The following is a 57,671-nucleotide window of genomic DNA, read 5'->3' on the forward strand; positions in this document are numbered from 1 at the left end:
ACCTGGGCGAGGATGTCATCGACCTGCGCAGGGTGAACCCGGTTGCGTAACACTCCACCGCGCTTTCGCCGGTCTCCGGATACACCGACGCGTTCAAGGTGCGTACCAAGCCGCTGGGCAGCCGGGATTGTCCACATGTACGTCGATCCGGAAGCCACGCGTCCAGCCTCGCATCCATCCGGACCGAGAACACATTCCGCTCATCCGCAACGTCATGGGGTCATCCCCAACGTGTACATCTGCCGTTGAAAGGCGCGGCCATCGTGGGCGTGTTTCCCGATCGACCGATGCGGCTGCGGGAGCCAGCGCTGGCGCCGGCGGGGCGTCGGTCTTGCGGTGATGAGGCGCACGCTTCGTATTTTGGCGGAAGCGGGAGTCTCGACGGCCCGACTCAGCACGGTCGCGGAGAATCCGAACAACAGCATTCGGTTGTACGAGAAGGCGGGATACCGGGTGACCGCTTGGCAACCCCGTTACCGCAAACCAGTCGAGGCGTGCTGAGCTGGGGCGGTCATTGACCACGCTGATGGCCGCCGGGATCTCGCTGTCGGGGAGTGGACGTGGCTCGGTCGCGCCTGGTAGGCAGGCGGACGTGCGAATCGTCTCCCTGCTGCCTGCGGCCACGGACATCGTGGCCATGCTCGGCCTGACCGGGCAACTGGTCGGCCGTACCCACGAGTGTGACTGGCCGCCGGGGGCTCTGGCCGACATCCCGGCGGTGACCGCGACGTCCCTGCCGGAGACTTTGACGAGCCGGGAGATCTCGGCGGCGATCGCGGGTGACGCGCACCGAGGGTCGTCGTTGTACCAGCTCGACGTCGCCATGCTGGAGGGGTTGAAGCCGGATCTGATCCTGACCCAGGATCTGTGCGACGTGTGTGCGGTCTCCTACGAGCGGGTCAACGACGCGGTTGGTCTGATCGATCTCGACACCACTGTGATGTCCCTGGAGGCGAGGACCGTCGACGGAATCCTGGACACTGTCGATGCCGTGGCCGCGCTGACCGGCACCGAGGGCAGGGCGGCGGAGATCCGAGCCGACGCCGAGCGTCGCCTTGCCGCGTTGCCGGGGCCGGGGCCCGGCGCGCCGACGGTGCTGTTCGTCGAGTGGCTCGACCCGTTGATGCCGGGCGGGCACTGGGTGCCGGAGCAGATCACCTACGCGGGTGGACGGTCGCTGCTGCTCGGGCCGGGCGCGCACAGCACCCCGCACCTGTGGTCGGTGGTGGCGGACCTGGCTCCCGACGTGGTGGTGTTCGGGCCGTGCGGGTTCACGCCCGAGCGAACCGTCGACGAGTTGTCAGTGGCGACCGCGCAACCCGGTTGGGCGGACCTGCCCGCGGTGCGGGACGGGCAGGTGTGGGTGGTCGACGGGCCTGCCTACTTCAACCGCCCTGGCCCGAGGGTCGTCGACGGCGCGGAGATCCTCGCCGCCATTTTCGCCGGCCGTCCGGACTCCCGCGCTCGGCGGGTGCCCCTCGACGTCGGCTGACGCTGCCGCGCCCGAGTCGCGGAGGCGGACCTCCGATGCCGATCGCCAGTTGCCCCGGCATTCGCACCGCACCGCACCGAGGGTCAGGCGCGTGCCCTCGCTGTGGCGGCCAGGTCGACGATCCGGTCGGTCCAGCGGTCCAGCAGGGTCTGGTCGTGGGTGATGACCAGGACACCGGCGCGCTGGGTCCGCTGGTAGTCGCGGATGACGGCGGCGACGTGCGCCTGGGTCGAGGCGTCGAGCATCGCTGTGGCCTCGTCGCAGAGCAGATAGTCGGGGCGGTGTACGAGGGCCCGGGCGAGGCAGGCGCGTTGCAGTTGCCCGTCGGACACCGCGTGGGGGCGCCGGCTGCGCAGATCCGCGGTGAGGCCGACGAGGTCGGCGAGTTCGGCCACCCGTTCCCGGACCGCCGACTCGGGCGTCCGGGTGGCGCGCAGCGGTTCGGCGATCAGGTCGGTGAGGCTCAGTCGAGGATCGGCGGCGGCGCGCGGGCTCTGGAAGAGGGCGGCGACGCGGGTCCGTAGGGCGACCGGTACGGCGTACCGGACGGCGTCGACAGCGGTGCCGTCGATGCTGACCCGGCCCCGATCGGGGCGGTGCAGCAGGGCCAGGACCCGGACCAGTGTCGACTTTCCGCAGCCGGACGGCCCGCGCAGTCCGACCGTCTCTCCCCGGCCGATCCGCAGTGTGACGCCGTCGAGGACGACCTGGCGGCCGTAGGAGACGCTCACCTCGTCGGCGAGCAGGTGCTGCGCGCTGGTCACGTGGTGGCTCCGGTGGGGATCGGGTGGTGGCAGGCCACGGTGCCGCCGCCAGTGACCGGCGTCGACTGTGGTCGGTCCGCGCAGGTGTCGGTGCGACGTGGGCAGCGGGGCGCGAACGCGCACGCCGGGGGCAGCGCGGTGAGCATCGGCGGGTCGCCCGGCACCGGCCGGAAGGCCCGGTCCGGCAGGGCGTCGAGCAGCGCCGAGGCGTACGGGTGAGCCGGCGCGGTGAAGAGCTGGTCGGTGTCGCGGTGTTCCACGATGCGACTGGCGTACATCACGGCGACGGTGTCGGCGACCCGGCGTGCGGCGGCCAGGTCGTGCGTGATGAGCACGACGGCCGCGCCGTTGTCGCAGCGGCGGCGCAGCAGGTCGAGGGTGTGGTCCACCAGCGGCCGGTCCAGCCCGGTGGTGGGCTCGTCGGCGATGAGCAGTGACGGGTCGGGCGCCAGCGCGAGCGCGGTGACCAGACGCTGTGCCATGCCGCCGGACAACTCGTGCGGGTAGCGGTCCAGGTCCGCCGGGTCGAGCCCGACATCGACAGCGAGCTGGTCGGCGTCGGCGCGGTCGCGGCCGTGCGCCCGCAGCGTCTCGGCGAGCAGTCGCCGTCCGGTGCGGACCGGGTTCAGGGCGGTGGCCGGGCTCTGCGGGACCAACCCGACCCGGCGCCCACGTACCCGCCGGGCCAGCTGGCGTTGGCCGCAGGTGACCAGGTCGACCGGGTCGGCGCCGGGGTGGTGCAGCAGGGCGTGCCCGGTGGTCGTGGCGTTGCCCGGCAGGAGGCCGAGCAGGGCGTGGGCCAGGACGGACTTGCCGCAGCCGGACTCGCCCACGATGGCCAGCAGTTCGCCGGTCCGTACGGTGAGGCTGAGATCGCTGACGGCGTGCACGCGCGCGTCGCGGAGCCGGAATTCGACGCCGAGGCCGTCGACGGCGAGCAGCGGCTGACTCGCGGCGGCGCGGGGCGACGCCTCGGCCGGAACGGATTCGGTGGTGGTCACAGGTGCAGCTCCGCTCGGACCCGGGGATCGAGGCGGTCGCGCCAACGGGCGGCGAGGACCGCGATGGCGAGGGTGACGACGACGATGACCGCGCCCGGCGCCAGGCTGGCCCACCAGGCGCCGGTCAACAGCGACCCCTGGCCGTCGTTGATCATGTTGCCCAGCGAGGCGAGGTGCGGCGGCAGGCCCAGACCGAGGAACGACAGGGCGGTCTCGTGCCACACCGCGTGCGGGATCATCAGGGTGGTCGCCAGGGCCAGCCGGGGCAGGACGTGCGGCAGCAGGTGCCGGGTGAGGACCCGGAACCGGCCGGCTCCGCCGCTGATGGCGGCGTCGATGAACGGTCGGGTCCGAAGGCTCAACAACTCGGATCGGACGATGCGGGCGGTGGAGAGCCAGTGGGTGAGCCCGACGGAGGCGATCACGGCACCGAGGCTGGGACGCAGCATGGCGACGATGAAGATGCCCAGCAGCAGGTGCGGCATCGCGGCGATGGTGTCCACGATCCGCATCAGGATGCGGTCCACCCGGCCGCCGAGCGTGCCGGCGATCCCACCCACCACGCCCCCGAGGACGGTGGCGACGAGCGCGGCGACTGCGCCGACGAGCAGCGAGACCCGCAGCCCGTAGACGGTGCGGTGCGCCACGTCGCGACCCAGGTCGTCGGTGCCGGCGAGGTGGGTCCAGGACGGCGCCATCCGGGTCTGGTCCAGCGCGACCGCGCTCTGGTCCAGCGGCCAGAGCAGCGGAGCGAGCAGCGAGCCGACGATGGCCACGAGCAGGATCAGGCCGGCCACGACGGCACCGGCCCGGCCGGGCCGCAGCCGCAGCCGCGACCGGGCCACCCGGAGCAGCGGCGGTCGTGCAGCGAGGTCAGCCATCGAGTCGTACCCTCGGGTCGGCGGCGGCGTAGGCGAGGTCGGTCGCGAGGTTCGCGGCCAGCACCACAGCGGTGGTGATCAGCGTGATCGCCGCCAGCAGCGGGAAGTCGCTGCCCAGCGCGGCGGCGACAGTGACGGCGCCGAGGCCCGGCAGCGAGAAGACCGTCTCGACCAGCACCGCCCCGCCGACCAGCTCGGGCAGGTGGGTGCCGACCAGGGTGAGGAACGGCAGCAGCGCGGTCCGCAGCGCGTGCCCGAACAGCACCGTCCGACCGGGCAACCCGCGCGCCCGCGCCGCGAGCACGTGGTCGTCGCGCATGCTCTCCGCTACCGCGTCCCGGACGAACAGCACGAACCACGGCGCCTGCGACACGGCCAGCACCCCGACCGGCAGGATCAGGTGATGCGCCACGTCGGACCAGGACGTGCTGGTCGCTGTGACGTCGGTGAGCCCGCCCGCCGGCATCCAGCCCAGGGCCAGCGCGAACACGGCGATCGCGGCCAGGCCCAGCCAGAAGACAGGCATCGACTGCACCGCGTACGCGGCCGCCCGCAACGCGCTGTCGAACAAACCACCCCGCCGGTACGCCGCCAGCGCGCCCAGCAGCAGGCTCGCGATCAGGACCAGGGCGAGGGCCACACCGATCAGGAGCAGCGTCCAGCCGGCCCGGGCGGCGAGCACCGAGGCGACCGGCTCGTGGCGGCTGGTCGACCAACCCAGGTCGCCCTGGACCAGGTTGCCGATCCAGCGCAGGTACTGCACCGGCAGCGGGTCGTCGACGCCCCAGTTCGCGCGCAACTGGGCCAGGTTCTCCTCGCTGGCGGTGAAGGCCGCCGCGCCCGCGTACTGCTTCGCGGGGTCGACCGGCGAGGCGGCACCGAGGGCGAACATCCCGACGCTGGTCGCGGCGAGCACCGGCAGGGCGACGAGGAGCCGACGCCGGACCACCGCGCCGGCCCCGGCCAGTCGAGGCGAGCGGGTCACGACCGCGTCCAGGTGTCGATGTTCCACCAGAGGCTGTTCGCCACCCCGTGTTCGTGCGCCTCGACCCGCGGCGCCACGCCCTGAACCGAGGACTTCAGCACGTAGGTGTGCCGCAGGTAGGTGAGGAACAGCCACGGCACGTCGGCGGCCAACTGCTTCTGGAACTGCGCGTACGCGGCAGTGCGAAGGGCGGGGTCGATCTGGTCGCGGCCCTCCTGCAGGGCCCGGTCGGTCACCTCGGAGCGGTACGAACCGGGGTTGAAGTAGCCCTGCCCCGCGAACGTCGAGCCGAACAGCTTGTACGAGACGAAATCCGGGTCGTACGGCGTGCCGTAGCCCATCAGCAGGGCGTCGGACTTCATCCGCGGGTCGATGGCGTCCCAGGTGAGTCCCGCCGGAGTGACAGCGATGCCGACCTTCTTCGCGTAGGCGGTGACGGCGAGGGCCAGGTCCTTGCGCAGCGTGTCGCTCGCCGGGTACATCAGCGTGAACCGGGCCGGTCGGCCGTCCTTGACGCGTACCCCGCCGGGGCCGGGGGTCCAGCTGGCCGCGTCGAGCAGCGCTCCGGCCGCCGCCGGGTCGGCGGTCGGCTTGCCGATGATCGACGGGTCGGCGAACTCGGAGGTCGGCGGAATCGGCCCGAACGCCGGTTCGCCGGCGCCGCCGAGGAGCCCGGTCACCATCGCGGCCCGGTCGACGGCCAGGTTGAGCGCCCGACGGATCGCCAGGTCGGCGAGGACCCGGTTGCCCGTCGGCAGCATCACGCCGCGGTAGTCGGCGGTCGGCACCCGCTGCACCCGGTACGTGGCGTCGGTGTCGAAACCGGAGGCCAGCTTCGGCGGCAGCTCGGCGGCGTCGAACTCGCCGGCGCGCATCCGCTGGGCGCGGACGTTGTCGTCGGCGACGAACGCGACCACCACCCGGTTGTTTTTCGGCCGGCCACCGAAGTAGCGCTCGTTGGCGGTGAGCACCAGGCGGTCGCCCGGCGTCCAGGAGTCGACCCGGTACGGCCCGGTCCCGACCGGCTTGCGGTTGAACCCGGCGGTGTTGATGTCCTGCCCGCTGAGCAGCTTCGCCGGCACGATGCCGAGGGTGAGCCGCTGCAGGAACGGCGCGTACGGGTAGCGCAGCCGGAACACGACGGTGGCCGCGTCGGGCGCTGTCACCGACTCCACCATGTCCAAATCGGAGCGGAGCGTCGAGTCGACAGTCGGATCCAGCACGGCCTGGTACGTGAAGACGACGTCCTGGGCGGTCAGCGCGGTGCCGTCGTGGAACTGCACGCCGTCGCGGAGCTTCGCGGTCACTGTGCGTCCATCAGGGGACAGCTCCGGCAACGCCGTGGCCAGACCGGCGACGAGGCGGTTGTCGGCGTCCCGGCTGACGAGGCCGTCGAAGATCAGCGAGGCGCCGTCGACGCCGTAGTTGAGCACCGGATTCAACGCGTCCGGCTCGTCGGAGGTGGCGACGACCAGCGTCGCGCCGCCGGATGAGCCGTCGGGGTTGGCCGGGGCCGAGCAGCCGGCGAGGACGAGCATCCCCGCCGCCGCGGTCGACGCCACGAGGCGTCGGAAGGCCGGACGCATCCGGGTCACAGAGGGCTCCTGTGGTGTGGGGAGGAATCGCTTGTCGGGTGGGCGGCGCCGCGCCCGTTGATCATCACGGTGACACAGTTGCAAGTCTTTGGCAATTACCAACTGCGTGCATCATGTGGTTGATGAGGAGCCATCCGTCGGTGGTGACGGTCACCGGTGACCGGCTAGGGTTCCCGAATGTTCCGCGCCGTCGTGTTGATCGCTGCTGTGGTGCTCGCCGCGGATCAGCTCACCAAGTACTGGGCCGAGTCCGCGCTCTCCGGCGGCCAGACCATCACCGTTCTCGGTGACCTGCTGCAACTGCGACTCGTGTACAACCCGGGCGCCGCCTTCTCGATCGGCTCCGCGTACACCTGGATCTTCGCGGTGTTCGCGGCGGCGGCGGTGGTCGCGGTGACGGTCGTGGCGTGGCGGGTCACGTCGCGCGCCTGGGCGGTGGCGTTGGGCCTGGTGCTCGGCGGCGCGGTGACCCACCTGCTGGACCGACTCTTCCGGGAGCCGGGGTTCGCCCGCGGGCACGTGGTCGACTTCATCGACTACGCCGGGTTCTTCGTCGGCAACGTCGCCGACATCGCCCTGGTGGTCGGCGTGGGCATCATCATGCTGCTCAACGTGCGCGGCATTCCGCTGCGCGCGACGGCGGGCGAGAGCCGCAGCGACGAGCAGGTGCCGTCGTCAGGCTCCTGAGCCGAGCAGGACGACCTCCAGCCGGCGCGGGCCGTGCACTCCCTCGACACGGTTGAGCTCGATGTCGCTGGTCGCGGACGGGCCGGAGATCCAGGTCAGCGGGGCGCGCGGGTCCAGTCGGGTAAGTGCCTCCGGCAGCAGACCGACAACCTGGTCGGTGCGGACGACGCAGATGTGCCGGTCGGGCACCAGGGTGAGCGCGCGCCGCCCCTGCGCCGGGCCGGCGTCCAGGATGATGGTTCCCGTGTCGGCGACCACGACGGCGCAGCCGGTCAGGACCGCGTCCAGGTCGTCGAGCGCAGCCGCCGACAGCGGGGGCGCGTCGCGGTGCAGCTCTCCGGCGTAGCCGGCCAGCCAGTCGGCGGGGACGTCGATGGGGACGGCGAGCCGGTCGACCTCGCTGAGCAGCCGGGGGAGGGCGTCGATGCCCCGGTGGACGACGGCCCGGTAGTCCTCCAGGCGGTCCACCAGGGTCCCGATCAGGTCGGGGCGGTCGTCGACCCGTCGGTACCCGCGGGGCACCTGTACCGGCGGCGGGTTGTCGGCCAGCGCCGTCCGGAGCCGCGCCAGGATCTCGTCACGTGCGCTCACTGCTTACCCCACCATTCCCGGAAGGTCTGCGACGCGGGCAGCGGCAGGTCGCGCGACCGGGTCCACGCCGAGGCGGGCCAGGGCAGTCGCCGCAGCGTCCGAGCGCCGGTGCGCCGCTCACGGTACGCGCCGAGCGGCCCCGCGCCGGCCCGGGCCAATCGCAGGGCGGCGGCCCACCGTCGGGGGCTGCGCATCACCCAGGACAGGACGCGCATGGTGGCCCGTTCGACGGGCGGGTGCGGTGCCTGCTGGCGGAGGTGGACCAGGATCTCCGGAATGTTGATTTTCACTGGGCACACGTCGTAGCAGGCGCCGCAGAGGGTCGACGCGTACGGCAGCGAGGCGTTGTCGGCCACGCCGGTCAGCTGCGGCGACAGGATCGCCCCGATCGGCCCCGGATACACCGAGCCGTACGCGTGCCCGCCGGCCCGCTCGTACACCGGGCAGACGTTGAGGCACGCGGAGCAGCGGATGCAGGACAGCGCCGGCCGCCCGACCGGATCGGCTAGCACCGCGGACCGACCATTGTCGACGAGCACGATGTGCACGTCCTGCGGGCCGTCGCCGGGCGTGACACCGGTCCACATCGAGGTGTACGGGTTCATCCGCTCGCCGGTCGAGGATCGGGGCAGCAGTTGCAGGAAGACCTCCAGGTCGGTGAAGGTCGGCAGCAGCTTCTCGACGCCGACGACGCTGATCAGCGTCTCGGGGAGGGTGAGGCACATGCGGCCGTTGCCCTCGGACTCCACCACCACGAGCGTGCCGGTGTCGGCGACGGCGAAGTTCGCGCCGGAAACGGCGACCCGGGCCGAGAGGAAACGCCGTCGCAGGTGGGCGCGGGCCGCCTCGGCCAGCGCGGCCGGTTCGTCGCTCAGGTCGGCCGGCGCGTCGGCCATGCGACGCTGGAAGATCTCCCGGATCTGGGCCCGGTTGTAGTGGATCGCCGGCACCAGGATGTGCGAGGGGGTGTCGTCGCCCAGCTGCACGATCAGTTCCGCCAGATCGGTCTCGTACGCCGCGATCCCGGCGGCCTCCAGCGCCTCGTTGAGCTCGATCTCCTGGGTCGCCATCGACTTGACCTTCACGACCTCGTCGGCCCCGGCGGCCCGGGTCAACGCGACCACGATCCGGCACGCCTCGGCCGCGTCGCGGGCCCAGTGCACTGTGGCGCCGGCAGCGGTGGCGGACGCCTCGAACTGCTCCAGCAGCTCCGGCAACCGACGTTGGACGTCCGCCTTGATCGCCGAGCCGGCGTCGCGCAGGGCCTCCCAGTCGGGTACCTCGTCGACGACCCGGGCTCGCTTGGCCCGGATCGTGCGGGTGGCCCGGTGCAGGTTGGCCCGGAGTTGCGTGTCGGCGACGGCCGGCTTGGCGGCGGTGGGAAACGGCAGCGGTGTGCGGATCCGCCCGCCACCGGTGGCGGGTGCGACCGGTGGGTTCATGAGGTGGCTCCCGTCTCGGCGAGGATCTCGGCGTAGTGCACGGCCCGTACGCCCGACCGGTGGCGGTCGAGGCCGCCGCCGATGTGCGCCAGGCAGGAGTTGTCGGCCGCGGCGAGCACCCGTGCGCCGGTGTCGCGGACCCGGGCGCACTTGTCGGTGAGCATCGCGGTGGAGACGTCCGGGTTCTTCAGGGCGAACGTGCCGCCGAAACCACAGCACTCCTCGGCGTCGCCCAGCTCGACCAGCTTGATCCCGCGCACCTGGCGCAGCAGGGTCAGCGGCCGGTCGCCGAGGCGCAGCAGGCGTAGGCCGTGGCAGGTCGGGTGGTAGGTGACCGTCTCCCGGAACTCGGCGCCGACGTCGGTGACGCCGAGAACGTCGACGAGCAACTCGGACAGCTCGTACGTGCGGGCGGCCACCGAGGTGGCGGGCGGGTGCAGGCTCGGGTACTGGTCGCGGATCATCGCGGTGCACGACCCGGACGGCGCGACGATGGCGTCGTAGGAGTCGAAGACGTCGACGTAGTTGCGCACCATCGGCATGGCCTCGGCCCGGTAACCCGTGTTGGCGTGCATCTGCCCGCAACAGGTCTGCTCGGTGGGGAACTCGACGGTGTGGCCGAGTCGCCGCAGGATGCGGGTGACCGCGATGCCGGTGGCCGGGAACGCGAGGTCGTTGACGCAGGTGATGAAGAGGGCGATCCGCATGGCGGCTCCTCGGAGGTGTGGGGGTGGGTCACGCCGAGTCGCGCGGTGTTCCGGGGCTGGGGAGCTGGTCGAAGGCGGGCAGGTGACGCTCCCGGGCGGCGCTGAGGTGGGCGCGCATCGCCTCGGTGGCGGCTGCCGCGTCCCCGGCGACGATGGCGGCGGCGATGCGCTGGTGCTCGGTGTTGGTGTCCGGCGCACCGGCGACCGGGAAGTACAGCCGGTGCAGGTGCAGGTGTGAGTGCAGCCGCGTGATGGTGTCCCGCAGCAGAGGGCTGCCGGAGACCTCCGCGATCAGGTCGTGGAACTTCGCGTCCAGCGCGGTGAAGGCGGCGTGTCGGCGATAGCCGTCGCCGGCCTCCACGTCGATGCTCGCCGCCGCCTCGGCGCTGATCCGTTGGCGGGCTTCGGCGGAGGCGTGCGTGGCGGCCCGTCCGGCGGTGGCGCCCTCCAGCAGTTGGCGGACGTCGAACAGGTCGTCGAACTCGGCGCGGCTCAGCAGCGGCGTGGTGGTGTAGCCGGAGAGCGGGCGTTTACGGACCAGGCCGTCGGCCTCCAGCCGGGCGAGGGCCTCGCGGACCGGGGTGGGGGAGACGTCCAGCTCCCGCGCCAGCGCGTCGATGTTGACCCGTTCGCCGGGGGGAAGGATGTGGTCCATGACCAGCGTCTTTATCGACTCGTAGACGTCCTCGGTGAGGGTGAGTCGACGGGCGGGACGGAGTCGACCCTCGCGAGGTTCCTGCTGGGCCATCTCGTCTCCTCAGCAACCCCTTGACTGTGCCGGTGTGAGCGAGTACACACTAGCAAAGCAACATCCTATAGGAAATAGGTTCCCTCGCCACCGTCTCGCCACCACCACCCCCGAGGAGACGAACATGTCGCGCAGAATGCTGTCCCGAATCGGCTCCGGCCTGACCGTCGTGGCCCTCGCCACGACCACTGTGGCCTGCACGAAGAAGAGCGACACCACCGACGCCGAAGCCGGTGGCCGGGAACCGGCGCAGGTCAAGGTCGCGCTCGTACCCGGCGGCTCACACCCGTACTTCCAGCCCTGGAAGGACGCCGGGGCCAAGGCCAAGACGGAGCTGGCTCTCGGCGACGTCACCTTCAACGAGACCGCGGGCTGGGACCAGACCAAGCAGAACGACGTGCTCAAGTCCCTGGCAGCGCAGGGCTACAACGCCTTCGGCGTCTTCGGCGTCTCGCCGGACAACATCAACTCCACCTTCGAGGACCTCAAGCGGCAGGGCTTCCCCGTCGGCTCCCTGGCCTCCTGCCCGGCCGGGGCCAACAAGGCCGACTTCTGCCTCTCCACGGACGTGGAGGTCGCCGCCTACAAGGGCGCCAAGGCCGCCATCGACGCGATGGGCGGTCAGGGCAACCTGGTGCACCTGACCGGGAACAAGGTCGACTCCAACACCCAGCGCCGGATCGCGGGCGTGGAGAAGGCGGTCGCCGAAACCGGTGGCAAGGTGACACTGCTCCAGAGCGTCACCGACATCGACAAGGATCTGCAGAGCGCGCAGAGGGCCGTGGCCGACCTGCTCGCCGCGAAGGGCCGCCAGATCCAGGCGATCGTGAACACCGCCTACAACCCGGCGGTCGCCTCGGCCGAGGGCGTCCGCCAGTCCAAGCTTCCCATCAAGGTCATCGCCATCGACGACGACCCGACGGTCCTCGACGGGCTGCGCGGCGGCTCGGTGGCCGCCACCGTCCTGCAGAACCCGGTCGGTCAGGCGCAGGTCGGCTCGTACGCCCTGATGAAGCTCAGCGGCGGCTGCACCATGGCCGAACCCGGAGTGACAATCGACTCGGGCTCGTTCGTGGTGACCACTGACAACCTGGACGGCTACGAGGCCGACCGCACCGCCACCACCGAGGCACTGCGCAAGAAGTTCGACGGCGACCTGCTCAAGTGCAGCTGATGTCGACAATCACCGGGGCCGAGGCGTACCTCGTCGACATTCCTGTCGAGACCGTCCGCACCGACGCGGTACAGGCGTTCCTCAAACAGGAGACGCTCTTCGTCGAGGTGCGCACGGCCGACGGCGGGCACGGCACGGGGTACGCGTACACGATCGGGACCGGCGGCACCGCGGTGCTCGCGCTGCTGCGCGACTACCTGCTGCCGCACCTGGTCGGCCGGGATGCCGCCCGGGTGGAGGCGGTCTGGCGGGACCTGCACGCCGCCACCCGCGCCACAGCGGTCGGGGCCATCACCTCGTTGGCGCTCGCCGCGATCGACACCGCGCTGTGGGACCTGCGGGCCCGCGCCGCCGGCCTGCCGCTGTGGGTGCTCGCCGGTGGCGCGAAGGACCGCATCCCGTTGTACGACACCGAGGGTGGCTGGCTGCACCTCACCGAGGACGAGCTGGTCGCCGGCGCGAAGGCGTCCCAGGCGGCCGGCTGGCCCGGCGTCAAGCTGAAGGTCGGCAAGCCCAACCCGGCCGAGGACGCCGCTCGCATCGGCGCGGTCCGGGCGGCCCTCGGCGACCACTTCGACGTGATGGTCGACGCCAACCAGTCGCTGACCGCCGCCGAGGCGATCCGCCGGGCCCGGCTGCTCGAACCGCACCAGCTCGCCTGGTTCGAGGAGCCGCTGCCCGCCGACGACGTAGCCGGGCACGAGCTGCTGGCCCGCGCGACGAGCATCCCGGTCGCGGTCGGAGAGTCGATGTACTCGATCGGCCAGTTCGCCGAGTACCTACGCCGGCAGGCGGCCGGCGTCGTCCAGGTCGACGTCGCGCGCATCGGTGGCATCACCCCGTGGCTCAAGGTGGCGCACCTGGCCGAGGCGTGCAACGTGGTGGTCTGCCCGCACTTCCTGATGGAACTGCACGTGAGCCTCTGCGCGGCCGTGCCGAACAGCCGCTACGTCGAGCACATCCCGCAACTGCGCGCGATCACCCGGACCGAGATCGCGATCGTCGACGGTCACGCGCTTGCCCCCGGCGAGCCGGGCCTCGGCATCGACTGGGACCGCGACGCGATCGAGGACAGGAGGGTGGCGTGAAGACGGAAACAGCGCCGGAGGCGCCGGCGGTGCCTCCGGCCGCGGAGCCCAGGCCGCCGGCCAGGGCCCTGCCGGTCTGGGCGAACCCCCGGCTCGGCCTGCTCATCGTCATCGCCGTGCTGGTCGTCCTCTTCTCGTCGCTCACCCCCGCGTTCCTCGACCCCCGCCTCACCCTGGCACCGCTGCAGGCCGACATCAGCGTGTACGTCGTGGTCGGCCTCGCCCAGCTCGCCGTGCTCTCGCTCGGGCACATGAACATGGCAGTGGGCCGGATGGCGGCGCTGTCCACCTTCGCGATGGGCCTGGCCTACGACCGGCTCGGCGTCCCACTGCTGGTCGGACTGCTCGTGGGTCTCGCCGTCGGGGCGGGCATCGGCGCGCTCGCCGGCCTGCTCATCGCCAAGACCGGCGTGAACTCCTTCGTGGTCACCCTCGCGCTCGACTTCGGGCTGCTGGGCCTGGTCACGATCCTCTACACCTGGGCGACCGGCGGGGTGTCGTTCGCGGTGCAGCCGAGTGGGCTCTCCGCCCTGCGCTTCGACACCTTCGCCGACTACTGCATGGGCGAGGTCTGCGGGCCCCGGATCCCGCTGGTCGTGCCGATCGCGGTCGCCGCGGCGCTCGGTGTGGGGCTGCTGTTCCGGCACGCCCGGCTGGGCCGGGAGATCCTGATGACCGGCTCCAACACGGTCGCCGCCGAGCTGTCCGGCATCCCCACGCACCGCCGGGTCGTCGCCGCGCACGCGTTGAGCGGGCTGCTCGCCGCACTGGCCGGGTTCCTGCTCGCCGCCAACAACGGCGCCTTCTCCGCCAACATCGGGGAGTCGTTCCTGCTGCCGTCGTTCCTGGCCCCGGTGCTCGGTGGGACGCTGCTCGCCGGTGGTGCGGTCAGCGTCCTCGGCACCGCGCTCGGCGCGACCCTCACCCAGGTCATCTACAAGGGCCTCAACCTGCTCCAGTTCTCCCTGGAGGAGCTGAAGCTCTACATCGGACTCGTGTTGCTCGCGGCGTTGTCGCTGGACCGGCTACGGGCCGTGCTCGCCGAGCGAAGGGCGGTGTCATCATCATGAGGAGCGTGATCCGGACCAACGAGTTCACCCTCGCGGTGATCGCGGCGCTCGGGTTCGCGGCACTCGCTGTCGCCACCGACTTCAACCTGCTCACCGCCGGCACCCTGGACGCCTTTCTGCGCTTCCTCGCCCTGCCGATCGTCATCGGCCTGGCCCAGATGGTGGTTCTCGCCGTCGGTCAGATGAACCTCTCGGTGGGTGTGCTCACCGGGTTCTGCGCGGTGGCCTCGGGCTGGCTGATGGTTGACGCCGGGCTGCCCGCCCCGGTCGCGGTGCTCGCCGCGCTTGCCCTCGGCGCCGTCGTCGGGCTGGTCAACGGCCTGTTGGTGATCTTCACCCGGATCAACGGGTTCATCGTCACCCTCGCCACCATGACGATCCTCGAAGGGCTGCGGTACGGGGTGAACGGCACCGGCACCTACCAGGGCTACTCGCCCGGCCTGCGCGAGTTCGGTCAGGCGTCAGTGGCCGGCGTACCAGTGGTCTTCCTGCTGGCGGTCGTGATCGCCGTCGCGGTCGCCCTCTTCTTCCGGCGCACAGTGCCCGGACGGCACCTGCTCGCCTTCGGCGGCAACCCGTTCGCCGCCCGGCTGTCGGGCATCTCCAACGACCGGGCGCTGGTGCTGGCCCACACCCTGTCCGGGCTGCTGGCCGGCTTCGCCGCGGTGATCGTGGTGGCCGCCTTCGGCTCGGTGAACGCCTCGATCGGCGACGACCTGTTGCTGCCCAGCTTCGCCGCGCCGATCATCGGCGGGGTGGCCCTGGCCGGCGGCATGATCAGCGTGACCGGCACGGTTCTCGCCGCCTTCCTGGTGCGGCTGGTCGACGTGAGTCAGTCGCAGTTCGACATCAACCGACGGTGGGTGGACCTCATCATCGGCGCTGTCGTCCTCGGCGCGGTGCTGCTCGGTCAGTTCCGCGACAAGCTCTCCGGAGGTCCACGATGACCGTCGTGCTGTCCGCCGAGAAACTGGTCAAGACGTTCCCCGGGGTACGCGCCCTGGACGAGGCGACGCTGACACTGACCGCCGGCAGCGTGCACGCGCTGCTCGGCGAGAACGGCGCCGGCAAGAGCACCCTGATCAAGATCCTGACCGGGGTGTACCGACCGGACGGCGGGCAGTTGCGGCTGCCCGGACCCGACGGCGAGCTGCGCGCGGTGCAGCTGGGCAACCCGCAGGACGCCCAGCGGGCCGGCATCGGTGTCGTGCACCAGGAGCGGAACCTGATCCCGGCGTTCAGCGTCGCCGAGAACATCTGCCTGCAACACCTGCCCCGCCGCGCCGGCCTGCTCGACCGTGCGGCGCTGCGTACCGAGGCCCGCCGTTGCCTCGACCTGCTCGACCTCGACCTGGACCCCGACCTGCCGGTGTCGCGGCTGTCGGTGGCCCAGCTGCAACTGGTGGAGATCGCCAAGGCGTTGTCGGCGGAATCGACAGTGCTGCTGCTCGACGAACCGACCGCGTCGCTGACCAACGACGAGGCCGACCGGCTCTACGGCATCGTTCGTCGGCTGTCCGAGCGGGGCCACGCCACAGTGCTGGTCAGCCACAAACTGGAGGAGGTCTTCGCGGTCGCCGACACGGTGACAGTGCTGCGCGACGGGCGCAGCGTCGCCGAGGCGGAACCCCTCGCCGACCACAGCCGCGAGGAGATCGTCGACCTGATGGTCGGCCGGGCGTACCAGCAGGTGCACCTCGCCGCCCGGACCGTCGCGGCGGATGTCGAACCGGCGCTGGCCCTCGATGCCGTCGCCACCACCGCCGGCCACCACGACGTCAGCCTCGCCGTCCGCCCCGGTGAGATCGTCGGCCTGTACGGATTGGTCGGCGCGGGCCGCAGCGAGCTGGCCAAGGCGCTGCTCGGCCTCGACCAGATCACCGCCGGGGAGGTGCGGGTACACGGCCGTCCGGCCCGGATCCGGGACGTGGGCGATGCCCTGCACCGGTACCGGATCGGCTACGTCACCGAGAACCGCAAGGAGGAGGGCCTCTTCCTCGACCAGACCGTGGCCCGCAACACGGCCGTGACGGTGTGGCGCAGGCTGGCCCGGCTCGGGCTGGTCCGGGACCGGGCGGAGCGGTCCCTGGTCGACGAGTACGCCGATCGGCTGGGCATCCGACTCGCCTCGCCCGACCAGCACGCCGGTCAGCTCTCCGGCGGCAACCAGCAGAAGGTCAGCCTGGCCAAGTGGCTGGCGGCCGACTGCGACGTGCTCATCATCGACGAGCCCACCGTCGGCATCGACGTACGCACCAAGGCCGCCTTCCACGAGTTGATCGCCGGCCTCGCCGCGCGGGGAATGGCCATCCTGCTGATCTCGTCGGACCTGCCGGAGATGGTCACCCTCGCCGACCGGATCGCCGTGATGCGGGAGTTCGCCATTGTTGGTGAACTGGACAACGACCACGACTACGACCGGATGAGTCAGTCGGTGATCCGGTTCATCCACGACGGGCAGGGGGTCGTCGCGTGAAGGCCACCGAACCAGTGACAGTGGGGCGTACCGACGTGGTGGTGACCCGGCTCGGGCTGGGGCTCGCCCCGATCGGTGGAATGTTCGACGCCGTCGGTGACGAGGTCGCCCACGCCACCGTCGAGGCGGCCTGGGATCTCGGGCTCCGCTACTTCGACACCGCCCCGCTCTACGGCTGCGGCCTCTCCGAGCGGCGTGCCGGGGCGGTCCTCGCCGGCAAGCCGCGCGACGCGTTCACAGTCTCCACAAAGGTGGGTCGGCTGCTCGTCCCCGACGGTGGTGACCGGCAGGAGTTCTGGGCCGAGCCGACCGACCTCACGCCGCGGTTCGACTTCTCCGCCGCCGGGGTACGTCGTTCCCACGCGGCGAGCCTGGCCCGGTTGGGGCTGGACCGGATCGACATCGCGCACATCCACGACCCGGACGACCACCTCGCCGAGGCGGTCGCCGGGGCGTACCCGGCGTTGGCGCAGTTGCGGGAGGCCGGCGAGATCGGCGCGGTCAGCGCCGGGATGAACCAGGCCCCGGCGCTGGTCGAGCTGGCCCACGCGGGCGACTTCGACTGCTTCATGCTCGCCGGCCGGTACACGCTGCTCGACCAGTCCGGCCTCGACGAGCTGCTGCCGCTGGCTCATGCGAAGGGGATCGCGATCATCGCCGCCGGGGTCTACAACTCGGGCCTGCTGGCCGACCCGACACCGGGCGCCCACTACGACTACGCCCCGGCCGAGCAGCGGCTGCTCGACCGGGCCACAGCGATCCGGTCCGTGTGCGAGCGGCACGGCGTACCGCTGCGGGCCGCGGCGATCCAGTTTCCGCTCGGGCACCCGGCCGTCGCCAGCGTGGTGGTCGGCGCCCGGGACCCCGAGCAGATCGCCGACAACGTGGCGATGTTCGAGTGGGACGTGCCCGGCGCCCTCTGGGCCGATCTCAAGGCCGAAGGTCTGCTGCCGAGCGAGGTGCCGACGCCGTGATCATCGACGGGAGCAGCCGTCGGGCCGGCACCGCAATTCGTACCTATGCACTGGAGGTTGGTTCGTGAGATTCATGCGCGTCGGGCCCGTGGGGCGGGAACGTCCCGTGCTGTACGTCGATGGGCGGCACTTCGATCTCTCGTCGCTCACCGCCGACATCGACGGCGAGTTCCTCGCCGGCGACGGCGTCCGCCGGGTCCGCGAGGCCACCGACCTGCCCGAGATCGACGTCACCGGTCAGCGGGTCGGCGCACCGATCGCCCGGCCCGGCGTGGTGCTCTGCGTGGGGCAGAACTACGCCGCGCACGCTGCCGAGTCGGGCGCCACGCCACCGACCGACCCGATCATCTTCTACAAGGCGCCCAACACCGTCGTCGGCCCGTACGACGAGGTCCTGATCCCGCGCGGATCGACGAAGACCGACTGGGAGGTGGAGCTGGCGGTGGTGATCGGCCGGACGGCCCGCTACCTCGCCTCACCGGCCGACGCCCTCGGGCACATCGCCGGGTACGTGCTGTCCAACGACGTCTCCGAGCGGGACTTCCAACTCGCGGTCTCCGGTGGCCAGTGGTCGAAGGGCAAGTCCTGCGAGACGTTCCAACCGCTCGGCCCGTGGCTGGTCACCGCCGACGAGATCGGCGACCCGCAGGCGCTGCGGCTGCGTTCCTGGGTCAACGGCGAGCCCCGCCAGGACTCCAGCACCAAAGACATGATCTTCGACGTGGCGTACCTGATCTGGCACCTGTCCCAGTACACAGTCCTGGACCCGGGCGACGTCGTCAACACCGGCACTCCGCAGGGGGTGGCGCTCTCCGGTCGGTTCCCGTACCTGGCTGTCGGCGACGTGATGGAGGTCGAGATCGACGGCCTCGGCCGGCAGCGCAACACGCTCCGGGACGCCTGATGGCGGTGATCACCTCGGTCGACACGTACGACGTCCGGTTCCCGACCTCGCGGGATCTCGACGGTTCCGACGCGATGAACCCCGACCCCGACTACTCGGCCGCGTACCTGGTGCTGAGCACCGACGACGGTCCGGACGGGCACGGATTCACCTTCACCATCGGGCGGGGCAACGACGTCTGCCGGGCGGCCATCGACGCGCTGGTGCCGTACGTGGTCGGCCTCGACCCGGACACCGTGGACCTCGGCGCGTTCGCCCGCTCGCTCACCCAGGACTCGCAGCTGCGCTGGCTCGGCCCGGAGAAGGGCGTGATGCACCTGGCCGCCGCAGCGGTCATCAACGCGATGTGGGACCTGGTCGCCAAGAGAGCGGGCAAGCCGGTCTGGCGCTACCTGGCCGACCTCAGCCCCGAGCAGATCGTCGACCTGGTCGACTGGCGCTACCTCACCGACGCCCTCACCCCCGACGAGGCGCTGGAGATCCTGCGCGCCGCCGAGCCGGGCCGGGCCGACCGGATCGCCCGGCTGACCGAGCGGGGCTACCCCGCGTACACCACGTCACCCGGCTGGCTCGGCTACTCCGACGACAAGGTGGTCCGGCTGGCCCGGCAGGCCGTCGCCGACGGGTTCACCCAGATCAAGCTGAAGGTGGGCGCGGACGCCGCCGACGACGTGCGCCGCCTGAAGATCGCCCGCGAGGCGGTCGGCCCGCAGATCCGGATAGCGCTCGACGCCAACCAACGCTGGGACGTCGCCGAGGCGGTCGAGCGGATGCGGGAGCTGGCGCCGTACGACCCGTGGTGGATCGAGGAGCCGACCAGCCCCGACGACGTGCTCGCCCACGCGGCGATCCGTTCCGCCCTGGCCACCAGCGCACCCGACGGCGGGCCGATCCGGGTCGCCACCGGCGAGCACGTCGCGAACCGGGTCGTGTTCAAACAGCTGCTCCAGGCCGACGCGGTCGACGTCGTGCAGATCGACGCCTGCCGGGTGGGCGGCGTGAACGAGAACGTCGCCATCCTGCTGCTGGCCGTGAAGTACGGGGTGCCGGTGTGCCCGCACGCCGGGGGAGTGGGCCTGTGCGAGCTGGTGCAGCACCTGTCGATGTTCGACTTCGTGGCGGTGTCCGGTTCGATGCGCGACCGGGTCGTCGAGTACGTCGACCACCTGCACGAGCACTTCCTCGATCCGGTGGTGATCAAGGACGGGCACTACGTGGCGCCCAGCGCCCCCGGGTTCTCCGCCGCGATGCGTCCGGAGAGCCTCGCCACGTACGCGTACCCCGACGGGCCGGCATGGGTCTGACGAACCGCGACACGCACTACCGCACGGCCTCATCGACGGCGGTGCGTCACCTCAGCGGACCACTCGGAAGGGGAGAGCAGTATGCGGTGTGACGGTCTCGTGGCGGTGGTGACCGGAGGTGGATCGGGGATCGGCCTTGCCTGCGTGCGGGCGTTCGCCGCCGCCGGCGCCCGGGTGGGTGTCCTGGACCTGGAACTGGCCGGGTTGCCGGAGGATCCCGGCGTACTCGGCGTCCGGGCGGACGTGGCCGACCGGTCCTCCCTCAGCGCGGCCGTCGCCTCGGTCGCGGAGGCGTTCGGCGGCATCGACATCCTGGTGAACAACGCCGGCATCTCGGCCGTGGGCACCGTGGAGGAGGACGACGACGAGCAGTGGAGCCGGGTACTCGACGTCAACGTCTCCGGGGTGGCCCGAACCAGCGCCGTCGCCCTGCCGTACCTGCGCCGGTCGTCGTCCGCGGCGATCGTCAACATCTCCTCGATCGCGGCGACCGTCGGCCTGCCCCGACGCGCCCTGTACTCGGCGTCGAAGGGTGCCGTGCACGCCCTCACCCTCGCCATGGCCGCCGACCTGGTGACGGAGGGCGTCCGGGTCAACTGTGTCGCGCCCGGCACGGTCGACACACCCTGGGTGGCCCGTCTGCTCGCCGGCGCGGCCGACCCGACGGCCGAGAAGCGGCAGCTGGCGTCCCGGCAGCCGACCGGTCGCCTGGTGACCGCCGACGAGGTGGCCGCCGCCGTCGTCTACCTCGCCTCGCCCGCGACCGGGTCGGTGACCGGTTCGTCGCTGCCGGTGGACGGCGGCATGTCCGGCCTGCGGCTGCCCGCCCCGGTCCCGCCCGCGGCCGGTACTGCCGAACCGGGCGCGTGACATGATTGCGGAATGGGGAAACAGCAGGACGTCGGCGAGGCCGACCGTCACAGCGGGTCCGGCACCACCGCCCACCGTCCGATCGGTGGCAGCGCTGACGCTCGGCTCGCGCTCGCTCAGGACCCCACAACGCCACAAATGACCCTTATCGACCTGGCGTCCGATCCGTCGGTCCTGGTCCGCAAGGCGGTCGCCTCACGGGCCGACGCACCCGCGCAGGCCCTGCGACCGCTCACCCGCGACCATGATCGTCAGGTCCGGGAGGCCGTGGCGCGGAACCCCTCCACCTCGATCGCCAACCTTCTGCGCCTGGTCAAGGACGCCGACCGGTGGGTCCGCTGGGCGGTCGCCGGCAACCCGGCCTGTGACGAGTCGATCCGCCAGGTCATGTCGCAGACCTCGGACAAGGAGCTTCGCGGCCTCCTCGCCGAGAGTCGGGAGCTGGAGCCGGAGCTGGCCGCCAAGCTGATCGACGACGTGTCACCCGAGGTACGGGAACGACTCGCCACGCACACCCACGATCCCGACGTGATCAACGCTTTGCTGGCCGATCGCACCGCACGCGTACGCAAGGGGGTTGCCCGCAACCCGCGGACCACCGCCGAGCAGCGCAGCGCGCTCGCCGCGGACCCGGTGGTCGACGTCCGTGCCGCGCTGGTGCGGGCCGTCGAGCTGGACGAGGCGGACCTGGCCCACCTGGTCGACGACCGCGCGGTGCAGGTCCGACTGGCGATGGCGACGTCCGAGTTCGTTCCGCCGCACATCCGGCAGGCGCTCGCTCGCGATGCCGACGAGATGGTGGCCAGCGCGGCACGGGACTACCGCCCCGGCGCCGGCAACGCCTCCGCCGTGCGGGCACCCCGCATCGCGCACCGGCCCTCCGCCGGTGCGGGCCGATCGGGCGGCGGCGCCGCCCAGTAGCGCGATCGTGGTCGCGGCCGCAGCCTGGTGACCGCGCTCGGAGCCGGCGGGTCGCCTGCCCCGGCGGCGAAGCCGTCGCCTCCGAGGCAGCGGATCCGCCAGCAAGCGTTATGACTCACAGGTATAAATATGCCTCTGAGTCATAACAGCTTTCACGGTGTCCGCTGCCACCGGCCTCACACTCCGCAACGTCGGCTCATCCAACGGCCTCGGCGTGATTCAGGTCGTCGACAGCGACCCGAGTGATGAGTTGTCGCGTCCGCGCCCGTCATACCTACGACAGGACATGACGAGGCGGAAGGATGACGTGATGAGTGCGGACACGCGGCTTGAGGAGCTGGGCGTGAGCGGTCTGGGCGAGGTCGACGAGCCGGCGTTCTCGGGGCTGGCGCAGCGACACCGGCGGGAACTGCACGTGCACTGCTACCGGATGCTCGGGTCGTTCGAGGACGCCGAGGACGCCGTGCAGGAGACGTTCCTGCGTGCCTGGCGGCGACGGGAGACGTTCGAGGGGCGGTCGACGTTCCGGGCCTGGCTGTACCGGATCGCCACCAACGCCTGCCTGGACCTGCTCGCCAAGCGCCGCCCCGAGCCGGCGACCGGCGGGGAGGTGCTGTGGTTGCAGCCCTACCCGGACCGGCTGCTCGACGAGCTGCCCGCGGGCGACACGGACGAGCCGGAGACCGTCGCCGTCGCGCGGGAGACGATCGAGCTGGCGTACCTGGTCGCGGTCCAGCACCTCGCGCCGCGTCCGCGGGCCGTGCTGATCCTGCGGGACGTGCTCGGCTGGCCGGCGAAGGACGTCGCGGAGCTGCTCGGGGACTCGGTCAACTCGGTCAACAGTGCCCTGCAGCGGGCTCGGGCCGGCATGCGGGAGCACCTGCCCGCCGAGCGGCAGGACTGGACCGGCGGCGAGGAGGACGCCGGCACGCGCGAGCTGGTGCGCCGCTTCACCGACGCCAGTGTGGCCACGAACGTCGACGTGCTCGCTGGCCTGCTGCGGGACGACGTCCGCTGCTCGATGCCGCCCACGCCGGGCCTGTACGTCGGCCGCGACGCGGTGGTGAACAGCTGGGTCGAGGATGGCTTCGAGGGCATGACGGGCCTGCGCGCGGTCCCCACCTCGGTGAACCGCCAGCCCGCTGTCGCCTTCTACCACTGGCGCAAGCAGGAGGGCGCGTACCTGCCGCTGACGATCGACGTCCTGCGCGTCACCGGCGGCAAAATCACCGAGGTATTCACCTTCCACGACGATCAGTTCCCGCGGCTCGGGCTGCCGGAGCGCCTGCCGGCGGACGGCACGGAGTAGTCCGGTGTGGACGCTCACGCTGCGCGGTGGCGCGCGTGCCGCGGTGGTCACGGCGCAGTGGTACGACGCGTTCGGTGTGGTCACCAGTGGGCGGGTGCAACTGGAGCTGCGCGACGGCGAGCCCGGGCCGGTCCTCGGACGCGACGCCGGGTTCTGGCTGCGCGGCACCGGCGTCCGCGCGCTGCGCAACCCCGGCCGTCGCACGGCGAGGGTGCGTGTCTTCACGCCCGGTGCCGCCACACGCCAGTCAACACATCCGGTACGACAGCCTCCAGTTGAGGGAGACGACATGAACAGCCTGAAGGACACCGAGATCGTCGCCGGCCCGGCATCGGGCCGACCCAACCACACCCACCGATTCCGCGGGCTCGCCGGCACCGGCCTGATCGCCACGCTCGCGGCGATGGTGAGCACCACCCTCGCCGCCGTGTTGGCCCGGGCCGCTGGCGTCGATTTCGAGATCCCCGATGGTGGCGAGACGATTCCGATGTCCGGGATCGCCGTGGTGACCGGCTTCTTCTCGGTCGTGGGCGTCGTCATCGCCGTGGCTCTGCTCCGGTGGAGCGCTCGACCCGCCGACCGGTTCACCTGGACGGCAGTGACGCTGACCGCGCTCTCGCTGGTCCCGGCCCTCATCTCCGGGGCGAACGCGGCCACCGTCACCGCTCTCCTCGGGCTGCACCTCGTCGCCGCGGCGGTGATGATCCCCGTCCTGGCACGCAGCCTCCGTGCCCGGACCGACTGACGGATGACGACAGGAGGGCCGGCCCGACGGGCCGGCCCTCCTGAGGACTACGGGACCTACTCGGCTTTGCTCCGGTCGGGTGGAGCGGTCTGCTCCCACAGCGACTTCATCTCGTCGAAGGCCTGCTCCATCAGCTGCACCATCGCCTGCCGGGCACGTTCACCGTCGCGCCGCTGGATCGCCTGGGCGACGTCGGCGTGCATCTGGAGGGCCTGCTCGTGCGGGTGGTGCGGCATGAGGTGGTGCTTGTGCCGGCCGGTGAGCACCTCCGCGACCAGTTCCTGGAGCCGGACGAACATCTCGTTGCCGGAGGCGAGCAGGACGCGCCGGTGAAACTCGATGTCGAGGTGCAGGAAGCGCTCCTCGTCACCGGCCTCGCCGGCCGCCCACATCTTCGCCGCCAGCCCTACGAGGTCGCTCGCCTCGTCGCGGCCGATCCGGCTGGCGGCCAGGTAGGCCGCGTGCGGCTCGACGGCGGTGCGCAGCTCGGTGATCGAGCGGAGCTGGGCCATCCGGCCGGCCGAGGCGAGACGCCAACGGATCACCTGCGGGTCGAAGACGTTCCACGCGCTTGCCGGCCGGATCATGACACCTACCCGTCGGCGCGCCTCGATGAATCCGATCGAGGCCAGCACCCGCAGCACCTCGCGGACGACCGAACGGGACACGGCGTACCGGTCGACCAGCTCGTCGATGTTGAGGACCGATCCGGGTGCCAACTCGCCGCCGCAGATGGCGGTGCCGAGGTGTTCGAGGACGCGCGCGTGCAGCCCGGACTCGGCGGGGAGGGCCGGTGCGGCTGCAACCTCTGGTGAGGACGGTTCCACTCAAAGATCATATCATTTGCATCAACCTCTTGAGGTAATCAGCTTTTTCGGCCTAGCATCCCGATGTTAAGCGGATGTAACACCGAGGTAGCGGCTCTCTCGAGGGCGGCGACCACGACAGAAGGAGAGACAAGCGTGCGACGTCGATCGATAATCGGCACTTCTCTGGCTGTGGTCACCGCCATGAGCCTGGCCGCGTGCGGCGGCGATGACGGCGGCGAGGGCTCGAAGACCGTTCGCGTGACACTTGTCAACCACGTGTGGACCGAGAACATCAAGAAGGCCCTACCGGAGTTCGAGAAGCAGTCCGGCCTCACTGTGGAAGTCACCCAGCTCGGCGAGGACCAGCTCTCCGACCAGTACAACGTCAAACTGAACGCCGGCTCCACCGACCTCGACGTGATGATGTACCGGCCCCTGCAGGAGGGGAAGCTGTTCGGCAAGAACAAGTACCTCGCCGACCTGAGCGAGAAGGTCAAGTCCGACAGCGCCTTCGAGTTCGGTGACTTCCAGGCTGGGCCGGTGCAGGCGACGACCTATGAGGACAAGGTCGTCGGTCTGCCGATCATCACCGAGCAGGAGGTCCTCTACTACCGCAAGGACCTGCTGACGAAGTCCGGCTTCACCGCGCCGCCCAAGACCCTCGACGAGCTCAAGGCACAGGCCGCGAAGATCGAGGCCGACAACCCGGGCGTCGCCGGCTTCGTCGCACGTACCGGCAAGGCCGCCGCCGTCACACAGTTCTCCAGCTTCCTCTTCAGCTTCGGCGGCGACTTCGTGGACGCCAGCGGGAAGGCCACTGTCAGCACCGAGCAGGCCAAGCAGGCGTACGCCTACTACGGCGGGCTGCTCAGGGACCACGGCCCGGAGAACATCAGCACCGACATGAGCTGGTCGGAGGCGATGGCGATCTTCACGCAGGGCAAGGCCGCCTTCTACACCGAGGCCAACTCGCTCTACAAGAACGCCACCGACCCGACCAAGTCCAAGGTCGTCGACTCCGTCGGCTTCGCCGCCTTCCCGGCCGGCCCGGCCGGATCGAAGCCGTACAACATCCCCTCCTGGGCGCTCGGCATGAACGACAGCTCGGAGAACAAGGACAACGCCTGGAAGTTCATCCAGTGGGCGGCCGGCAAGGAGCAGGCGCTGGCGCAGCAGACGGCCGGCGTACCCGGTGCCCGTACCTCGGTCTGGGCCAACCCGGCGAGCACCGCGACCCTGCCGAAGGACCTTGCCGAGGCCAACACGGTCAGCACCGCCAACGGCGTCGGGCACGACCGTCCGTTGGTGGTCAAGGTGGCTGAGGCGCGGGAGATCGTCGGCCAGCCGATCGTCGACGCGATCACCGGCAAGGACGCCGCCAGCTCGGCGGACGCGGCGAACGCGGCGTTCCAGAAGTTCCTCGACGACGAGGCGAAGTAACCCACGCGCCGGGCGGCGGGGCCGACCGGCTCCGCCGCCTCGCCGGGACCTGACCCCTCCAACCCGGAGTTCTCAATGTCAGCCGTTCTCACCCCCCGTACTGATTCGCCCAAGGCCCCCGCGGCGTCAGTGGATACGACGTCGGCCTGGTCGCGTTGGGCCAACGAACACCGCAAGTGGCTCTTCGCGGCACCCGCCATGGCGTTCGTCGCCGTGCTGATCATCTTTCCGGTGGCGTGGACCGGGTACCTGAGCCTGACCGACGCCGAGGGTTCGGTACGCGCCGAGTCCGAGTTCATCGGCTTCCAGAACTACCTCGACGTGCTCACCGACACCGACCGGTTCTGGCCGGCGGTCTGGCGCACTGTCCTCTTCACCGGCGTCGTGTTGTTCTTCGAGGTCATTCTCGGCATGGCGATCGCCCTGCTGCTGTGGCGGCCCTTCCGCGGTGAGAAGTGGGTCCGCGTCGCGATCCTCCTGCCGCTGGTGGCCACCCCGGTGGCGGTCGGCATGATGTGGCGCCTGATCTTCGACCCCAACATCGGGATGGCGAACCAGCTGCTCGGCTGGATCGGCATCGGCCCCCAGCCCTGGCTGGCCGGGCAGCACTCGGCCCTGCCGACGACGATGTTCATCGACATCTGGCAGTGGACGCCGATGGTCGTGCTGATCCTGCTCGCCGGGCTCACCTCGCTGTCCGACGAGCCCCAGGAGGCGGCCCGGATCGACGGCGCCAGCAGCTGGCAGCGGTTCCGGCACGTCACCCTCCCGCTGCTGATGCCCACGGTGATCGTCGCCATCCTGCTGCGTGGCATCGACGCGTTGAAGACGTTCGACATCCTCTACGCCACCAAGGGGCGCGGCGGCGGGTCGTTCCACGAGGTCGAGACCCTCAACGTGTACGCGTACGGCCTCAGCTTCGACTACAACGACTACGGCGTCTCCTCGACCGTCCTCATCATCTTCTTCCTGATCATCATCGGGGTGATGTGGGCCCTCACCTATCGCAAGAAGGGGCTGGGCCGATGAAGCCGAGCAAGCCGTACCGGGTGTTCCGCAACTCGGCTCTCGTCGTCGTGGTGTTCGCGCTGATGGCGCCGTTGCTCTGGATGATCGCCGCGTCGTTCAAGACCAACGTGGACATCTACGACACCGCAAAGGCGTTCGTCTTCTCGCCCAGCCTGAAGAACTACGAGACCGTCCTCCAGCAGGCCAACTATCTCGAGTTCATCGGCAACAGCCTCTGGGTGGCGTTCGCGGCCACCACGCTCTCGCTCCTGCTGGGGGTGCCCGCCGCGTACTCGATGAGCCGCTTCAACATGAAGAAGTCGGCGCTCGTCGTGCTCATGGCCCGGGTGATCCCGGGCGTCTCGCTGCTGGTGCCGTGGTACTACGTCTTCTCGAACCTGAAGCTGGTCGGCGGGTTCAGCGTGCTGATCCTGAGCCACATGTTCGTGTCGCTCCCGCTGATCGTCTACATCATGATGGGCTACTTTGACGGCCTGCCGACCGAGTTGGAAGAGGCGGCGCTGGTCGACGGGCTGACCCACATCGGCGCGTTCCGGCGGATCACCCTGCCGCTGTCGGTGCCCGGCGTCGCGACCGCCGGCATCCTCTCGTTCATCTTCTCCTGGAACAACTTCATGTTCGCCCTGGTGCTCTCCGGCTCCGACACCAAGACGCTGCCCGTGGCGATCTTCGACTTCGTCGGCTACGCCAGCATCGACTGGGGCGGCCTGATGGCCGCCGCGACAGTGGTCACCCTGCCGATCATGCTGATCGCCCTGTTCGTGCAGAAGTACGTCGTCTCCGGCCTCACCGCCGGTGCCACGAAGGGCTGACCGGGACATGACGACGATCGCGAAGGTGGAGACGTTCCTGGTCGCGCCCCGCTGGCTGTTCGTCCGGATCGAGACGGAGTCCGGCATCGTCGGCTGGGGCGAGGCGACCTGCGAGGGCCGGTCCGAGACCGTGCGCACGGCCGTCCACCAACTCAGCGAGCTGCTCACGGGTCGGGACGCCCTGCGCATCGAGGACCACTGGCAGGTGCTGACCAAGGGGTCCTTCTACCGGGGTGGCCCGATCCTGGCCAGCGCGGTTTCCGGTCTGGACCAGGCGCTCTGGGACATCGCCGGTAAGCACTACGGCGCTCCCGTGCACCAGCTCCTCGGTGGGCCGGTCCGGGACCGGATCAGGGTCTACGGCTGGATCGGTGGTGACGAGCCCGCCGAGATCCGCGACCAGATCAGCGCCCGGATAGAGGCGGGCCTGACCGCTGTGAAGATGAACGCGTCCGGGCGGATGGGCGCGCTCGCCTCGGTCGCCGACCTCGACGCGGTGGTGCAGCGGGTGGCCGTCGCCCGCGAGGTCCTCGGCGACGACCGCGACGTCGCTGTCGACTTCCACGGTCGGTTCACCCTCGCCAACGTCCGGCGGGTCGCCCCGCTGCTGGAGCCGTACCGGCCGTTCTTCCTGGAAGAACCGGTGGTGCCGGAGAACTCGCACCTGATCGGTGAGGCCGTCCGCTGCACCACCACCCCCATCTCGACGGGGGAGCGGCTCTACAGCCGGCAGGAGTTCCTGCCCGTGTTGCAGGCCGGCATCGCCGTGGCCCAGCCGGACCTCGCGCACGCCGGCGGCATCACCGAGGTTCGCAAGATCGCCACGTTGGCCGAGCTGTACGACGTGCAGCTCGCCCCGCACTGCCCGCTCGGGCCGATCGCCCTCGCCGCCTGCCTCCAGGTCGGCTTCGCCACACCCAACTTCCTGATCCAGGAACAGAGCATCGGCATCCACTACAACCAGGGGGCCGAGGTGCTCGACTACTGCCTCGACCAGACCCCGCTGACCTTCGTCGACGGGTACGTGCAGCGGTTGACAGCGCCAGGTCTCGGCATCGAGATCGACGAACACGCCGTGCGGACCGCTGACAAGCGCGGGCACGCCTGGCGCAGCCCGACCTGGCGGCACCCCGACGGCTCCTACGCGGAGTGGTGAGACCCCGACCGGCAAGAACGAAAGGCACCCCGTGAAGATCGTCGCAGCAGACATCATCGTGACCAGCCCCGACCGGAACTTCGTCACCCTCAAGATCACCACTGATGAGGGCATCACCGGTCTGGGCGACGCCACGCTCAACGGCCGTGAGCTCTCCGTCGCCTCGTACCTGCGCGACCACGTCGCCCCGCTGCTGATGGGACGGGACCCGCACCGGATCGAGGACACCTGGCAGTTCCTGTACCGGTCGGCGTACTGGCGGCGGGGCCCGGTCACCATGGCGGCCATCGCCGCGGTGGACGTCGCGCTGTGGGACATCTTGGCCAAGGCAGCTGGCATGCCGCTGTACCAACTGCTGGGCGGCGCGTCGCGCACCGGCATCATGGCGTACGGGCACGCGTCGGGGCGGGACATCCCCGAGCTGTTCGACTCGATCCGTCGCCACCTCGACGAGGGCTTCCGGTCGATCCGGGTGCAGACCTCGGTGCCGGGGATCAACGCGGTCTACGGCGTGGCAGCGCAACCCAGTTCCACCGGCCAGCGCTACGACTACGAGCCCGCCCAGCGCACCCCGCTGCCCGCCGAGGAGGACTGGGACACCCGCGCGTACCTGCGCCATCTGCCGTCGGTCTTCGAGGCGGTGCGCGGCGAGTTCGGCCCGGAGTTGCCGCTGCTGCACGACGGTCACCACCGGATGACCCCGATCCAGGCCGCCAAGCTCGGCAAGGCCCTCGAACCGTACGACCTGTTCTGGTTGGAGGACTGCACCCCGGCCGAGAACCAGGAGGCGCTGCGGCTGGTCCGCCAGCACACCACCACCCCGCTGGCCATCGGTGAGGTCTTCAACACGGTCTGGGACTACCAGACCCTGATCCGGGAGCAGCTGATCGACTACGTCCGGTCCGCTGTCACCCACACCGGCGGCATCACCGCCATGCGCAAGCTGCTCGACTTCGCCGCGCAGTACCAGATCAAGTCCGGCATCCACGGCCCCACCGACATCTCCCCGGTGGGCATGGCCGCGGCGCTGCACCTGGACCTGGCCATCCACAACTTCGGGATCCAGGAGTACATGAAGCACACCCCGCTGGCCAACGAGGTGTTCCGGCAGTCGTTCACCTTCACCGACGGCTACCTGCACCCGGGCGACCAGCCGGGGCTCGGGGTGGAGCTCGACGAGGAGGCGGCGGCCCGGTTCCCGTACGAGCCGGCGTACCTGCCGTTCAACCGACTGAAGGACGGCACGGTTCATGACTGGTGAGCGGCGCGGCGCCCGGCCCACCCGGCATGTCGTGGTGATGGGTGTCTCCGGGGCCGGCAAGACCACTGTGGCGCGCGGGATCGGCGCGGCGACGGGGCTGACGTTCGCCGAGGCGGACGAGTTCCACTCCCCGCAGAACGTGGCGCGGATGCGTTCCGGCGTACCGCTGGACGACACCACCCGGTGGCCCTGGCTGCGGGACATCGCCGGGTGGATCGCCGATCGCGGCGCGGAGGGCCGCTCGACGGTGCTGGCCTGCTCGGCCTTGAAGCGGTCGTACCGGGATGTGCTCCGTCAGGGCCCCCTCCCTGTGGACTTCGTGCACCTGGACGGGCCGGCGGAGGTCATCCGAGCCCGACTGGCCCGGCGCGAGGGGCACTACATGCCGGCCAGTCTGCTGGAGTCGCAGCTCGCCACGCTGGAACCGGCAGAGCCGGACGAGTCGGTGCTCGTACTCGATGTCTCGCTGCCCCCGGAGGCCCTGGTCGCGGCGGCCGTCAAGGGTCTCGGTCTGCCGGCTTCGGTGCCGGTGGGGGAGTAGCGGGACCGCGCGTCCAACGCCACTTCGGGCATGTTAGGTTAGCCTGCCCTAATCATAGTGGAGTCTGTCGCCGTGCCCTCATCGATCCGAGCATGACAGTCGCCGAGACCACCGGTGGCGTGGTGCTCCGTCGCGCGCTGCGTCGACAGCGCGCCCGGGTGGCCGGCGGCATCGCGCTGCTCTGCACCCACCAGGCCACCGAAGCCCTCGTCCCGGTGGCCATCGGCGTGGTCATCGACAGTGCGGTGGCCACCGGGGACGTCCGCGCCCTGCTGCTCTCGCTGGCAGCCCTGGCCGCCCTGTTCACAGTGCTCGCCTTCGCCTACCGGGCCGGCGCACGACTGGCGTTCGCTGCCGTCGAACACGAGGCGCACGCCACCCGGGTCGAGATCGTCCGCAGCGCCCTCGACCCGCGCGGACGCCGGTCGGGCATGCGCGACGGCGAACTGCTCTCCGTGACGGCCTCCGACGCCGAGCTGTCCGCGCTCGTCGTGCGGGTCGCGGGACTCACCGCCGCGGCGCTCACCGCCATCGTGGTCGCGGCCGTCGCGCTGCTCGTCGTCGACATTCCTCTCGGCCTCGGGGTGCTCATCGGCGTACCCCTGCTGGTCGTCGCCCTCCAGCGGATGGCGCCGCTGCTCACCCGGCGCAGCACGTCGCAGCAGGAGGCGCTCGCCGCCACGACCGCCCTTGCCGTCGACCTCGTCAGCGGCCTGCGCGTGCTGCGCGGCATCGGCGCACAGGACCACGCCGCCCGCCGGTACGCGGGAGCCAGCCGGCACGCGCTCGACGTCACCCTGCGCGCCGCCACCACAAAGGGTCTGCACCTCGGGCTCACCACCACTGTCAACGGCCTCTTCCTCGCGACGGTCGCCGGATTCGCCGGTTGGCTCGCACTACAGGGCCGGCTCACCATCGGCGAGCTCGTCGCCGTGGTCGGGCTGGCCCAGTTCATCGCCGAGCCGGTGCAGACGCTCGGGTACTGCGTCCAGTTGTTCGCCATGGCCCGAGCCTCTGCGGGGCGGGTCGCCCGGGTCCTCGGCGCCGCGCCGGTCGTCCAGCCGGGCGACGCCGGGCCGCCCACCCCGAGCCCGTCCCGCCTCGCCCTCGACGGGGTCTCGTACGCGGGCCTCGACGACGTCAGCCTGCGCGTCCGCGCCGGTGAGATCCTGGGCGTGCTCGCCTACGACCCGAGCGAGGCCGAGGCGCTGGTGGCGCTGCTGGCCGGCCGGGTGCCCCGCGCGGACCACCGGGGGACGCTCCGCGTCGACGGCGTGCCCGCCGACGAGCTGCACATCGACGCCGCGCGCGCAGTGGTCCTGGTCGAGCAGCATGACGTGGCGCTGTTCGAGGGGACGCTGCGGGACAACCTCAGCGCCGGCGCCTCCGTCGACGACGAGGTGCTGCGTGCCGCCGTACGGGCCGCCGCGGCCGAGGACGTGCTCGCTGCGCACCCGCACGGGTTCGACCGTCTGCTCACCGAACGCGGCGCGAACCTCTCCGGTGGGCAGCGGCAACGGATCGGGTTGGCCAGGGCGCTCGTCGCCGACCCGCCGGTGCTGGTGCTGCACAACCCCACCACGGCTGTCGACGCGGTGACCGAGGGGTTGCTCGCCACCAGGCTGGCCGAGGCTCGCGGGGCGGGCACCCGCGGCACGGTTGTGATCACCACCAGCCCGGCGCTGCTGCGGATCACCGACCGGGTCGCGGTGATCGACCGGGGACGGGTCGTCGCCGAGGGTCCGCACGAGCGGTTACTCGCCAGCGACCCCCGCTACCGGGAGGAAACCCTGCGATGACGTCCGAGCCGATCACCCGGCACCTGCTGCCGACGGCCACCGGCCGGCAGACCTGGGCCGCCCTCCGCACCGAGCTGGCCCTGCTGCCGGGGCTCAGCGCCGTCGCCGGCACGTTGCTGGTCGTCGCCGCCGCGACCGGGCTGGTCGCCCCCTGGGTGCTCGGTCGTCTCGTCGACGACGTCATCGCCGGGACCGACACGCCTCGGGTGATCGCCTGGGCCGGCGTGATCGCGGGCGCCGCCGTGCTCGCGGGGCTCCTCACCGCGGCCGGAGCGGCGGTCGCCGCGCGCCTCGGCGAGACAGTGCTGGCCCGACTCCGGGAACGGGTCCTCGACCGCGCCCTGCACCTGCCGTCGGCCACCCTGGAGCGAGCCGGGACCGGGGACCTGGTGGCCCGTGCCGGCGACGACGTGGCAGTGGTGACGAATGTGATCGCCACCAGCGGCCCCGCCTTCCTCGGCGCGCTGCTGTCCGTCGTGCTGACCGCGGCGGGGCTCTTCGCCCTCGACTGGCGGCTCGGCATCGCCGGGTTGGCCGCGGCCCCGGCGTACGCGGTGGCGCTGCGCTGGTACCTCAAACGGTCGGTGCCGTACTACGCCCGCGAGCGGGTGGCGACGGGCGAGCGCGCGCAGGCCACGGCCGAGGCGCTGCGGGGCGCCGCCACCGTGCGCGCCTACCGGATGGAGGACGCCCACGTCGCGCGGATCGCGGAGCGCTCCGGCGTCGCCCGCGACCTGTCGCTGGAGATCTTCGGTCTCTACACCCGCTTCGGCCTGCGCATCAACCGCTCCGAGTTCGTCGGGCTCGCCGCCGTGCTGCTCGCCGGCTTCCTGCTGGTCTGCGGTGACCTGGTCACCGTCGGCGCCGCCACCACTGCCGCCCTCTACTTCCACCGCCTCTTCAACCCCATCGGCCTGCTGCTGTTCGAGTCGGACTCGGTGTTGCAGGCCGGGGCCAGCCTGGCCCGACTCGTCGGGGTCACCACCCTCCCGGACACCGCGACCCCCGTCGGCACCGAGCCCAACCGCCACGACCGGGGCGTACCGGCGGCACTGGAGGTGACAGTCGGGCAGCACCGCTACGACGACGGGCCGGTGGTGCTGCGGAACATCGGCCTGCGTCTCGCCCCCGGGGAGCGCGTCGCCCTGGTCGGCGCGAGCGGCGCGGGCAAGAGCACCCTCGCCGGCATCATCGCCGGCATCATCGCGCCCACCGACGGCGCGGTGACCCTGCGCGGCGTGCCGCTGACACAGCTCGACGAGCACCGCCTCCGTCGCGAGATCGCCCTGATCAGCCAGGAGGTGCACGTCTTCGCCGGGCCGCTCGCCGACGACCTGCGCCTCGCCGACCCCGACGCCACCGACGCCGAGATCGCCGCCGCCCTCGACCTCGTCGGCGCCACCGAGTGGGTGCGGACCCTGCCGGACGGCCTCGCCACAGCGGTGGGGGAGGGTGGGCGGCAGCTCACCTCCGCCCAGTCCCAGCAACTCGCGCTGGCCCGCCTCGTCCTCGCCGATCCGGCCGTCGCGGTCCTCGACGAGGCCACCGCCGAGGCGGGCAGCGCCGGCGCACGCGACCTCGACCGCGCCGCCGTGGCGGCCACCGAGGGCCGTACCACGCTGATCGTCGCCCACCGACTCAGCCAGGCGGCCACCGCGGACCGCATCGTCGTCCTCCATCAGGGGCGCGTCGCCGAGCACGGCACGCACGCCGAGCTGCTCAGAGCCGGGGGCGGGTACAGCCAGCTGTGGCGCTCGTGGAGCATGCCCGACCCCGTGGTCCCGAGAGAACGCGAGGGTGCGGACCAGCCCGTCTGGAGCTGAGCGGCAGCGGTTCCCGTCACCTCGGACATCCGCGAGATCAGTCGAACGGGGGAACCTCGGGAACTTTTCCGGACCGGCCGGCGACCACCAGAGTGCGCGGCCGACCGGCGGCGTTCCGACGACGGCATCTCGGCATGAAGGAGCGCCCGTGGCACACAGGACGGTGGTCTGTGCGGAACGGCGTCGCTGACGACGACCAGGTGACCCGGTGGGCACGGGAGGCGGGCCAGGGTGACGGGCAGGCCGCCACTGCGTTCATCCGGGCACTACAGGACCAGGTCTGGCGGTTCCTGTCGCACCTGGCCGGGCCGGGAGAGGCCGACGACCTGACCCAGGAGACGTTCCTACGGGCGATTCGCAACCTGCCCGGCTTCGCCGGCCGCTCGTCGGCCCGTACCTGGGTGTTCACCATCGCCCGGCGCGTTGCCGTGGACCACGTCCGGACGGCGGTGGCCCGGCCGAGGATGGCGTCGGTGCCGGACTGGCAGGCGGCGGCCGAGGCCGCCGGTGCGATCACCGCCGGTGCCGACGAGGGCGTGACCCTGCACCAGTTGATCGCCGGACTGACCCCGGAGCGCCGCGAGGCGTTCGTCGCCACCCAGGTCCTCGGCCTGTCCTACGCCGACGCGGCGGACGTCTGCCAGTGCCCCGTCGGCACGATCCGTTCCCGGGTCGCCCGGGCGCGCGAGGACCTCGTCGCCGCCTGGCAGGCTGACACCGACCCGGGCCACGGGCGACGAACCGGCTGAGGGTGGATGCTGCCGCCGTGAGTGTGCCCCCGACGAGGTCGTCTCGCTCATCCACGAGCTGCTACGACACGCCACCTGACCCGAGGGCTGCGGGCGGCACCCCCCGCTCGGTCAGCGGGATGGACGGGGCGTACCCGGCTTCCTAAGATCACGCCGGTGAACACCGAACCGCTCAACATCGCCGGCGTAGCTGGCCCGATCGTCATCGCCACCAAGGCATTCTTTGGCCACCCTGCCGTCACCGTCGGCGGAGTGCCGGCCCCCAGGACGGGCAGACGCTACGCATTGCCGACTGTGGACGGTGGTGTCGTCCAGGCCACGGTACGCAGCGTTCTCGCCGACCCTTACCCGACAGTGGAGGTCAACGGTGTGCAGCACCGGACCGGGCCCCCCATGCCGATCTTCCTGCGCATCCTGGTTCTGCTGCCGATCCTGCTGTTCACCGTCGGTGGCATCCTGGGCGCGCTCGTCGGGGTGTTGGGCGTCTGGGCGAACCTGACGGTCGCCCACACCCGGATGACACCCGCCGTCAAGGCGCTCGCCATGCTCGGCGTCGGTATCGGCACGGTCATTGTCTGGCTCGCCGTCGCCGTCGCGCTGAACGCAGCGCTCAGCTAGACCGCCATATGGTCAGCACCACCGGTCGACGACCGGTGGTGCTGACGTGGTACGGGCGTTCCGGCCGCTCTACCCCAGACGGGCCTCGATGGTCTCGATGATGCGCGGACGCAGCTCGGCGGCGCGGATGACGGCGTCCACCGAGCCGACCTCGACAGCCCGGTGGATGTTGTGCACCCTGTCGAACTCCGCGGCCACCTCGCTGAGTTTCTCCGCGCGCACCGACGAGCGCAGCTCGTCGAGTTCCGCGGTCAGCGCGGCGCGTTCGGTGCCGGCCGAGGCGGCGGTGCGGGCCTCCAGGTCCCGCACCCGCGCGTCGGCCGCCGTACGGGCGTTGACGTCGGCGGAGAACACCACAGCGGCGGCGGGTGCGCCACCGAGCACCGAGGCGAACGAGCCCTCCAGCGCCAGCACCGTCATGTTCGGGTTCAGCGCCTTCGAGAACACCACGAACGCACCGCCGTGGTAGCGCGAGATCACGCAGAAGACGATGGGCCCCCGGAAGTTCACGATCGCCCGGCCGATCTCGGCGCCGTACTCCAGTTGCAGCTTGCGCATCGACTCCGGTGAGCCGTCGAAGCCGGACAGGTTCGCCAGCACGACGAGCGGCCGGTTGCCGCTGGCCGCGTTGATCGCCCGCGCGGCCTTCTTCGACGAGCGGGGGAACAGCGTGCCCGCCGTGTAGGTGTCCGGACCGTCGGTGGGCGGGAAGCCGTGCCGGGGCACCGACCGGGACTCGATGCCGAGCAGGCAGACCGGGATGCCACCGAGGTGGACGTCCTGCACGACAGCGGTGTCCGCGTCCGCCATGCCGGCCCAACGCTCCAGCACCGGGTGGTCCTGGTCGGAGAGGGCCCGCATCACCGTACGGATGTCGAACGGCTTCTTGCGGTCCGGGTTGGACTCGACGGAGAAGATCTCCCCGACGGTGGCGAAGGCGCTGCCCGCCACGTCGTGCGGGAAGTCGGAGATGTCGCGGTCGGCCGGGTCGGTGGTGACCGCCCGCCGGGGCGCGTCCTCGCCGGGCGCGACGTACGTGTGGTCGTAGTGCGCCATCACCACGTCCCGTGCGGCCGTCAGGTTCGGCGCCCAGTACTGCGCCTGCCCGTTCGGCCCCATCACCCGGTCGTAGCCGCCGATGCCGAAGTTGTCCTCGGCCGACACACCACCGGAGAAGTCGAGCGACTGCTTGCCGGTGAGCACCATCGCCGAGTCGGGCGTCATCACCAGGATGCCCTTGGTGTGCATGAGCATCGTCGCCTCGGCGTTCCAGTACGGCTGCGCGCCGACGTTGATGCCCGCGACCACGATGTTGATCTCACCGCCGGCCTGGGTGAACTCGACGATCCGCTTGAGCGCGGCGGCCACCCAGTCCATGTTCTCCGTACCGGAGGTCATCGAGATCCGGGCCCCGGCGGACAGCGCCCACCACTCCAGCGGCACCTGCATTCGCTCGGCCAGGTCCAGTGCGGCGATCACGCGCCGGCACTCCGGCTCGGACAGGGCGCCCAGCGACTTCGTCGGGTCGCCGAGCAGCACCACCCGGGTGACACCCTGGGGGTAGCGCTCGGTCGGCGTGGTGACCACCCCGGCGACGATGGCGGCGCTGTTGCGCCCCTTCGGCCGGTCCACCGGTACTAGCGACGGAGCGCAGTCGGAGCCGGTTTTGGGCGGAGACGAGCACCGTCCATCCTGCGCGGCGTGGTCGTCGTCGAGGTCGTGCTCGACGAAGTCGCCGAGCCGACCGGTCAGCTCGTACGGGTACACGGTGTTGCGGCTGCTGGCCCGCAGCACCTTGAGCCGGTACTCGTCGAGCGGCTCGATCGGCTCGACCGGCGGCTCCCCGACGGCCAGTTCGGCGCCGCCAGCGGCGTCGAACGAGATCCGTACGGCGATCTTGGTCAGCTCGCCGGTCCGGCGGTCGCGCTGGCGCGCGATGAACAGGATCTCCTCCAGGCCGGCGCCCGCTGTCGTCGGGCGGACCCGCCCGGCGATCATCTCCATCTCCTCGCGGGTCAGCTCGCTCGGCGGCCACACGTAGACCACGATGCGGTTGGTGTTGAAGCGCGTCTTTGACGGCCGCCGCGACTGGGCGCGGCGGATCGAGTCGAGGCAGGCGGCGATGGCGTCCTCGGTCGTGGGCAGCGCGACCAGGCGGCCGTCCTGCTCGCGAAGCTCGGTCAGGTCACGCACCTGCGCGAACGCGACGAGGCGCTCGTCGGCGCGGTTCTCCCGGGCCACGCACTGGAAGAGGTAGACCTCCTCGTCCGACGACGGCAGCCGGGTCAGGTCGAACTTGTGGAGCCGCTCCAGCTGCATCCGCTGCGCGATGTACGGGTGCAGCCCACGGATCAGCCGGTCCTCGGTCAACTGGGCGCCCGACGGGCGGAAGGTGAAGTGGTGGTGCATCACCGCCCCTCCGCGACCCGCGACGGTGGTGGTGACCCGACGGACCTGGGGCGGCAGCGGGTGCGTGGCGATGACCTCGGCCAGTGCGGCCGCCATCGCGTCGAAGTCCTCCGGCTGGTTTTCCCAGCCGAGGTAGATGTCGGCGTCGACGGCGTCCTCGCCGGTGGCCAGCTCGGCCAACCCGCGCAGGGCGCTGCCCAGCGCGTCGAAGCTGACCGCGGCGGAGACCACGCTGGAGTCGGCGCGTTCGGCGACCACGAACGTGCAGCCCGCGACCTCGCGGGTGAGCACGCTGGTGAGCGACCGGTTGCCGTAGTACCGCCGGGTCAGCACCTCCAACATGACCGCGTTGTCGAGGTGGTCGCGGACGAGCCGCTGGCCGAGCAGCCGGACCAGCGGCTCGGTGCTGCGCACCATCTCGGCGATGCGCTCGGCGCGGTCCGGTGCGTCCGGGTGCGCGTCGAGGTGCCGCAGGTGCCCACGGACCTCGGCGTAGACGCGGGCGCGGTTGCGGCGCAGCAGCGGCTGGGCGAACCAGGCGAACACCACGCCGCGGGCGAGGTCCGCGACCACGGGGAAGCGGACCTGCGTCGCGGCGATCAGCCGCTCCAGCGCGAGGCCGGCCGGTTCGCGCAGCGTCTCGTCCGGCGGGGTCTCCCGCAGCCACGCGCGCAGCAGCGCCGTGATGACCTGCGCGTCCGCGGAGGCGCGCTGCTGGGCGAGGAAGATCCGGAAGACGGCGGCTTCGAGGGCGGGGGTGCGGTCCAGGTCGGTGACGCCGTACCGGCCGAGCGCCTTGCCGAGTCTGGTCTGGAAGGCGTCCGGCAGCCCGGCCCGCTCGACGTCGAGGCTCTGCAGGTAGGTGTGGAAGTACTCCCGGGCGCTGTGCACGTGCGCGGCGCCGCCGTCCTCGCCCGTCGGCCGGTTGCGGCTCAGTTCGGCGAGATCGGCGAACACCTCGATGAGGTCGAGTTCGGCGGCCAGGGGCCGCTGACCGGCTTCGGTGGCCGCCCGCCGTGCGGTGAGGTAATCGTCGAGCACCCGACGGTCGTCGTGCGGGTCGACGTCGAAGCCGAGCAGTAGACCCCGCAGGTCCTCCTGGCCGCGCCTGCTGCGCTCGTCCGCCGGGATGTCCGCGGTGGCGGTGGGCAGGTCCAGTTCGACGGTTTCGGTGCTCGGGTCGTCAGCGGTCTCCTCGGCGTCGTCCGCGAGCGGCTCCAGGCGCAGCAGCGGCGCACCGGCCTCCACCTGGCTGCCCACCGACACGGCGCACTCCTTGAGCCGCGCCTTGAACGGCGCCCGCAGCACCGTCTCCATCTTCATCGCTTCCAGCACCAGCACCGGCGCGCCCGCCTCGACCTCCGCGCCGACCTCCAGCGGCGTGGCGACGACCAGCGCGGGCATCGGGGAGCGCAGGACGCCACCCTCGTCCCGGCTGACCCGGTGCGTCACGCCGTCCACCTCGACCAGGTGGGTCGGCCCGTACGTGCCGGTGAGCAGGCGGTAGCGGATGCCGTTGACGACGATCTGACCGGTGTGCCGGTCGAAGCGGTCGAGCTCGACGTCGGCGGTGCGCACGATGGGGCCGGTCTCGATGCCGACCCGGAACCGGTGCGCGCCTACCCGCGCCACCCGGGTGCGGTAAGCGACGCCGCGCAGCTTGAGGTCCAACGGTCGGCCGCTGGCGTGCTGCACCTGCGGGCGCCCGCCGGCCGCCGTCGACAGCAGCCGCTGCCGCTCGACGCGCTCCTCCTCCTCGTACGCCTCGATGGCGGCGGCGGCCAGGGCGACAGCGGAGTGGCGGTGCGTGACGAGGCGGCCCTCGCCGCGGACGCGGTCGATCCAGCCGGTGTCCGCGCTGGCGTCGATCACCTCGGGCTGGTCGAGCAGGTCGAGCACGAAGCTCTTGTTCGTCGCCCCACCCTCGATGATCACCGTGGTGTTCGCCATCGCCCGGCGCAGCCTGCCGAGCGCCTCGTCGCGGTCACGGCCGTACGCGATGATCTTCGCGATCATCGAGTCGAAGTCGGCCGGGATGGTGTCGCCCTCGCTGACGCCGGTGTCCACCCGGATGCCGGGGCCGCTGGGCAGGTCCAGCCGGGCGATGCGGCCGGGGGACGGGGCGAAGTCGCGGTCGGGGTCCTCGGCGTTGAGCCGCGCCTCGATGGCGTGCCCCCGCTCGGCCGGCGGCGCACCTTCGAGTCGCCCGCCGGATGCGACGTGCAGCTGCGCCTTGACCAGGTCGAACCCGGTGGTCAGCTCGGTGATCGGGTGCTCGACCTGGAGGCGGGTGTTGACCTCGAGGAACGCGAACAACCGGTCCCCGGGGTGGTAGAGGAACTCGACGGTCGCCGCGCCTCGGTAACCGACAGCAATGGCCAGCCGCTCGGCCGACGTCTTCAGCTCGGCAGCCTGCGCCGGGTCGAGCACCGGCGACGCCGACTCCTCGATGACCTTCTGGTTGCGTCGTTGCACCGAGCAGTCGCGGACGCCGAGCGCCCACGCGGTGCCCTGCCCGTCGGCGATCACCTGGACCTCGACGTGCCGAGCCCCGGTGACCAGGCGCTCCAGGAACACGATGCCGCTGCCGAACGCCCGGGCCGCCTCCTGGCTGGTGCGCTCGTACGCGTCGACCAGCTCGGCCTCGTTCCTGACCACGCGGATGCCGCGCCCGCCGCCGCCGGCGGTCGCCTTCAGCATCAGCGGGTAGCCGACCTCGGCCGCCGAAGCCGTGGCGGCGGCGAGGGTCTCGACGGCACCGCGGCTCCACGGCGCGACCGGCACGCCGACCTTCTCGGCGATCAGCTTCGAGCCGATCTTGTCGCCGAGCTGGCGCATGGCGTCCGCGCTCGGCCCGACGAACGTGACGCCGATCTTCTCGCACAGCTCAGCGAACGCCGGATCCTCGGCGACGAAGCCCCAGCCGACCCACGCGGCGTCGGCCCCGGTCTCGGTCAGGGCCCGCTCCAGCACGGCCAGGTTGAGGTACGGGCGAGCGGAGGCCGGGCCGAGGTCGTAGGCGATGTCCGCTTCGCGGACGAACGTGGCGTTGCGGTCGACATCGGTGTAGAGAGCCACGGTTTCGAGCTGGATGCCGGTCTCCGCGGCCAGCTCGCGGACCGCGTGGATGAGCCGCATGGCGGCTTCACCACGGTTGACGATGGCGACACGGTTGAACACCCGAAGAACCCCTTAGCTAGACCTCGACCTGCGTGCCGGGAGACGACGGCTCCCAGCAGTGATCACCTTTCCGCGTGGCGGCGGCCAGCGCTATGGCGCAACCACCGAACCCACCGTCCCTCAGTTGTAGGAAGTGCACAAAACTTTTTGGCACCCCCCGGGGACCGAGCCCGCCTCCGTCGGCTCGTCCCGGCCGCTCCGGCAGTTGATCAAGACGGTGCGGGCGGTTCACGTCCGCAGCCTCCCGTGTTCACCCCCGGGTGATCGGCTGACCAGGAAGATCATCGCCGGTCCGGTCAACCGCCGCCCGGCTCGACCATCCCGGCCCAGGCCAGGAACGCACCAGGAAAGGAGCGGCAATGAGGGCACCGCACCTCGTACGCCCACGTCTGGCGCTGCTGCTCGCGGCGGGACTCACCGCGCTCGTCACGCCGGCCGGCGTCGCCCATGCCGCGACCGCCACGGTACCCGCGACGGGCACCCCGATCACCATCACCTCGACCGCGCAGCTCGCCCCCGGGGTCACGTACGGCTCGTTCCAGGTGAGCACGCCCCGGGGCGTCACCGTCGGTTACCTGCTCACCGCCGACCTGAGGAAGAACAAGGTCTCCCTCGACCTGCTGCACCCCGACGCGGTGGCGCAGCGCTCTGTCGTCTCGGCGATGACGAACGAGCAGGGTGCCATCGCCGCCGTCAACGGCGACTTCTTCAACAACAGTGAGACGCACGCCGGCGTCACCCCGACCTACTCGTCGTCCGGTCCGGAGATCGCCGACGGCGAGGAGTTGAAGTTCGCGGTGCCGACCGCGCAGCGATTCGGCCCCGGCCTGGCCCCGGGCACCTCGACCCGGGACGTGTTCGGCGTCGGCGTGAACGGCAAGGCGCGCGTCGACACCCTGAGCCTGGACGGCGAGGTACGCAGCGCGAAGGGCACGATCGCGCTGGGCGGCCTCAACCAGTACGCGCTCCCGGTCGACGGCGTCGGCCTGTTCACCGCCGACTGGGGGACCGCCTCCCGGGTCCGGTCCACCTGCGGCACCGACACGAGCCGTAGCGACCCGTGCAGCACCCACACCTACGAGGTGACCGTACGCGACGGTGTGGTGACAGCGGTCGGCCCGACGCCCGGTGCGGGCGCGATCCCGGCCGACACCCAGGTGCTGGTCGGCCGGGAGGGCGGCGCGGACGCGCTCGACGACCTCGCCGTCGGTGACCGGGTGCAGGTGCGCGAGAAGCTCGTCTCCGCCGGCAAGCCGAAGCTGACCTTCGCGGTCGGTGGCGCGCCGATCCTGCGCGACGGTGCGCCGCTGGCCGGTCTGGACACCAAGACCGCCGCGGTACGCAGCGCGGCCGGTGTCAGCCCCGACGGTCGAACCGTGTACCTGGTCGCGCTGGCCGGCCGCGCCCCGGCCAGCGCCGGGTTCACGATCGCCGAACTGGCCGACCTGATGCGCTCGCTCGGCGCGGACGCCGCCGTGAACCTCGACGGCGGCGGGTCGAGCACTGTCGCCGTCCGCGAGCCGGGCCAGACCGCGGCCACCGCCCGCAACAGTCCCTCCGACGGTACGGAGCGTCTGGTTGCCAACGGCATCGGGATCTTCGTGGGCAGGCACTGATCGGTGCCCCCGCGCGAATTCGCCCCGCCCGGTGCCGCCGGACGGGGCGAATTCGCGTACCCGGGACGCCGGGCACCCGGACTGTCGGCCCGGGTCGGACAATGAGGTCGACCGAAGGGACCGGATGACCGTTCTCGACACCCGGGCGCTCAACCGCGCGACGCTCGCCCGGCAGTTGCTGCTCGACCGCGCCGACCTGCCGGCGCTCGACGCGGTCGCCCACCTCGGTGGCCTACAGGCCCAGGAGCCGCAGGAGCCGTTCATCGGGTTGTGGTCGCGGCTGCGCGCGTTCGACCCGACGGTGCTCTCGACCCTGCTGACCCAGCGACACGTGGTGCGTACCCACCTCATGCGCCGCACCGTCCACCTGCTCGTCGCCGACGACGCCGTGGCCTGGCGACCCCGTCACGACGCCATGCTGCGCCAACGCGTGCTCGGGGTCTACCGCGGCGAGCTCGACGGGGTGGACCTCGACGACCTCGCCGCTGCCGCGCGGGCGGTGGTGGCCGACGGTGAGCCCCGCTCGATGCCCGAGATCGGGCGGGCGCTCGTCGAGCGTTGGCCGTCGCCGGGCCCACGGGTGCTGGGCGAGATGGCGGTCGCGCTGCTTGCGATGACCCAGCTCCCGCCGCGGGCTGTGGCGGGCGAAGGGGGGCGCGCGCTACGTCCTGCTCTCCGCGTGGCTCGGCCGGGAGATCGCCCCGCCGACCACGGCGGGCGCCGACCCGGTCGGCCAACTGCTCGTACGCCGCTACCTGGCCGCGTTCGGCCCGGCGGCCACGGCCGACCTGCGGGCCTGGTGCGGCCTCGCCGGGCTGCCCGCCGCGGTGACCGCCATGCGGGACGAGTTGGTGACCTTCCGCGACGAGCGTGGCCGGAAGCTGATCGACCTCCCCGACGCGCCGCGCCCCGATCCGGAGACACCCGCCCCGGTGCGGTTCCTGCCGGCGTTCGACAACGCGATCCTCGGCTATGACGACCGCAGCCGGATCATCGACGACGCACACCGTCTCCTCTCGGTGGCCGGCGAGCGCGTGGTGCTCGTCGACGGCCGGGTCGCGGCGACCTGGAGCGTCGACTCGGGCACGGTGACCGTCAACCCACTCCGCGGCTTCTCCCGAGCGGACCAGGCTGCCGTGACCGAGCAGGGGCAGGAGCTGGCGTCCTTCCTCTCCGACAACGAGAGCGACCGGGTGCGGGTCGGTTCGTCTCCCCGGTGACGGGCCAGGACGGTCCGACGCCGGGGAGACGAAGAGATCAGTCGACGGTCGGCGGAGCCGTCCTCGCCGCCTCGGCGAGCGCCGCCGCCGCGCCGGCGTACGGGTTGTAGCTGTAGGTGCGCGCCAGACCGGCCGGCACTGTGAAGTACGCGGCCGACAGTTTCGCCGGGTCGCTGGCGATCTCGCCACGCGCGGGGGCGTCGTTGCCGTCGTCCCGGCCCCAGGGCGCGTTGGCCGAGTTGGTCGAACAGCTCCAGGTGCCGACGCCGCAGTCGCCGGACGTGTCACCGGCGAACGTGCCCAGGCTGGCGAAGAGGCTCGCGTTGGACCGCTGCGCCCACAGGCCGCCGGCGGCGAAGATGTCGATCAGCTGATACCGCACGTCGCGGTCGTTGCTGCTGCTCGGCGTCTCGGCGACGGTCGACGGGTAGTAGACCAGGCCGTCGCCGTTGATGTCGTACTGCGGGTGTGCCTTGAGGCCGTGGCCCTGTGCCTCCTGCGCCGTGACCGGGTGCTGGAACGTGTCGTGCGGTGACGCCTGGAACCGCAGGGTGCCATCGATGCTCTCCCCGCCGCTGGTCCAGGTGCTGCCGGCCGGGGTGTAGGAGAAGAAGTCACTGTGCGCGACCGTGACAGCCGAGCGGAGAACGCCGTACGTGGAGCCGTCGCGCTCGATCGCGAACAGCGCGCCCTCACCGTCGTTCTCGTGTTCGGTCTCGAAGAACGGGTGGTCGGTCCAGTCGCGGGGGTGGAAGAAGAAGTACGTGATGTACCAGTGGGTGTTCGTCTCCACGACGGAGTAGTACACGTGCGCGGCGAGTGCGGTGCCTGCCTGGCCAGCCCGCTCCCAGTTGTCGCGTCCGTCCAGGTTGCCGTCGAAGTCGACAGGGGTGAGGTAGTCCGACTGACCGCTCAGGGCGTGGCTGCCGGTGGCATCGACGTCCTGGTAGTGGATGGGCGCCCAGCGGAGGGCCAGCTCGGCCCGGCTGACGGCGGCGTCGGCGGGGCTTGGCGCGGCCAGCGCGGCGGCCGCCAGCACCGCCGCCGCGCCTGCCGCGATCAGTGCCCTCAATCCCCGGGGTCGCCGGGTTGTGCTGCCTGCGTCGAGCATGGTGTGCTCCCGTGTCCCGAATGAATAGACCACAATGGATTGTCCGGGGTTCGGGCACCCAGTGGGTGTCCCTGCGGCGACGAGAAGGCGGACGATGTTCGACGGCATCGGGATCGTCTTGTATCGATGCTCACTGGCTGTCATGCTGTGGTTCGGTCGTGCTCGGGGAGCCAGCGCGCACCAGATCTTCTCCGGTCCGCGGGGGCGCGCGAGGTGACCATGTCACCCGTGCCGGGCAGCCTCGTCGGCGACCGGAAACCCGAGCGCGGCACCGGCTACCACCTCGGTCATCGGTGCCCGCTGACTACGGAGGTTCCGATGCTTCGCATGTTCCTCGCTGTCACGACCATGGCGCTGGCCGCCTGGACCGGAACGACCACCGCCGCCGAAGCGACACCCACGCCGACGCCATCGTCCACACCGACGCCGTCAGCGACACCGACGCCGGCCTGCCCACCAGCGCTACCGATCAGCGCCAGCGTGACCGGGGCCACCACCACGAGCCTGACCATCTCGTACGTCATCTTCTTCCGCCCACCCTGCGGCTACGACCCGCCGATGACCGTCAGCCTCTTCACCAGCCGTGAGGACGCCCAACAGTGGCGGGCCGCAGTCGCCGAGGGTGTCTCCGGGCCGGAGCGCAACGGCTCGGTGACCATTGATCGGCTCACGCCCGACACGGAGTACTGGTACCGGTTCACCGACGCCGAGGGCCGACGGGACCCGTACGTGATCGCCTCGGCCCGGACCGCCTCGCTGACCTCGTGCCGCGCGACGGCCACGATCGACGCCCGCTGGGGCAGCGGCTTCGTCGCGACGGTAACGGTCCGCAACACCGGGACGCTTCCGCTGGACCAGTGGCGCGTCTCCTGGCAGTGGTCCGGTGACGAGCAGGTCCACACGGCCTGGGGTGGGGTGGCCGAGTCGACCGGCTCCGACGTCACCGTTCGCAACGCCTCCTACAACGGGACGCTGGCGCTGGACGGGGCCACCACGTTCGGTCTGCTCGTGACGACCAGCGCGGTGCCGGACGGCCTGACCCTGACGTGCGCGCGGTGAACGGCGTCCGCCCCGCTCCGGCGCGACGGCGGGAGCGGGGCGGACGTCGTGTCGCTCAGGGCTTGCGGGCCACCGCGCCGTAGGCGTCGATCCCGACGGCGTCGGGATCCTCCGGTCGCCACAGCGGGATCGGCACCAGGCCCGGCTCCACCATCACCAGCCCGTCGAAGCAACTCGCGAGGTCCTCCGGGCTGCGCAGGATGTACGGAACTCCGCCGCTCTGCGCCAGCCGCTCGGCACCCGAGACCACCGCCGGGCTGGTGTTGGTGCCGTCCCAGAGCACCAGGTGTGAGCCGGACGGCACCGCGTCCATCGTGCGCCCGACGATCGAGCGCACCACGTCAAGGTCGGGCTCGTAGCCCATCACGCCCATGTACATCACGGCGATGGGCTGGTCGAAATCGAGCGTCTGCGCCGCCTCGGCGAGGATCTTCTCCGGGTCGTGGTAGTCGGCCGGGACGTAGGTGGTGACACCCTCCGACGTCGTGCTGGCCAGCAGTGCCCGCGCGTGCACCAGCACCATCGGGTCGTTGTCCACGTAGACGATCCGCGAGTCGGGCGCGACGCCCTGGGCGACCGCGTGCGTGTTCTGCATGGTGGGCAGGCCGGTGCCGATGTCCAGGAACTGCCGGATGCCCGCCTCGGCCGCGAGGTGACGCACGGCCCGCACCAGGAACACGCGCGACTGCTGCGCCATGAGGACGATCTCCGGGTAGACCTCGGCGACAGCGTCGCCGGCCGCCCGATCGGACTGGAAGTTGTCCTTACCGCCCATCCAGTAGTTCCAGATCCGCGCCGCGTGCGGCACGTCGGGCTGAAGCTTCGCAGCGAGTTCGGGGTCCGGGCCGGCCATGCCTGGCTCCTATCGAGGGGTCGTCAGCTGGAGGTCACCACAGCGGTACGCCCGGGATCGTACTCCGGCAATGTCCACTCTCGACCAGGGGTGGACCCACGCCGCCAGGCAGGGGATCAGGTCTCTGTCAGCGGTGGACCACCCCGTTCTGGTACGCCCACACGACGGTCTGTAGCCGATCTCGTGCGCCGATCTTCGCCATGGCGCGACCGAGGTGCGACTTGACAGTGCTGGTCTCGATGAAGAGCTGCTCGGCGATCTCGACGTTCGACAGGCCCTGCGCGAGCAGCTCCACGATCTCGGTCTCCCGCGCGGTCAGCTGGTGCGCCGCCGCCGCGTCCGAGCGGGGAGCGGGCGTACGCCTGGCGAACTCCGAGATCACCCGACGGGTGACGGCCTGGTCGACGAGCCCGTACCCGCTCGCCAGGCGGCGGATCGCCTCGATCAGCTCCTCGGGCTCACAGTCCTTGAGGATGAACCCGCTGGCACCGGACTCCAACGCGCCGAAGACGTACTCGTCGAGGTCGAAGGTCGTCACGACCAGCACCGCCGGTGGCGTCCCGGTCGCCTCGGCGACGATCTGCCGGGTCGCGGTGAGCCCGTCGCCGTGCGGCATCCGGACGTCCATGCAGATGACGTCCGGTTGCAGCCGGCGGGCCAGCTCGACGGCGGCGGACCCGTTCGACGCCTCCGCCACGACCTCGATCTCGCCGGCCTGCTCGAGGATGACGCGGAAGCCGGCGCGGACGACCGCCTGGTCGTCGACGAGCATCACTCTGATCATGCTGGTGCCTCTTCCTTCGGCCGCGATGCGGCGGGGCCGTTCGTCGGGAGTGTCGCGGCGACCGACCAGCCACCGGCCGCCGTCGGGCCGGCGGTGAACGTCGCCCCGATCAGCTGGGCGCGCTCACGCATGCCCACCAGGCCGACGCCACCGGTCCGTGCCGCCGGTACGCGTCGCGTCGCGGCGGGTTCGTTCACCACCTCCAGCGACACCGAGCGGGGCTCGAAGCGGAGCACCACCCGCGCCGCAGCGCCCGGGGCGTGCTGGCGGGCGTTGCTGAGCGACTCCTGCGCTATCCGGTAGAGCGCCACGTCGGCGATCGGCGGCACCTCGCGCTGCTCGCCCTCCCGGACGAACTCCACCGGGCCGGCGAGGTTGCCTGCGGTGCGGACGAGATCGTCGAGCATGCCCAGCCCCGGAACCGGGGCGGCGCCGTCGCCGCCCTCGTGCCCGGGCCTGCCGCGCAGCACACCGACGACCAGCCGCAGGTTGTCCAGGGTCTCCTTGCCCTGGCTGCGAATCCAGGCCACGCCGGCCTTCGCGGCCGCCGGGTCCCGGTCGATCAGCCGCTCGACCGCCGCCGCCTGAACGACCATGCCGGAGAGGTGGTGCGCCGCAACGTCGTGCAACTCCCGGGCCATCCGGGAGCGCTCCGCGCCGATCGCCGCCTGGACCTTCGTGCGCTGCTCCCGGATCGCCTCATCCGCCCGCACCCGGACCAACTCGACGTAGCGCCGGTAGGTGGCCACGTAGCCGCCGACGAAGGTCGCGCCGGCGTAGGTCAGGGCGCTCGCCGAGACGTACGCAATGGCAGTCAGCAGATCCGGGGTGACCACGACGGCCGCCCCGATCGACTCCACCACCACGACCGCGCTGACGGCCAGCAGTGCACGCCGAACCGGCAGCAACGACCCGACGGTGTACGCCACGACGAACGGTGCGAGGCCCCGGATGGTCGCCTCGGGCAGGGAGAAGCCGATGATGGGCAGTTGGAGGCCGACGACGAGTGCGAGGCAGAGCAGTGGCCGGACCCGACGCAGGCACAGCAGCATCGCCTGCGCGCAGCAGATGGCGACGAGCAGCCAGGCCCGCGCCGGGTCGAACGACACCCCGTCCTCCGGTGCCACGAACCAGAACAGCGCGGTGAGCAGTACGAACGTCAGGACGGTCAGCACCGCGGCCAGCAGGCAGTCCCGTGGGAACACCCCGGTCACCCCGAACCGGGTGAGCCGTCCGTCGAGCCACTTCGTCAGTCGCGGTGTGCCGGGTTCGGTGTCGGCGTGGTCCCTCATGGGGTGCGCATCCTTGCTCCGGATCGTCCCGGGTCGGCGGGTCAGTAGGAGATGCTAGGCGCGAGCAGGTGGAACTCCACGGCGAACCAGCCCGCGCCGGCGAGAGCGAACAGGATCAGGCCGCTGGCGGTGATCCGCCGCCAGCCGAGGTGGCGTCGCACGTCGTCGACCAGCCGGACCGCGGCGGGCAGTACTCCGAGCAGACCGACCAGTTGCAGCACCTGAATGGTGCGCAGGGCGGGCCCGGGAACGTCCTGCAGGCTCATGATGCTGCCGATGCTCAGCACCCAGCCGGCGAACGCGAGCAGCGTGCCGGCGACGGCGAGGCGGCTCAGGATCCGCGCGGTGCGCCCCGCCCGCTCCCGGGGAGCACGGCCCAGCCGACGGCGGACGATCGCGCCGACCGGCCACGACAGGACGGCGAGCAGCAGCACGGCGGTGGACAGGGCCAGCACCGGAACGGCCACCATGGATGCGCGGGCCGGTTCGACGGGCAGCAACGCGAACGCGGAGTCGAAACTGATCGCCTCGACCCGGTCGTCGGTCGCCCGCATGGCGATCGTGCGCTGCCCGCCGACCTCGCGCCAGACCCAGGGCGCCACCTCCTCGTAGAGGGCGGGGGAGTCCGACAGCGGGCCCGGCTCCACCAGCAACCGGTCACCGTCGGCGACGCTGACAGTGGTCCGACCGACCAGACCGATCGCCGTCAGGAAGTTGCTGCCAATCGCTCGCGAGGACTCGTACGTGCCCGCGGCCAGCGCGGCGTGCTTGGCGGTGGTCGCCGGGTCCACGCCAGCGGTCGGCTGGTCGTCGCGGGCGGGGAAGTAGCGGTCGGCGAAGCCGTTCACGATCGACTCGCGAAGCTCGTGGCTGTCGAGGGCGCCGGAGCCGTTGCTGTTGAGCGACAGGAAGATGCCGGCCCGGTCGTCGGGGTAGATCTGAAGGTGGGAGTGGAAGTACTTGGTGTCGCCGCCGTGGCCGAGGATCCGGTGGCCGTTGCGGTCCTCGGCGAAGAATCCGAGGGTCATCCGGGGCCCGTCGGCCAGCGTGCCCAACGACGTCGCGTCCAGTGCCGGCCGCTGCATCAGCGCGCGGGTCGGTTGGTCCAGCAGGGGCGCGAAGCCCACCGGCTCGCCGAGTTGGGCGAGCATGAATCGTGCCATGTCCGTCGCCGGGGCGCTCAGCGCACCGGGCGGGGGCGTACCGACGATCTCGAACGGCGCGGCGGGCCCGGTGGAGGTGTCGTACCCGTTGGACATCCGGTCGCGCAGCGCCGCCGGGAGGGGCTGCTCGAAGGTCGACGACGGCATGCCCGCGCGGTCCAGGACATTGCGTTGGACGTACTCCTCGAAGCGCGTCCCGCTGACGCGTTCGACGATGTAGCCGGCGAGCGCGTTGCTGTAGTTGGAGTACGCGGGGACGGTGCCCGGCTGGTAGATCTGCTCCGGTGGGTCGGTCATCAGGGACCTGCGCAGGTTGAGGTCGCCGCCGTCGGTGCCGATGAGGCCGGCGATCCGCTCCTCGAAGCCGGCGGTGTGCGTGAGCAGGTGCCGCACTGTGACGGCCCGTTCGTAGCGCAGCGGCAGTTCGAAATCGAGGTACGTCTTGACATCGGTGTCGAGGTCGAGCTTCCCGTCCTGCACGAGTTGCAGCACCGCGGTGGCGGTGACGAGCTTCGACACCGATCCCATCCGGAACAGATGCCGGTCCGGGTCGACAGGTACGGCCGCGTTCCCGCTGGCGCCGGTGTCGGCGTACCCGTACCCGCGGGTTGTGAGGATCTTGCCGTCGTCCACGACGGCGACAGTGGCTCCCGCGATGTCGGTACGGTCGAGCGCGGCCGGGAGCAGGCCGTCGAGCCAGGCGTTGACGTCGGTGTCGGTCAGGGCCGAACCCACCCCGCTCGCTGCGGCGGGTGCCGCCGGAGCATCGATGGGCGGTGCGGGGTTGTGCTGCGGCGCGCCGCAGCCGGCGGCGCCCACGGCGATGACGACAGCGGTCGCCAGCACCGCGCCGAGTCGGACGAGAGGCCGGGCGGTTCGGGGTGAACCGGGTGCGTGAAGCGGAAGAGAGCGCATCGTCTGCCAGTGCCTTTCCTGGCGAACGGGTGTCCGGAGCAGGTCCGTACGGCGTCACCCGATGCCTTGGGACAAGCCTGTTCGAGTGATCGCCCCGAGCCATCTGGCGTGAGACGGCAATGCGCTTACGACTTGAGGAGGAGGGGCGGGTGCACCGATGGTGGGCAGAGGTGCCGCCCCGGTCGCGTGAACCACCGCCCGTACCGGTGCATCAAACCCTGTGACAGACCCCGCGGAGGAAGGACCACCCATGCGCGGCAACCTGCTCGTCGGTGCGATGCTCACCCTTACGTTCGTCGCCGGTTGCACGTCACCGGTGAAACGGGTCGGCGGCGACGCCGGGCCCGCCGGCTCTCCGTCCGCCAGCGCGAGCCCGTCGGCGTCGAGCGCTCCGGCGACCGGCAGCGCCGGCCCGAGTACTCCGGCCACCCGCAGCGCCACCCCGGGCGCCCCGAGCACCCGCACCTCCCGACCGGCCGCTCCGGTGAGCGAGATCAGGCGGACCAACTGGCCCAACGCGGTCATCCGCGGTTTGAAGTTCTGCGGTGAGTCCGACGACTCCGTGGTGTTCCGCAACGGGTCCAACGGCCTCGACATCCCGTGCCGGATCCTGCCGAACGGCGCACGGCCGGTGTATGCCGAATTCATCGGCGAGGAGCCGGCGAACGCGCCGTCGACGGAGGACGCGCTCGTCCTCGTCGAACTGGGCAACCCCGACGCGGCACGGCGGCAGGCCCTCGTGCCGATCCAGCTCTCGTACGACGGCAGGGAGCGGTACGCACGGCCGATCATCCTGGGTGACAATTCCAGCCCGTCCGGCGACCGGGTCATGACGTTCGTCTCATACCGAGTCGTGGGCGAGACCGTGCAGGCCACCGTCCGCAAGCTCGACGGTGGTACCGAGACGCGTCGGTGGCGCATGGTCGACTTCGCCGGCAACTGGGAACGGTACTAGCGTTGTTCGACCATCGAGCTGTCCACCCGCAGCGTGCCGAGGATCTCGTCGGTGCGGTCGACGCCGTCGGTCTGCTTGACCTGGACGTACACGCCGAAGGTGCCGGCCGCCGCGACCAGGGTGACCTCGCTGAACGACGTCTGCGCGCCACCGCATCGCGCCCAGTGCCGGACGGTCCCACTGAACGCGGCGACGGTGACCGCCCGGCCGGCGACGGGTGTGCACCCCCGGTGATCGGGCAGCGTCGGCTGCTCCGCTCCGCGCAGCCCGGGGCTCACTCCCACGAAGACCCCCGGTGTCGCGCTGTCGACATCGGACCACTCGGTGAGGTCGGCTCCGACGAGCAGGCCGGGGCGGCGCCCGTCGGCGAGGCCGATCACCATCGGGTCCCAGCCGCCGTCGCGCAGTTGCCGTGCCCAGCCGCCGGGAACGGCCACCGAGACAGCGCCGGTCGTGTCACCCACCCGGACCCAGCCGAGTGGCGCGGTGGCGGCGGTGGCGGATCCGGCCATGACCAGCGTCGCGGTCACGGTGCCGACGGCGGCGAGGAACCGGCGGATGCGCCGCGGCGGCGGGCGGGCCGCCAGCTGCCGGCTGGCGAGCAGACCCTCCAACGCGCCGGCGTACGCGGCGGCGGTGGGCCAGCGGCGCTCCGGATCGCGATGCATCGCCCGGCGGACGGCGCGCTCGACGGCGGCGGATGCGCAGGGTGCCGCCGCCACCGGCTGCCCGGGCGGCGAGCCGGTCAACATGTGGTGCGTCAGCGCGCCGATCGCGTACACGTCGGCGCGTACGTCGATCCCTCCGCCGGGGACGCCCTGCTCGGGCGCCATGTAGGCGGGCGTGCCGGCGACCACTGTGAAGCCGGACGCGTGCGCGAGCGTCTTGGCCAGCCCCAGATCGGCGACCAACACCCGGTCACCGGCCGGGGTGGAGTCGAACAGCACGTTGGAGGGTTTGAGGTCGCGGTGCAGCACGCCGTTGTCGTGCAGGACCGCCACCGCCCTGGCGATGTCGGCGGCGATCCGCAGCGCCGAGCGCACCGGCATCGGCCCGCCGCTCAGCCGGTCGGCGAGCGTGCCGCCAGCGGCGTACGTCATCACCAGGTACGGCCGGCCGTCGGGCAGCTCACCGATGTCCAACACCCGGACCAGATGATCGGAGTCGACCTGCCGCATGAACCGGGCCTCCTGGCGGAAGCGCCCCCGGATGTCGGCCCGCTGCGACCAGTTGTCGGCGAGCACCTTCACGGCCACCGGCGAGTGCAGCTCGTCGTCGTACGCCAGCCACACGGTGGCGAACGCACCGGCGCCGACAGGGCGTGCGATGCGGTACCGGCCAACCTGCGGCGGGATGGACACGATCGTATTATCCGGCCACCGGGACTCCGGTGACGCCCACGAGCGGGGGAGCGCGGGTGGCGAAGGAATCTGACACCGAGGAGCTGGCGAGGCGGGCGGCGGCCGGCGACAGCGCCGCACTCGACGCGCTGCTGGCCGCGATCGGTCCACGGGTGCTGGAGCAGTGCGGGCGGTTCCTGCCCTGTCGGCAGGACGCGGAGGAGGCGGCGCAGGACGCGTTGTTGCAGGTGGCCCGGCGCATCCACCGGTTCGAGGGGCGGTCGCTCTTCTCCACCTGGTTGCACACCGTGGTCGCCAACTGCGCCCGCCAGACGTACCGGTCACTGCGGCGACGATCGGCCGAGCGGCCCAGCGCGCTGCTGCCCGTCGAGGTGGCCGACCCCCGTACGACGAGCGTCATCGCCGGATCGCGCCTCGACCTGCTGGACGCGCTGGACCGGCTGGAGGCGCACCGACCGGAGCTGGTGACGGCCCTCGTGCTCCGCGACGTGTGTCAGCTCGACTATCAGGAGATCGCCGGGCAGTTGGGCATCCCGATCGGCACGCTGAAGTCCCGGATCCATCACGCCCGTCGGTACCTCCGGGAGACGTTGCGGGGTAGTTGAGCGATCCGTACGCCGATCCGTGGGTTTGCCTCCGATCGACGGACATCGTTTGACATGTACGCCGAGCGCATCTTTGATGGTCGATGTGTGCGTTCGGTGTGGTCGGGCGGTTCGTCGTCTGGTCCGGCCGGTCGATGCCCTGAGCCTGGAGGACGGATGCGAGTCACCGCGCGGAGAAGCCCACTACGCCCACGACGGCGGCTGTTGCCGGCGGCGATGGCGGCGGTGACGTTGCTGAGCCTGGCCGTCGGTGTGCCGGCGGCCGCCGCGGCACCAGCCACGATCGTCGGTGTGGCCAGCGGTCGTTGCCTGGACGTGGTCGGCAACGTCCGGACCGCCGGTGCCGGCATCAACATCTACGACTGCAATGGCCAGGCCAACCAGGCGTGGACCCTCACCTCAAGTGGCGAGCTGCGGGTCTACGACGACACGATGTGCCTGGACGTCGTCGGCCAGGACACCACCGCCCCGGCCGCGGTGCAGATCAACGGCTGCACCGGCGGCGCCAACCAACGCTGGCGGATCACCACCTCCGGGACCATCGTCGGGGTCCAGTCCGGGCTGTGCCTGGACGTGACCGGTGCGGGCACCGCCAACAGCACCACCGTCGGTCTCTGGACCTGCAACGGCCAGTCCAACCAGCGGTGGACGACGTCTCTCGGCAGCGCCGACAGCCAGCCGCCGACGGCGCCCGGCAGCCCACGGGTCAGCGGCCTGACCTGCAACTCGGTGACGTTCGCGTGGAACGCCTCGACGGACAACGTCGCGGTGGCCTTCTACGACATCTACCACGACGGCCAACTGATGACGTCGGTGAGCGGCACGACGCTCTCCACCAACCTGACCGTGGTGCCCGGGGCGACCTGGGGCCTGTACGTCAACGCCCGCGACGCCGCCGGCAACGTGTCGCAGGCCAGCACCACCGTGTCGATCACTCCGCCGCCCTGTCAGGCCGACAGCCAGCCACCGACGGCGCCGCAACAGCTCACCGGCACCGCGTCGGGCACCACTGTGACGCTGCGCTGGACCGCGTCGACCGACAACATCGGGGTACGCGCGTACGACGTCTACCGGGCCGGCGCGAAGGTGGGCACTGTCACCGGCGCGCCGCCGGCGACCACGTTCACCGACAGCGGTCTGGCGGCGAACACCTCCTACCAGTACTACGTGGTGGCTCGGGACGCGCAGGACAACGCTTCGTCGCGCAGCGGCACCGCGACGGTGACCACCGGTGCGGCGTGCGCCAACCCGGTGTGCGGGGTGCGGCAGGTCACCACCGACACCGACATCCCGTGGGGTCTGGTGACGTTGCCGGACGGCAGCGTGCTCTACAACCGCCGCGACGCGCACGACATCATCCAGCTCAACCCGACCACCGGGGCCAAGACCAACCTGGGCACGGTGCCGAACGTGCAGAGCACCGACGGTGAGGGTGGCCTGTTGGGGCTCGCCATCTCGGCCAGCTACTCCAGCGACCGCTGGCTGTACATCATGCACACCTCGCCGAGCGACAACCGCATCGTCCGGATCAGGCTGGAGAACGGGCGACTCAACACCGCCAGCGAGCAGGTTCTGCTCAGCGGCATCCGGCGTAACAAGTACCACGACGGTGGTCGCCTGCGGTTCGGCCCGGACGGCAAGCTGTACGCCAGCACCGGCGACGCCCAGAACGGCAACTACGCCCAGGACCGGTCCAGCCTCGAAGGCAAGATCCTGCGACTCAACCCGGACGGCACCGTCCCCTCGGACAACCCGTTCGGCAACTACGTGTGGAGCTACGGCCACCGCAACCCGCAGGGGCTGGCGTTCGACTCGCAGGGCCGGCTGTGGGAGCAGGAGTTCGGCAACTCGGTCATGGACGAGACCAACCTGATCACCAAGGGTGGAAACTACGGCTGGCCGGCGTGCGAGGGCACCAGTGGCGCCTGCGGTACGGCCGGGTTCATCGCGCCGGCGCGCACCTATCCGACCGCCGAAGGGTCCTGCTCCGGCATCACGATCGTGCGCGACGCGCTCTACGTGGCCTGCGCCCGAGGCGCTCGGATGTACCGCGCGGTGATCAGCGGCAGCAGCCTGACGAACGTGCAGACGTACTTCAGTGGCACCTACGGTCGGTTGCGGACGGTGGAGCCGGCTCCCGACGGCGGGCTGTGGCTGACCACCACCAACGTCGGTGACAAGGACAGCACCCCGAACAACAGCAACGAGAGGATCCTGCACGTCACGCTCGGCAACTAGACCCTGATCGCTGTGCGGTAGGGGTGATGTGGCTGGAGAGCGGTATACCGCTGAGGCATAAATATTCCTCAGCGGTATACCGCCGATGAGTGCCCATGGCCCGGAGTGCTCCCGAACCCGGTCGGGCGACATGCCCTCAGCCGCTGGTCAGGAGCACGAGTTGCTGGGTGGCTCGGGTCATCGCGACGTAGCGGTCGACCGCCCCCGAGATGCCGGTGCCGAACGTTTCCGGGTCGACGAGGACGACCAGGTCGAACTCCAGCCCCTTGGCCTGCTCCGGGCTCAGTGACCGGACCCGGGCCGTGGGCGGGAACGTCGGGTCGCCGATGACGCAGGCGATCCCCTCGGCGTGCGCGGCGAGCCAGGTGTCGAGGATCGACAGCAGGTCGGCGACCGATCCGTGGACTACGGGAAGTCCGTTGCCACGGATGGAGGTCGGCACGTTGGCGTCGGGGAGCACGGCCCGGATGACCGGTTCGGCCTCCACCATGACCTCCGCTGGCGTCCGGTAGTTGATGCTCAACGAAGCCAGACTGACATGGTCGAGCCCGACCCGCTTGAGGCGTTCCTGCCACGACTCGGTGAACCCGTGCCGGGCCTGAGCGCGGTCTCCCACGATGGTGAAGCTGCGCGACGGGCAGCGCGCCAGCAGCATCTGCCACTGGGCGTCGGTCAGCTCCTGCGCCTCGTCGACGACGATGTGCGCGAACGGTCCGGCCAGCAGGTCCGGGTCGGCGTCCGGCAGCGCGGAGTCGTCGACCAGGACGTCGCGCAGGTCGGGTTGGCGCAGCATCGCCAGCAGACCCTCGCCGTCGTCGTAGGTGTCGGCCGCGAGCAGCTCGTCGACGACCCGGGCCATGTGCTCGCGTTCGACAGCGGCGGCCGGGTCACGCCGACGGGTGCGCCCCGTCCTCTCCGCGTCGCCGAGCCGCTGCCGCGCCGCGTCGAGCAGCGGCAGATCGGACACGGTCCAGGCCCGGGGCTCGTCGCGTTGCAGCTTGCGGACCTCCTCTGGGCTGAGCCAGGGCGCGCACCTGCGCAGGTACGCGGGCACCGACCACAGGTCACCCACGAGATCGGCCGCGTCGAGCAACGGCCAGGCGCGGTTCACCGTCGCCCGCAGCTCCCGGTTACGCAGCAGCGAG

Annotated in this window: 48 protein-coding genes and 1 pseudogene (1 of these 49 running past the window's edge); 31 read left to right on the top strand and 18 right to left on the bottom strand. The window is 71.3% G+C overall.

Annotated elements, in window-relative coordinates; all coding sequences use genetic code 11:
• Positions 1-279: 279 nt before the first annotated feature.
• Positions 280-501, top strand: coding sequence for a GNAT family N-acetyltransferase (locus GUI43_RS35165; protein ID WP_112699672.1), 222 nt, complete (start codon positions 280-282; stop codon positions 499-501).
• Between the two features lie 91 nt (positions 502-592).
• Positions 593-1,492, top strand: a complete 900-nt coding sequence (locus GUI43_RS21830) for an ABC transporter substrate-binding protein (RefSeq protein WP_112699673.1) — start codon at positions 593-595, stop codon at positions 1,490-1,492.
• Positions 1,493-1,575: 83 nt separating this feature from the next.
• Here GUI43_RS21830 and GUI43_RS21835 read toward each other — a convergent pair whose 3' ends face one another.
• From GUI43_RS21835 to GUI43_RS34680, 5 genes are read right to left on the bottom strand one after another with little or no spacing between them, the layout of a single operon-like run.
• On the bottom strand, positions 1,576-2,256 hold the full coding sequence (locus GUI43_RS21835; protein WP_249037814.1) for an ABC transporter ATP-binding protein: 681 nt from the start codon (positions 2,254-2,256) through the stop codon (positions 1,576-1,578).
• The gene (locus tag GUI43_RS21840) at positions 2,253-3,257 is read right to left on the bottom strand and encodes an ABC transporter ATP-binding protein (RefSeq protein WP_112699674.1); all 1,005 of its coding nucleotides are present in this window, start codon (positions 3,255-3,257) and stop codon (positions 2,253-2,255) included. Before GUI43_RS21840 ends, GUI43_RS21835 begins: the two co-directional genes overlap by 4 nt.
• Positions 3,254-4,138, bottom strand: a complete 885-nt coding sequence (locus GUI43_RS21845; RefSeq protein WP_112699675.1) for an ABC transporter permease — start codon at positions 4,136-4,138, stop codon at positions 3,254-3,256. Before GUI43_RS21845 ends, GUI43_RS21840 begins: the two co-directional genes overlap by 4 nt.
• On the bottom strand, positions 4,131-5,150 hold the full coding sequence (locus tag GUI43_RS21850; protein ID WP_249037815.1) for an ABC transporter permease: 1,020 nt from the start codon (positions 5,148-5,150) through the stop codon (positions 4,131-4,133). The genes GUI43_RS21845 and GUI43_RS21850 overlap by 8 nt, the downstream gene beginning before the upstream one ends.
• On the bottom strand, positions 5,120-6,709 hold the full coding sequence (locus GUI43_RS34680) for an ABC transporter substrate-binding protein (protein WP_112699705.1): 1,590 nt from the start codon (positions 6,707-6,709) through the stop codon (positions 5,120-5,122). Before GUI43_RS34680 ends, GUI43_RS21850 begins: the two co-directional genes overlap by 31 nt.
• 186 nt (positions 6,710-6,895) lie before the next feature.
• Here GUI43_RS34680 and lspA point away from each other — a divergent pair, with 186 nt between their 5' ends.
• Positions 6,896-7,405 carry a signal peptidase II gene (lspA, locus tag GUI43_RS21860; protein WP_112699676.1) on the top strand — a complete coding sequence of 170 codons (510 nt, stop codon included), beginning with the start codon at positions 6,896-6,898 and terminating at the stop codon, positions 7,403-7,405.
• On the opposite strand, the gene GUI43_RS21865 is transcribed toward lspA, so the two are convergent.
• The 4 genes from GUI43_RS21865 to GUI43_RS21880 are packed head-to-tail and all read right to left on the bottom strand — an operon-like array spanning position 7,394 to position 10,893.
• The gene (locus GUI43_RS21865; protein WP_112699677.1) at positions 7,394-7,996 is read right to left on the bottom strand and encodes a LutC/YkgG family protein; all 603 of its coding nucleotides are present in this window, start codon (positions 7,994-7,996) and stop codon (positions 7,394-7,396) included. The two genes, lspA and GUI43_RS21865, sit on opposite strands and share 12 nt — an antisense overlap.
• Positions 7,993-9,438, bottom strand: a complete 1,446-nt coding sequence (locus GUI43_RS21870) for a LutB/LldF family L-lactate oxidation iron-sulfur protein (RefSeq protein WP_112699678.1) — start codon at positions 9,436-9,438, stop codon at positions 7,993-7,995. The genes GUI43_RS21865 and GUI43_RS21870 overlap by 4 nt, the downstream gene beginning before the upstream one ends.
• Complete coding sequence (locus GUI43_RS21875; protein ID WP_112588821.1) at positions 9,435-10,145, bottom strand: (Fe-S)-binding protein; 711 nt, start codon at positions 10,143-10,145, stop codon at positions 9,435-9,437. Before GUI43_RS21875 ends, GUI43_RS21870 begins: the two co-directional genes overlap by 4 nt.
• A gap of 28 nt (positions 10,146-10,173) precedes the next feature.
• On the bottom strand, positions 10,174-10,893 hold the full coding sequence (locus GUI43_RS21880) for a GntR family transcriptional regulator (RefSeq protein WP_112588823.1): 720 nt from the start codon (positions 10,891-10,893) through the stop codon (positions 10,174-10,176).
• Positions 10,894-11,017: 124 nt separating this feature from the next.
• Here GUI43_RS21880 and GUI43_RS21885 point away from each other — a divergent pair, with 124 nt between their 5' ends.
• The 12 genes from GUI43_RS21885 (at position 11,018) to GUI43_RS34685 (ending at position 23,728) form a co-directional block, all read left to right on the top strand.
• On the top strand, positions 11,018-12,067 hold the full coding sequence (locus GUI43_RS21885; RefSeq protein ID WP_181518577.1) for a sugar ABC transporter substrate-binding protein: 1,050 nt from the start codon (positions 11,018-11,020) through the stop codon (positions 12,065-12,067).
• Positions 12,067-13,155, top strand: a complete 1,089-nt coding sequence (locus GUI43_RS21890; protein WP_112699706.1) for a mandelate racemase/muconate lactonizing enzyme family protein — start codon at positions 12,067-12,069, stop codon at positions 13,153-13,155. The genes GUI43_RS21885 and GUI43_RS21890 overlap by 1 nt, the downstream gene beginning before the upstream one ends.
• On the top strand, positions 13,152-14,225 hold the full coding sequence (locus GUI43_RS21895) for an ABC transporter permease (protein WP_196923753.1): 1,074 nt from the start codon (positions 13,152-13,154) through the stop codon (positions 14,223-14,225). Before GUI43_RS21890 ends, GUI43_RS21895 begins: the two co-directional genes overlap by 4 nt.
• A 5-nt stretch (positions 14,226-14,230) precedes the next feature.
• On the top strand, positions 14,231-15,172 hold the full coding sequence (locus GUI43_RS21900) for an ABC transporter permease (RefSeq protein ID WP_170158772.1): 942 nt from the start codon (positions 14,231-14,233) through the stop codon (positions 15,170-15,172).
• Complete coding sequence (locus GUI43_RS21905) at positions 15,169-16,701, top strand: sugar ABC transporter ATP-binding protein (RefSeq protein ID WP_112699680.1); 1,533 nt, start codon at positions 15,169-15,171, stop codon at positions 16,699-16,701. The genes GUI43_RS21900 and GUI43_RS21905 overlap by 4 nt, the downstream gene beginning before the upstream one ends.
• Positions 16,698-17,675, top strand: coding sequence for an aldo/keto reductase (locus tag GUI43_RS21910; RefSeq protein ID WP_112699681.1), 978 nt, complete (start codon positions 16,698-16,700; stop codon positions 17,673-17,675). The genes GUI43_RS21905 and GUI43_RS21910 overlap by 4 nt, the downstream gene beginning before the upstream one ends.
• Positions 17,676-17,739: 64 nt before the next feature.
• Positions 17,740-18,579 carry a fumarylacetoacetate hydrolase family protein gene (locus GUI43_RS21915; RefSeq protein WP_112699682.1) on the top strand — a complete coding sequence of 280 codons (840 nt, stop codon included), beginning with the start codon at positions 17,740-17,742 and terminating at the stop codon, positions 18,577-18,579.
• Entirely contained in the window at positions 18,579-19,883 is a 1,305-nt protein-coding gene (locus GUI43_RS21920; protein WP_112588837.1) for an L-fuconate dehydratase, read from the top strand. Before GUI43_RS21915 ends, GUI43_RS21920 begins: the two co-directional genes overlap by 1 nt.
• 81 nt (positions 19,884-19,964) lie before the next feature.
• Complete coding sequence (locus tag GUI43_RS21925) at positions 19,965-20,753, top strand: SDR family NAD(P)-dependent oxidoreductase (RefSeq protein WP_091399666.1); 789 nt, start codon at positions 19,965-19,967, stop codon at positions 20,751-20,753.
• Positions 20,754-20,765: 12 nt separating this feature from the next.
• On the top strand, positions 20,766-21,674 hold the full coding sequence (locus GUI43_RS21930) for a hypothetical protein (RefSeq protein WP_112699683.1): 909 nt from the start codon (positions 20,766-20,768) through the stop codon (positions 21,672-21,674).
• 307 nt (positions 21,675-21,981) lie between these two features.
• Positions 21,982-22,983 carry an RNA polymerase subunit sigma-70 gene (locus GUI43_RS21935; RefSeq protein WP_428842226.1) on the top strand — a complete coding sequence of 334 codons (1,002 nt, stop codon included), beginning with the start codon at positions 21,982-21,984 and terminating at the stop codon, positions 22,981-22,983.
• A gap of 4 nt (positions 22,984-22,987) precedes the next feature.
• A complete protein-coding gene (locus GUI43_RS34685; protein ID WP_112699685.1) occupies positions 22,988-23,728 on the top strand; it encodes a DUF6069 family protein in 741 nt (246 codons plus the stop codon).
• A 56-nt stretch (positions 23,729-23,784) separates the two neighbouring features.
• Here GUI43_RS34685 and GUI43_RS21945 read toward each other — a convergent pair whose 3' ends face one another.
• Positions 23,785-24,555 (bottom strand): FadR/GntR family transcriptional regulator, encoded by a 771-nt coding sequence (locus GUI43_RS21945; RefSeq protein WP_112699686.1) that lies wholly within the window; start codon positions 24,553-24,555, stop codon positions 23,785-23,787.
• Between the two features lie 183 nt (positions 24,556-24,738).
• Here GUI43_RS21945 and GUI43_RS21950 point away from each other — a divergent pair, with 183 nt between their 5' ends.
• The 10 genes from GUI43_RS21950 (at position 24,739) to GUI43_RS21995 (ending at position 35,765) form a co-directional block, all read left to right on the top strand.
• A complete protein-coding gene (locus GUI43_RS21950) occupies positions 24,739-25,977 on the top strand; it encodes an ABC transporter substrate-binding protein (RefSeq protein WP_249037816.1) in 1,239 nt (412 codons plus the stop codon).
• A 75-nt stretch (positions 25,978-26,052) separates the two neighbouring features.
• Entirely contained in the window at positions 26,053-27,006 is a 954-nt protein-coding gene (locus GUI43_RS21955; RefSeq protein ID WP_211326742.1) for a carbohydrate ABC transporter permease, read from the top strand.
• Positions 27,003-27,818 carry a carbohydrate ABC transporter permease gene (locus tag GUI43_RS21960; RefSeq protein WP_112588853.1) on the top strand — a complete coding sequence of 272 codons (816 nt, stop codon included), beginning with the start codon at positions 27,003-27,005 and terminating at the stop codon, positions 27,816-27,818. The genes GUI43_RS21955 and GUI43_RS21960 overlap by 4 nt, the downstream gene beginning before the upstream one ends.
• 7 nt (positions 27,819-27,825) lie before the next feature.
• Positions 27,826-28,974: a galactonate dehydratase gene (dgoD, locus tag GUI43_RS21965; RefSeq protein WP_112588855.1), complete on the top strand. Its 1,149-nt coding sequence runs from the start codon at positions 27,826-27,828 to the stop codon at positions 28,972-28,974.
• A 31-nt stretch (positions 28,975-29,005) separates the two neighbouring features.
• Positions 29,006-30,235, top strand: a complete 1,230-nt coding sequence (manD, locus tag GUI43_RS21970) for a D-mannonate dehydratase ManD (protein ID WP_112588857.1) — start codon at positions 29,006-29,008, stop codon at positions 30,233-30,235.
• A complete protein-coding gene (locus GUI43_RS21975) occupies positions 30,225-30,776 on the top strand; it encodes a gluconokinase (RefSeq protein WP_112588859.1) in 552 nt (183 codons plus the stop codon). The genes manD and GUI43_RS21975 overlap by 11 nt, the downstream gene beginning before the upstream one ends.
• Before the next feature lie 92 nt (positions 30,777-30,868).
• On the top strand, positions 30,869-32,575 hold the full coding sequence (locus GUI43_RS21980; RefSeq protein ID WP_112699687.1) for an ABC transporter transmembrane domain-containing protein: 1,707 nt from the start codon (positions 30,869-30,871) through the stop codon (positions 32,573-32,575).
• Complete coding sequence (locus tag GUI43_RS21985) at positions 32,572-34,398, top strand: ABC transporter ATP-binding protein (RefSeq protein ID WP_112699688.1); 1,827 nt, start codon at positions 32,572-32,574, stop codon at positions 34,396-34,398. Before GUI43_RS21980 ends, GUI43_RS21985 begins: the two co-directional genes overlap by 4 nt.
• Before the next feature lie 170 nt (positions 34,399-34,568).
• The gene (locus GUI43_RS21990) at positions 34,569-35,147 is read left to right on the top strand and encodes a sigma-70 family RNA polymerase sigma factor (protein ID WP_249037817.1); all 579 of its coding nucleotides are present in this window, start codon (positions 34,569-34,571) and stop codon (positions 35,145-35,147) included.
• Between the two features lie 156 nt (positions 35,148-35,303).
• Complete coding sequence (locus tag GUI43_RS21995) at positions 35,304-35,765, top strand: hypothetical protein (RefSeq protein ID WP_112699690.1); 462 nt, start codon at positions 35,304-35,306, stop codon at positions 35,763-35,765.
• A 69-nt stretch (positions 35,766-35,834) separates the two neighbouring features.
• Here GUI43_RS21995 and GUI43_RS22000 read toward each other — a convergent pair whose 3' ends face one another.
• Complete coding sequence (locus GUI43_RS22000; RefSeq protein WP_112699691.1) at positions 35,835-41,354, bottom strand: ATP-binding protein; 5,520 nt, start codon at positions 41,352-41,354, stop codon at positions 35,835-35,837.
• 359 nt (positions 41,355-41,713) lie between these two features.
• Here GUI43_RS22000 and GUI43_RS22005 point away from each other — a divergent pair, with 359 nt between their 5' ends.
• Together GUI43_RS22005 and GUI43_RS22010 are read left to right on the top strand one after the other, a co-directional pair.
• Positions 41,714-42,970, top strand: a complete 1,257-nt coding sequence (locus tag GUI43_RS22005; RefSeq protein WP_112699692.1) for a phosphodiester glycosidase family protein — start codon at positions 41,714-41,716, stop codon at positions 42,968-42,970.
• 124 nt (positions 42,971-43,094) lie between these two features.
• Positions 43,095-44,190: pseudogene (locus GUI43_RS22010) on the top strand (winged helix DNA-binding domain-containing protein).
• A gap of 37 nt (positions 44,191-44,227) precedes the next feature.
• On the opposite strand, the gene GUI43_RS22015 reads toward GUI43_RS22010, so the two are convergent.
• The gene (locus tag GUI43_RS22015; protein WP_112699693.1) at positions 44,228-45,301 is read right to left on the bottom strand and encodes a hypothetical protein; all 1,074 of its coding nucleotides are present in this window, start codon (positions 45,299-45,301) and stop codon (positions 44,228-44,230) included.
• 318 nt (positions 45,302-45,619) lie between these two features.
• On the opposite strand from GUI43_RS22015, the gene GUI43_RS22020 reads away from it, so the two are divergent.
• Complete coding sequence (locus tag GUI43_RS22020; protein ID WP_112603154.1) at positions 45,620-46,360, top strand: cellulose binding domain-containing protein; 741 nt, start codon at positions 45,620-45,622, stop codon at positions 46,358-46,360.
• A 55-nt stretch (positions 46,361-46,415) separates the two neighbouring features.
• On the opposite strand, the gene GUI43_RS22025 is transcribed toward GUI43_RS22020, so the two are convergent.
• From GUI43_RS22025 to GUI43_RS22040, 4 genes are all read right to left on the bottom strand, one after another.
• The gene (locus GUI43_RS22025; protein ID WP_091399609.1) at positions 46,416-47,213 is read right to left on the bottom strand and encodes an SAM-dependent methyltransferase; all 798 of its coding nucleotides are present in this window, start codon (positions 47,211-47,213) and stop codon (positions 46,416-46,418) included.
• Between the two features lie 127 nt (positions 47,214-47,340).
• Positions 47,341-47,997: a response regulator gene (locus tag GUI43_RS22030; RefSeq protein WP_091399607.1), complete on the bottom strand. Its 657-nt coding sequence runs from the start codon at positions 47,995-47,997 to the stop codon at positions 47,341-47,343.
• Positions 47,994-49,289, bottom strand: coding sequence for a sensor histidine kinase (locus GUI43_RS22035; protein ID WP_112699694.1), 1,296 nt, complete (start codon positions 49,287-49,289; stop codon positions 47,994-47,996). The genes GUI43_RS22030 and GUI43_RS22035 overlap by 4 nt, the downstream gene beginning before the upstream one ends.
• Before the next feature lie 41 nt (positions 49,290-49,330).
• Positions 49,331-51,298 carry a serine hydrolase domain-containing protein gene (locus GUI43_RS22040; RefSeq protein ID WP_211326743.1) on the bottom strand — a complete coding sequence of 656 codons (1,968 nt, stop codon included), beginning with the start codon at positions 51,296-51,298 and terminating at the stop codon, positions 49,331-49,333.
• A gap of 319 nt (positions 51,299-51,617) precedes the next feature.
• On the opposite strand from GUI43_RS22040, the gene GUI43_RS22045 reads away from it, so the two are divergent.
• Entirely contained in the window at positions 51,618-52,322 is a 705-nt protein-coding gene (locus GUI43_RS22045; protein WP_112603001.1) for a hypothetical protein, read from the top strand.
• Here the strand turns inward: GUI43_RS22045 and GUI43_RS22050 are convergent.
• Positions 52,319-53,683: a serine/threonine-protein kinase gene (locus tag GUI43_RS22050; RefSeq protein ID WP_112699696.1), complete on the bottom strand. Its 1,365-nt coding sequence runs from the start codon at positions 53,681-53,683 to the stop codon at positions 52,319-52,321. The genes GUI43_RS22045 and GUI43_RS22050 overlap by 4 nt on opposite strands.
• A gap of 56 nt (positions 53,684-53,739) precedes the next feature.
• On the opposite strand from GUI43_RS22050, the gene GUI43_RS22055 reads away from it, so the two are divergent.
• A complete protein-coding gene (locus GUI43_RS22055) occupies positions 53,740-54,288 on the top strand; it encodes an RNA polymerase sigma factor (protein ID WP_112699697.1) in 549 nt (182 codons plus the stop codon).
• Positions 54,289-54,444: 156 nt separating this feature from the next.
• Entirely contained in the window at positions 54,445-56,526 is a 2,082-nt protein-coding gene (locus GUI43_RS22060; protein WP_112699698.1) for a PQQ-dependent sugar dehydrogenase, read from the top strand.
• Between the two features lie 136 nt (positions 56,527-56,662).
• On the opposite strand, the gene helR is transcribed toward GUI43_RS22060, so the two are convergent.
• A protein-coding gene (helR, locus tag GUI43_RS22065; RefSeq protein ID WP_249037818.1) for an RNA polymerase recycling motor ATPase HelR crosses the window boundary here: on the bottom strand, positions 56,663-57,671 show its final stretch. 1,127 nt of this gene lie beyond the right edge of the window; the window shows 1,009 of its 2,136 coding nt (coding positions 1,128-2,136); its start codon lies beyond the right edge, outside the window; the stop codon is at positions 56,663-56,665.

This window comes from Micromonospora noduli (assembly GCF_003264365.1).
Taxonomy (GTDB): domain Bacteria; phylum Actinomycetota; class Actinomycetes; order Mycobacteriales; family Micromonosporaceae; genus Micromonospora; species Micromonospora noduli.

What these genes read in the sequence shown, in the direction of transcription:
- GUI43_RS21875 (WP_112588821.1), bottom strand. Translation starts at nt 10,145, where the DNA reads ATGCGGATCGCCCTCTTCATCACCTGCGTCAACGACCTCGCGTTCCCG.
- GUI43_RS21950 (WP_249037816.1), top strand. Translation starts at nt 24,739, where the DNA reads ATGAGCCTGGCCGCGTGCGGCGGCGATGACGGCGGCGAGGGCTCGAAG.
- GUI43_RS21870 (WP_112699678.1), bottom strand. Translation starts at nt 9,438, where the DNA reads ATGAACCCACCGGTCGCACCCGCCACCGGTGGCGGGCGGATCCGCACA.
- dgoD (WP_112588855.1), top strand. Translation starts at nt 27,826, where the DNA reads ATGACGACGATCGCGAAGGTGGAGACGTTCCTGGTCGCGCCCCGCTGG.
- GUI43_RS21960 (WP_112588853.1), top strand. Translation starts at nt 27,003, where the DNA reads ATGAAGCCGAGCAAGCCGTACCGGGTGTTCCGCAACTCGGCTCTCGTC.
- GUI43_RS21980 (WP_112699687.1), top strand. Translation starts at nt 30,869, where the DNA reads ATGACAGTCGCCGAGACCACCGGTGGCGTGGTGCTCCGTCGCGCGCTG.
- GUI43_RS21985 (WP_112699688.1), top strand. Translation starts at nt 32,572, where the DNA reads ATGACGTCCGAGCCGATCACCCGGCACCTGCTGCCGACGGCCACCGGC.
- GUI43_RS21905 (WP_112699680.1), top strand. Translation starts at nt 15,169, where the DNA reads ATGACCGTCGTGCTGTCCGCCGAGAAACTGGTCAAGACGTTCCCCGGG.
- GUI43_RS22045 (WP_112603001.1), top strand. Translation starts at nt 51,618, where the DNA reads ATGCGCGGCAACCTGCTCGTCGGTGCGATGCTCACCCTTACGTTCGTC.
- GUI43_RS22005 (WP_112699692.1), top strand. Translation starts at nt 41,714, where the DNA reads ATGAGGGCACCGCACCTCGTACGCCCACGTCTGGCGCTGCTGCTCGCG.
- GUI43_RS21845 (WP_112699675.1), bottom strand. Translation starts at nt 4,138, where the DNA reads ATGGCTGACCTCGCTGCACGACCGCCGCTGCTCCGGGTGGCCCGGTCG.
- GUI43_RS21930 (WP_112699683.1), top strand. Translation starts at nt 20,766, where the DNA reads ATGGGGAAACAGCAGGACGTCGGCGAGGCCGACCGTCACAGCGGGTCC.
- GUI43_RS22030 (WP_091399607.1), bottom strand. Translation starts at nt 47,997, where the DNA reads ATGATCAGAGTGATGCTCGTCGACGACCAGGCGGTCGTCCGCGCCGGC.
- GUI43_RS34680 (WP_112699705.1), bottom strand. Translation starts at nt 6,709, where the DNA reads ATGCGTCCGGCCTTCCGACGCCTCGTGGCGTCGACCGCGGCGGCGGGG.
- GUI43_RS21890 (WP_112699706.1), top strand. Translation starts at nt 12,067, where the DNA reads ATGTCGACAATCACCGGGGCCGAGGCGTACCTCGTCGACATTCCTGTC.
- GUI43_RS21880 (WP_112588823.1), bottom strand. Translation starts at nt 10,893, where the DNA reads ATGGCCCAGCAGGAACCTCGCGAGGGTCGACTCCGTCCCGCCCGTCGA.
- GUI43_RS22025 (WP_091399609.1), bottom strand. Translation starts at nt 47,213, where the DNA reads ATGGCCGGCCCGGACCCCGAACTCGCTGCGAAGCTTCAGCCCGACGTG.
- GUI43_RS21925 (WP_091399666.1), top strand. Translation starts at nt 19,965, where the DNA reads ATGCGGTGTGACGGTCTCGTGGCGGTGGTGACCGGAGGTGGATCGGGG.
- GUI43_RS21920 (WP_112588837.1), top strand. Translation starts at nt 18,579, where the DNA reads ATGGCGGTGATCACCTCGGTCGACACGTACGACGTCCGGTTCCCGACC.
- GUI43_RS22020 (WP_112603154.1), top strand. Translation starts at nt 45,620, where the DNA reads ATGCTTCGCATGTTCCTCGCTGTCACGACCATGGCGCTGGCCGCCTGG.
- GUI43_RS22035 (WP_112699694.1), bottom strand. Translation starts at nt 49,289, where the DNA reads ATGAGGGACCACGCCGACACCGAACCCGGCACACCGCGACTGACGAAG.
- GUI43_RS21975 (WP_112588859.1), top strand. Translation starts at nt 30,225, where the DNA reads ATGACTGGTGAGCGGCGCGGCGCCCGGCCCACCCGGCATGTCGTGGTG.
- GUI43_RS21955 (WP_211326742.1), top strand. Translation starts at nt 26,053, where the DNA reads ATGTCAGCCGTTCTCACCCCCCGTACTGATTCGCCCAAGGCCCCCGCG.
- GUI43_RS21885 (WP_181518577.1), top strand. Translation starts at nt 11,018, where the DNA reads ATGTCGCGCAGAATGCTGTCCCGAATCGGCTCCGGCCTGACCGTCGTG.
- GUI43_RS22060 (WP_112699698.1), top strand. Translation starts at nt 54,445, where the DNA reads ATGCGAGTCACCGCGCGGAGAAGCCCACTACGCCCACGACGGCGGCTG.
- GUI43_RS22015 (WP_112699693.1), bottom strand. Translation starts at nt 45,301, where the DNA reads ATGCTCGACGCAGGCAGCACAACCCGGCGACCCCGGGGATTGAGGGCA.
- lspA (WP_112699676.1), top strand. Translation starts at nt 6,896, where the DNA reads ATGTTCCGCGCCGTCGTGTTGATCGCTGCTGTGGTGCTCGCCGCGGAT.